General features: G+C 54.9%; 50 protein-coding genes (2 of these 50 running past the window's edge). 45 read left to right on the top strand and 5 right to left on the bottom strand.

The genetic code is table 11. The annotated features are described in order from the left end of the window. Nucleotides 1-442: the 5' end (the start) of a late competence protein ComER gene (comER, locus tag KJS42_RS09185; protein ID WP_213622646.1), read on the bottom strand. It extends 494 nt beyond the left edge of the window; only the first 442 of its 936 coding nucleotides appear in the window; its start codon is at nt 440-442; the stop codon falls past the left edge of the window. Between the two features lie 214 nt (nt 443-656). On the opposite strand from comER, the gene KJS42_RS09180 reads away from it, so the two are divergent. From KJS42_RS09180 to holA, 6 genes are all read left to right on the top strand, one after another. After that, nucleotides 657-1,196 carry a ComEA family DNA-binding protein gene (locus tag KJS42_RS09180; RefSeq protein ID WP_213622645.1) on the top strand — a complete coding sequence of 180 codons (540 nt, stop codon included), beginning with the start codon at nt 657-659 and terminating at the stop codon, nt 1,194-1,196. A 41-nt stretch (nt 1,197-1,237) separates the two neighbouring features. Next, a complete protein-coding gene (locus tag KJS42_RS09175) occupies nt 1,238-1,756 on the top strand; it encodes a deoxycytidylate deaminase (RefSeq protein WP_155605626.1) in 519 nt (172 codons plus the stop codon). Between the two features lie 107 nt (nt 1,757-1,863). Beyond that, the gene (locus KJS42_RS09170) at nt 1,864-4,458 is read left to right on the top strand and encodes a DNA internalization-related competence protein ComEC/Rec2 (protein ID WP_213622644.1); all 2,595 of its coding nucleotides are present in this window, start codon (nt 1,864-1,866) and stop codon (nt 4,456-4,458) included. A 205-nt stretch (nt 4,459-4,663) separates the two neighbouring features. Then, on the top strand, nt 4,664-5,212 hold the full coding sequence (locus tag KJS42_RS09165) for an RNA polymerase sigma factor (RefSeq protein ID WP_193416401.1): 549 nt from the start codon (nt 4,664-4,666) through the stop codon (nt 5,210-5,212). Then, complete coding sequence (locus KJS42_RS09160; protein WP_213622643.1) at nt 5,209-6,429, top strand: anti-sigma factor family protein; 1,221 nt, start codon at nt 5,209-5,211, stop codon at nt 6,427-6,429. Before KJS42_RS09165 ends, KJS42_RS09160 begins: the two co-directional genes overlap by 4 nt. A 1,349-nt stretch (nt 6,430-7,778) precedes the next feature. Beyond that, nucleotides 7,779-8,801, top strand: coding sequence for a DNA polymerase III subunit delta (holA, locus tag KJS42_RS09155; RefSeq protein ID WP_193416399.1), 1,023 nt, complete (start codon nt 7,779-7,781; stop codon nt 8,799-8,801). A 112-nt stretch (nt 8,802-8,913) separates the two neighbouring features. Here holA and rpsT read toward each other — a convergent pair whose 3' ends face one another. Next, nucleotides 8,914-9,186 (bottom strand): 30S ribosomal protein S20, encoded by a 273-nt coding sequence (rpsT, locus tag KJS42_RS09150; protein ID WP_193416398.1) that lies wholly within the window; start codon nt 9,184-9,186, stop codon nt 8,914-8,916. A 205-nt stretch (nt 9,187-9,391) separates the two neighbouring features. Between rpsT and gpr the strand changes: the two genes are divergently transcribed. The 11 genes from gpr to dnaJ all read left to right on the top strand — a co-directional run bounded on the left by gpr (nt 9,392) and on the right by dnaJ (nt 22,591). Then, the gene (gpr, locus tag KJS42_RS09145; RefSeq protein ID WP_213622642.1) at nt 9,392-10,405 is read left to right on the top strand and encodes a GPR endopeptidase; all 1,014 of its coding nucleotides are present in this window, start codon (nt 9,392-9,394) and stop codon (nt 10,403-10,405) included. Between the two features lie 147 nt (nt 10,406-10,552). Continuing rightward, nucleotides 10,553-11,923, top strand: coding sequence for a stage II sporulation protein P (locus KJS42_RS09140; RefSeq protein ID WP_244868425.1), 1,371 nt, complete (start codon nt 10,553-10,555; stop codon nt 11,921-11,923). 36 nt (nt 11,924-11,959) lie between these two features. Then, a complete protein-coding gene (locus KJS42_RS09135) occupies nt 11,960-12,472 on the top strand; it encodes a hypothetical protein (protein ID WP_155605620.1) in 513 nt (170 codons plus the stop codon). 92 nt (nt 12,473-12,564) lie between these two features. Continuing rightward, entirely contained in the window at nt 12,565-13,635 is a 1,071-nt protein-coding gene (locus KJS42_RS09130) for a LacI family DNA-binding transcriptional regulator (RefSeq protein WP_193416396.1), read from the top strand. A 127-nt stretch (nt 13,636-13,762) separates the two neighbouring features. Next, nucleotides 13,763-15,580 carry a translation elongation factor 4 gene (gene lepA, locus KJS42_RS09125; protein ID WP_193416395.1) on the top strand — a complete coding sequence of 606 codons (1,818 nt, stop codon included), beginning with the start codon at nt 13,763-13,765 and terminating at the stop codon, nt 15,578-15,580. A gap of 150 nt (nt 15,581-15,730) precedes the next feature. Then, complete coding sequence (hemW, locus tag KJS42_RS09120) at nt 15,731-16,906, top strand: radical SAM family heme chaperone HemW (protein ID WP_193416577.1); 1,176 nt, start codon at nt 15,731-15,733, stop codon at nt 16,904-16,906. 176 nt (nt 16,907-17,082) lie between these two features. Then, on the top strand, nt 17,083-17,550 hold the full coding sequence (locus KJS42_RS09115) for an N-acetyltransferase (protein WP_213622641.1): 468 nt from the start codon (nt 17,083-17,085) through the stop codon (nt 17,548-17,550). 106 nt (nt 17,551-17,656) lie between these two features. Beyond that, entirely contained in the window at nt 17,657-18,685 is a 1,029-nt protein-coding gene (gene hrcA / locus KJS42_RS09110) for a heat-inducible transcriptional repressor HrcA (RefSeq protein WP_155605611.1), read from the top strand. Between the two features lie 46 nt (nt 18,686-18,731). After that, entirely contained in the window at nt 18,732-19,358 is a 627-nt protein-coding gene (gene grpE / locus KJS42_RS09105; RefSeq protein WP_418888762.1) for a nucleotide exchange factor GrpE, read from the top strand. A 60-nt stretch (nt 19,359-19,418) separates the two neighbouring features. After that, nucleotides 19,419-21,260, top strand: coding sequence for a molecular chaperone DnaK (dnaK, locus tag KJS42_RS09100; RefSeq protein ID WP_213622640.1), 1,842 nt, complete (start codon nt 19,419-19,421; stop codon nt 21,258-21,260). Between the two features lie 206 nt (nt 21,261-21,466). Beyond that, on the top strand, nt 21,467-22,591 hold the full coding sequence (gene dnaJ / locus KJS42_RS09095; protein WP_193416393.1) for a molecular chaperone DnaJ: 1,125 nt from the start codon (nt 21,467-21,469) through the stop codon (nt 22,589-22,591). Between the two features lie 55 nt (nt 22,592-22,646). Here dnaJ and KJS42_RS09090 read toward each other — a convergent pair whose 3' ends face one another. Both KJS42_RS09090 and KJS42_RS09085 read right to left on the bottom strand, forming a co-directional pair. Further along, the gene (locus KJS42_RS09090) at nt 22,647-22,928 is read right to left on the bottom strand and encodes a YxcD family protein (protein WP_155605608.1); all 282 of its coding nucleotides are present in this window, start codon (nt 22,926-22,928) and stop codon (nt 22,647-22,649) included. Between the two features lie 3 nt (nt 22,929-22,931). Further along, complete coding sequence (locus KJS42_RS09085; protein ID WP_213622639.1) at nt 22,932-23,366, bottom strand: hypothetical protein; 435 nt, start codon at nt 23,364-23,366, stop codon at nt 22,932-22,934. Nucleotides 23,367-23,570: 204 nt separating this feature from the next. Here KJS42_RS09085 and KJS42_RS09080 point away from each other — a divergent pair, with 204 nt between their 5' ends. The 7 genes from KJS42_RS09080 (at nt 23,571) to KJS42_RS09050 (ending at nt 29,196) form a co-directional block, all read left to right on the top strand. Continuing rightward, complete coding sequence (locus KJS42_RS09080; RefSeq protein ID WP_155605606.1) at nt 23,571-23,939, top strand: hypothetical protein; 369 nt, start codon at nt 23,571-23,573, stop codon at nt 23,937-23,939. A gap of 38 nt (nt 23,940-23,977) precedes the next feature. Then, nucleotides 23,978-24,157 (top strand): YfhD family protein, encoded by a 180-nt coding sequence (locus tag KJS42_RS09075; protein WP_155605605.1) that lies wholly within the window; start codon nt 23,978-23,980, stop codon nt 24,155-24,157. Nucleotides 24,158-24,270: 113 nt separating this feature from the next. Beyond that, nucleotides 24,271-25,236 (top strand): 50S ribosomal protein L11 methyltransferase, encoded by a 966-nt coding sequence (prmA, locus tag KJS42_RS09070; RefSeq protein WP_193416391.1) that lies wholly within the window; start codon nt 24,271-24,273, stop codon nt 25,234-25,236. A 6-nt stretch (nt 25,237-25,242) separates the two neighbouring features. Next, a complete protein-coding gene (locus KJS42_RS09065) occupies nt 25,243-25,926 on the top strand; it encodes a site-2 protease family protein (RefSeq protein ID WP_155605603.1) in 684 nt (227 codons plus the stop codon). An 85-nt stretch (nt 25,927-26,011) separates the two neighbouring features. Beyond that, the gene (locus tag KJS42_RS09060) at nt 26,012-26,776 is read left to right on the top strand and encodes a 16S rRNA (uracil(1498)-N(3))-methyltransferase (protein ID WP_213622638.1); all 765 of its coding nucleotides are present in this window, start codon (nt 26,012-26,014) and stop codon (nt 26,774-26,776) included. A 3-nt stretch (nt 26,777-26,779) separates the two neighbouring features. Continuing rightward, complete coding sequence (mtaB, locus tag KJS42_RS09055; protein WP_155605601.1) at nt 26,780-28,123, top strand: tRNA (N(6)-L-threonylcarbamoyladenosine(37)-C(2))-methylthiotransferase MtaB; 1,344 nt, start codon at nt 26,780-26,782, stop codon at nt 28,121-28,123. A gap of 635 nt (nt 28,124-28,758) precedes the next feature. Then, complete coding sequence (locus tag KJS42_RS09050) at nt 28,759-29,196, top strand: NUDIX hydrolase (protein ID WP_193416388.1); 438 nt, start codon at nt 28,759-28,761, stop codon at nt 29,194-29,196. Between the two features lie 154 nt (nt 29,197-29,350). Here the strand turns inward: KJS42_RS09050 and KJS42_RS09045 are convergent, their stop codons facing one another. Next, a complete protein-coding gene (locus KJS42_RS09045) occupies nt 29,351-30,364 on the bottom strand; it encodes a Na/Pi cotransporter family protein (RefSeq protein ID WP_213622637.1) in 1,014 nt (337 codons plus the stop codon). 159 nt (nt 30,365-30,523) lie between these two features. On the opposite strand from KJS42_RS09045, the gene KJS42_RS09040 reads away from it, so the two are divergent. From KJS42_RS09040 to KJS42_RS08940, 21 genes are all read left to right on the top strand, one after another. After that, complete coding sequence (locus KJS42_RS09040) at nt 30,524-31,897, top strand: class I SAM-dependent rRNA methyltransferase (protein ID WP_213622636.1); 1,374 nt, start codon at nt 30,524-30,526, stop codon at nt 31,895-31,897. A gap of 71 nt (nt 31,898-31,968) precedes the next feature. Next, nucleotides 31,969-32,115, top strand: a complete 147-nt coding sequence (locus KJS42_RS09035) for a hypothetical protein (protein WP_193416385.1) — start codon at nt 31,969-31,971, stop codon at nt 32,113-32,115. A gap of 129 nt (nt 32,116-32,244) precedes the next feature. Then, nucleotides 32,245-35,787 carry a helicase-exonuclease AddAB subunit AddB gene (addB, locus tag KJS42_RS09030; protein ID WP_213622635.1) on the top strand — a complete coding sequence of 1,181 codons (3,543 nt, stop codon included), beginning with the start codon at nt 32,245-32,247 and terminating at the stop codon, nt 35,785-35,787. Continuing rightward, the gene (addA, locus tag KJS42_RS09025; RefSeq protein WP_213622634.1) at nt 35,784-39,803 is read left to right on the top strand and encodes a helicase-exonuclease AddAB subunit AddA; all 4,020 of its coding nucleotides are present in this window, start codon (nt 35,784-35,786) and stop codon (nt 39,801-39,803) included. Before addB ends, addA begins: the two co-directional genes overlap by 4 nt. 257 nt (nt 39,804-40,060) lie before the next feature. After that, nucleotides 40,061-41,263, top strand: coding sequence for an exonuclease SbcCD subunit D (locus tag KJS42_RS09020; protein WP_213622633.1), 1,203 nt, complete (start codon nt 40,061-40,063; stop codon nt 41,261-41,263). Beyond that, nucleotides 41,260-44,700, top strand: coding sequence for an AAA family ATPase (locus KJS42_RS09015; protein WP_213622632.1), 3,441 nt, complete (start codon nt 41,260-41,262; stop codon nt 44,698-44,700). Before KJS42_RS09020 ends, KJS42_RS09015 begins: the two co-directional genes overlap by 4 nt. Before the next feature lie 27 nt (nt 44,701-44,727). Beyond that, complete coding sequence (locus KJS42_RS09010) at nt 44,728-45,471, top strand: response regulator transcription factor (protein WP_213622631.1); 744 nt, start codon at nt 44,728-44,730, stop codon at nt 45,469-45,471. A 3-nt stretch (nt 45,472-45,474) separates the two neighbouring features. Then, complete coding sequence (locus KJS42_RS09005) at nt 45,475-46,587, top strand: sensor histidine kinase (protein ID WP_213622630.1); 1,113 nt, start codon at nt 45,475-45,477, stop codon at nt 46,585-46,587. Between the two features lie 141 nt (nt 46,588-46,728). Continuing rightward, nucleotides 46,729-47,664, top strand: a complete 936-nt coding sequence (locus KJS42_RS09000; RefSeq protein WP_193416378.1) for an ABC transporter ATP-binding protein — start codon at nt 46,729-46,731, stop codon at nt 47,662-47,664. Between the two features lie 45 nt (nt 47,665-47,709). Further along, nucleotides 47,710-48,843 carry an ABC transporter permease gene (locus KJS42_RS08995; RefSeq protein ID WP_213622629.1) on the top strand — a complete coding sequence of 378 codons (1,134 nt, stop codon included), beginning with the start codon at nt 47,710-47,712 and terminating at the stop codon, nt 48,841-48,843. Between the two features lies 1 nt (nt 48,844). Next, nucleotides 48,845-49,999 carry an ABC transporter permease gene (locus tag KJS42_RS08990; protein ID WP_213622628.1) on the top strand — a complete coding sequence of 385 codons (1,155 nt, stop codon included), beginning with the start codon at nt 48,845-48,847 and terminating at the stop codon, nt 49,997-49,999. A 328-nt stretch (nt 50,000-50,327) separates the two neighbouring features. Next, a complete protein-coding gene (locus tag KJS42_RS08985; RefSeq protein ID WP_155608706.1) occupies nt 50,328-50,693 on the top strand; it encodes a histidine triad nucleotide-binding protein in 366 nt (121 codons plus the stop codon). 131 nt (nt 50,694-50,824) lie between these two features. Then, nucleotides 50,825-50,998: a 30S ribosomal protein S21 gene (gene rpsU / locus KJS42_RS08980; RefSeq protein WP_005547957.1), complete on the top strand. Its 174-nt coding sequence runs from the start codon at nt 50,825-50,827 to the stop codon at nt 50,996-50,998. Between the two features lie 16 nt (nt 50,999-51,014). Further along, nucleotides 51,015-51,458, top strand: coding sequence for a GatB/YqeY domain-containing protein (locus KJS42_RS08975; protein WP_155608708.1), 444 nt, complete (start codon nt 51,015-51,017; stop codon nt 51,456-51,458). 181 nt (nt 51,459-51,639) lie between these two features. Next, on the top strand, nt 51,640-51,927 hold the full coding sequence (gene yqfC / locus KJS42_RS08970; protein ID WP_155608709.1) for a sporulation protein YqfC: 288 nt from the start codon (nt 51,640-51,642) through the stop codon (nt 51,925-51,927). Nucleotides 51,928-51,930: 3 nt separating this feature from the next. Continuing rightward, nucleotides 51,931-53,112 carry a sporulation protein YqfD gene (yqfD, locus tag KJS42_RS08965; protein ID WP_193416376.1) on the top strand — a complete coding sequence of 394 codons (1,182 nt, stop codon included), beginning with the start codon at nt 51,931-51,933 and terminating at the stop codon, nt 53,110-53,112. A gap of 6 nt (nt 53,113-53,118) precedes the next feature. Next, nucleotides 53,119-54,090 (top strand): PhoH family protein, encoded by a 972-nt coding sequence (locus KJS42_RS08960; protein WP_155608710.1) that lies wholly within the window; start codon nt 53,119-53,121, stop codon nt 54,088-54,090. Between the two features lie 48 nt (nt 54,091-54,138). Beyond that, complete coding sequence (locus KJS42_RS08955) at nt 54,139-56,430, top strand: HD family phosphohydrolase (protein ID WP_155608711.1); 2,292 nt, start codon at nt 54,139-54,141, stop codon at nt 56,428-56,430. Beyond that, nucleotides 56,402-56,905 carry an rRNA maturation RNase YbeY gene (ybeY, locus tag KJS42_RS08950; RefSeq protein ID WP_155608712.1) on the top strand — a complete coding sequence of 168 codons (504 nt, stop codon included), beginning with the start codon at nt 56,402-56,404 and terminating at the stop codon, nt 56,903-56,905. Before KJS42_RS08955 ends, ybeY begins: the two co-directional genes overlap by 29 nt. Continuing rightward, the gene (locus KJS42_RS08945) at nt 56,905-57,279 is read left to right on the top strand and encodes a diacylglycerol kinase family protein (RefSeq protein ID WP_155608731.1); all 375 of its coding nucleotides are present in this window, start codon (nt 56,905-56,907) and stop codon (nt 57,277-57,279) included. The genes ybeY and KJS42_RS08945 overlap by 1 nt, the downstream gene beginning before the upstream one ends. 59 nt (nt 57,280-57,338) lie before the next feature. Beyond that, nucleotides 57,339-57,671, top strand: the 5' portion of a protein-coding gene (locus KJS42_RS08940; RefSeq protein ID WP_155608713.1) for a cytidine deaminase. 75 nt of this gene lie beyond the right edge of the window; only the first 333 of its 408 coding nucleotides appear in the window; it begins with the start codon at nt 57,339-57,341; its stop codon lies beyond the right edge, outside the window.

Here is a 57,671-nt window from a genome sequence, read left to right as displayed (position 1 = left end):
TCAGCTGTTCCAACAGCAAGCGATCCTCGGGGCGGATCCGCTTGCCGTACATGCAGAGCGATGCACCGCTGTGAACGGAATGCGTGATGCTGGGGATGATCTTGGCGATTTTTGAAGGAAGGGCCTCTTCCAATGTTTCGATCTGAACGGGGCTGGTGATCGACACGACGATCTGCTTCTCGTCGAGCACGTCCCGGATTTCCGCGATCACTTCGGGGTAATCCAGGGGTTTGATGCACAAGAAGACGATTTTGCTTCCTTGCACGGCTTCGGCGTTGTTGCTGTACGCCAGCAGACCGGGATGGCGCTGAGCCAGCCATTTGGTTTTGTAGGGAGAACGGTTGCTGGCACAAATGTGATGTGGAAGCAACGTGCCGGAACGCAAAAACGCGTCGATGAGCAGGCTTCCCATGGATCCGGTTCCGATGAAGGCGACTTTCATCCGGATTCCCCTTTCCGTGCTTAACGCACTGTCTTGGTAAAACGATAAGGCAGATCTCATTTGTTCATGATTCAAAAACGGTCAGCTTTACTCTCGCGTGAACCTACTTCTGCCGTTTCTACTTCACCTGTATAAATATGTATGCAGCTTGATTGGATCTTCATGACTATAAGTGGATTCTTTTAAGAGGTTTGATAGGGGAGTGGGTTACCATATGCGGAAGGAACTCGTATTGACAGCGATAGCTTCAGCTGTGATCGGCGCCGGTTTGATGCTCCTGGCGACGGGCGGCCGCGATCCCGCCGGGATCGAGGGCTGGATGCCGGTTAATGCTGAAGTGAAATCAGCACTGGCCGAGGAAGGCGCAGGAAGCAAGGACTCTGGCGCTGCGGCTGCAGCGGGCAACACGGGGGAAGTGAGCGAGAGCCAAACTGCGAAGGTCGGCGGCAGCTCGGCGTCGTCAACTTCCACAGCCGGAGCGAACGCTGCGCAAGGTAGCGAGGCCGGAGGGGGTAGCGCAGCCGTGACCCCAACGGATGGGGGCGGAAAGACCGCCGAGACCGGAAAGATCAGCATCAATCTCGCCGGTTTGGCAGAGTTGCAAGAGATTCCCGGTATCGGTGAAAAGAAAGCGCAGGCGATCCTCGATTACCGCAATGCACACGGCGCATTTGCCTCTATCGAAGATTTGACTCAGGTCAAAGGGATCGGGGACAAGATGCTGGAGAAAATGAAGCCTTACATCGGCCTGTAGGCCGATGGGATCGAAAGACGACTTGTGAGGGTGATAATGGGATGAATCCGGACCATCGTAAAGACTGGGATACGTATTTCATGGATATCGCTTATATGGTATCGACGCGGTCGCGCTGCAACCGTCGTCATGTCGGCGCCGTACTAGTTCAAGGGAAGAAGCTGCTGGGCACGGCCTATAACGGGGCCCCTTCCGGCGTTCCGGATTGCTCGGAAGCCGGATGTATGATCGCGGAAGAGTATGAACTCGTGATTGAAGACGGCCAGGAGAAGATGGTGAAGAAGCAGCGCTGCGTCCGCACCATCCATGCCGAGCAGAACCTGCTATTGTTCACGGACCGGATCGATCGGGAAGGGTCCAGCGTATACGTGACGGACGAGCCGTGTTGGACTTGCGCGAACATGTTGGCCAACAGCGGCATTACGGAGATCGTGTTCCATCGGTCCTATCCGAAGGATACCGGCAAGGTAACCGCCATGATGGCGCAGAAGGGAATCACCTTCCGCCGTCTGGAAGGTTATCATCCGCCGCAGGAATCAATCTCGCAGGTGGAAGAGTAAACGTAACCGAATACGATTCAAACTTGTTGTTGGAATGTGGGAGCACCTCATTCGCCTTAGGGCGGGTGGGGTGTTTTTTTTGCTTAGGCAGATAAGGAGGGGTTCCGATGAACGGTAGACCGTTAACTGCGATCGCCTGCGGCTGGATGGCCGGCAGCGGTTTGGCGGCGGGGTATCCCGGCTGGCGTTTTTGGTTGTTTGCGCTGGGACTATCGCTGATATGTGCAGCCATCGCCTTGATCGGGCGCCATTTTTGGCGGAGTTTGGTCCTGATCTGGCTGGCCTTCTCGCTTGCAGGCGGTTATTGGCTTTATAACGAAACGGGGAATAAAACCCGGATTGGGTTGCCTGTGGACGGACAAGCCGTACGTCTGGAGGGAACGATCGTCTCGGCCGTAGAGATCGACGGCGATCGCGCCGACTTTACGCTGAAGGCAAGCCGGCTCTCCTTGCTATCTGCGGGATCAAGCCCGCAGGTCAGCCAGGACATCCCCGGCGGGGAAAAGGTGGCCGTCCAGCTGCGGCTGGCGGCTCAAAAGGAACTGCCTACGGCGGCCTCTTGGTGGCGCGGCCTCCAGGTGACTCTGGACGGAACGCTCGAAGCGCCGCAATCGGCACGCAACTTCGGCGCGTTTGATTACCGCCGGTATTTGCATCTGCAGCGGATTCATTGGCTGGTAAAGGCGCCGGGTGCCTCGTCTATAAAAGTGGTACAGTCAACCCGAGGCGTCGCCGCCGTTATGGGCTATATAGATGCACTGCGTGATCGGCTCGGCGAACGCATCGAAAGATTGTTTCCGGAATGGCAGGCAGGTTATATGAAAGGGCTGTTGATCGGCCTGCAGAATGACCTTGACCCGGACAAATATGCGGAGTTTACGCAGCTTGGGCTAACGCATATTTTGGCGATCTCGGGCAGTCATGTGGCGATAAACGTCGCGCTCCTATTCGGATTGCTTCGTCTTTGCCGGGTTACTCGGGAGACCGCGATCACGGCCGCGTTGGCGTTCGTTCCGGCGTATATGCTGATCACCGGGTTCTCGCCGTCGGTCATTCGCTCCGGGTTGATGACGATGCTGGGGCTGTACTTACTAAGGCGCGGGCTGTTGAAAGACAGCCTTAATGTATTAGCTGCGGCTGCGATGCTGATGTTAGTCTGGGACCCGTACTTTTTGCTGAACGTCAGCTTCCAGCTATCGTTTGCGGTGACGGCGGGGCTGATCCTATTCGTGCCGTTGCTATCGCCGTACTTTCGGTGGTTACCGAGAAAAATGGGGAGCGCCGTGGCGATCACGCTTGCGGCTCAACTGGTTTCTTTTCCGCTGACGATTCTCTATTTCAACCAGTTTTCTCTATTGTCGGTCCTGGCTAACTTACTGCTTGTACCGGTTATTGGCACACTGGCGCTTCCACTCGGAACGGGGGCACTGCTGCTTAGCTTCCTGTCGACTCGGCTTGGTTTATGGGCGGCATTTCCGGTACGGTGGCTGAATACGGTGACGTTCGAGGCGACAAGCTGGCTGAGCGCACGTAGCGGCTTCATGACGTATTGGCAATCCCCCTCATTGCTTTGGGTTGCGGCTTTCTATGTCGGGTGCTACCTAGTGCTGTATTGGGGAAAACGGCGCGAGCGCCTTGCTGCAGAAGCGTTAACCCCTCAGTGGCAAGACGACGACACGGTCCCATTGAGACCGGTGGCAGAACCGACATCCTTTCCTCTAAGAGAGCGAGTATGGGCTAGGCGCGGAGACTTTCTGCGCTTAACCATAGCTGCAGGTTTGGTGCTGCTGCTGATATCCGGTTATACCCCGGCCTACAACAAGGGTTCAGGCTACATCGAGTTCATCGACGTTGGTCAAGGCGACTGCGCCCTGATCACGACCCCTTCCGGTAAGCATCTGCTGGTAGACGGCGGGGGTACGGTGTCGTTTCGCAAAGCGAAGGATGCTTGGCGGGAGCGCCGCGAACCTTTTGAAGTCGGGGCAAAGACGGTTGTTCCGCTGCTCAAGAAACGAGGGGTTCACCGCTTGGACGCGGTGATTTTGACGCATGGAGATCAGGACCATATCGGTGGGGCGCAGGCGGTACTGGATTCGTTCCCGGTTGAAGCGCTGCTGATCAACGGCAGCCTGGCGGAGTCGAAGACGATGACAACCTTGATGGAGACGGCCCTAACTCGGCGGATTCCGGTATATTCGGCAAGCCGCGGCATGAACTTGCAACCGGATAAGGGCACCCGCGTGGAGGTGCTTTATCCGCTAACCGAAACGGAAGGGACAAGCCGGATTCCTTTCGTGAAAGAACAAAACCACCAATCCATCGTGTTTCGGTTGGACCTGAACGGGGCTTCCTTTTTGTTCACGGGCGATATGGATGAGGCGGCGGAGCGGGAGATGCTAGAGATAGAAAAGATATCTGCTTCCGTACCAACGACACCGGCACATTCGATCGATGTTATGAAAGTGGCTCACCATGGCAGCAAGACATCCACCTCCGAGGCATGGCTGGCATACTGGCAACCGGAAGCGGCACTGATTTCGGTTGGAGCCGCGAATACCTACGGGCACCCGCATCCCACGGTCGTCGATCGGTTGAACGGGCAGAACATCCGAATCTATCGAACCGACAAGCAAGGTGAAGTTCAGATGAGAGTGCGCAGGGGGAGGATCGAGGTCAGAAGCAAACTACAGCAAACCCCGTGAAAATAGGCCCTTCCCTGATTTCGGCAGGATGACGGGGCCTGTTTTTTTTGGTATCCTAAGGTGAGATTGAAAGGATTCCGCACGAGAAATGCTTGAATTTCATACCGGATGATGGACTCCAAATTATTTATAAAAAATAGTAACAACATTGCAACATCTTGTCGGACGTTAGCGTCTGTAAGGATGCAAGGAAGGGGGAGCCTTAGTGGTAGAGCAGGGACTCATCAGAGCCGCTCAAACGGGCGATCGCGACGCTCTAATCACCCTATTGCGAGAAATTGAACAACATGTTTACCGGACGGCCTACTATATTTTGAACAATGAGCAGGATGCGCATGACGCTGCTCAAGAAGCCCTCATTCGCATTTATACCAAAATCGATTCTTATGAGGAAAAAGCGCAGTTCAAAACCTGGGTCCAACGGATCGTAACTAACATTTGTATCGACAAATTTCGTAGGAATAAGCCAACGGTATCCATCGAGGAGCACGAAATGGTGTTTCAGGGGAATGATAGCGTGGAGCGGGAAGTCATGTCGGGCTATTTAGCCGAGGACATTCGCAGCGCGATCGAACAATTGCCGGAACACCACCGATCGGTGGTTGTGCTGAGGTATTTACAGGACTTTTCGTATAACGAAATCGCTGATAGCTTGAATTTGCCGCTGAATACAGTGAAATCCTATTTATTCAGGGCCAGACAGCAGCTGCAGCATTTACTCCAAGATTATCAGAAGGGTGGTGTATCAGGATGAAGTGCCCGGAGGCGGTGGAATGGATGCATCGTTATCTTGACCATGATTTAAACGAAGAGGAAAGTTTTCTTCTCTTTGAGCATATTCGTAATTGCGGGGAATGCGCTGAAACGTTTGCTCTGTTGAACAAGCTGTCTGCGCAATTGGAGGAGCTGCCGAAGGTGGTTCCGAACTATAGCCTCGTGGATGCGATCCTGCCGCAACTGGATGAAATCGACCGTGCTCGCCTTGAAGGAGGCAGCGCTGCCGAGGAGACGGTGCTGCCGATGACGGCGGTACAAGTCGATGCGGGAACCGGTCAAGGCGGTACGCTGCCGAGCCGCCGCAGCTCGCGCCGTCAGGATGCGGACACAGGGTTGCGACGGAGCCGGATTTACCGGTACGGTTCGCTGGGCGTGGCAGCTGCTTTGATTCTGGGTGTGTTCATTTATCAATATGAACCACGCACCGTATCGGATGCCGAGATCGCCATGAATACCTCGTTAACGGATTCGGCCAACGAGAATTCTTCAGCCGCAGAATCGGCCGGCGATGCGGTGGGAAACGCGCAGCTGTTCAAGGATGGCAGCAATGCCGGCAGCCTTGAGATGGAAGATCAGGATGCTCTGGCGCCGAAGGAGGACGGCACCCCGAACGAGGGTGCAAATTCCGGTGGTGCGGATGACCGGAACATGACGGGAGATTCGACGGATCCTATTGCTCCTGGAGCTAAGCCAGGGAACTCGCAATCAGGCACCAAGGCTCCAAGCGAGCAAGATGCCGGAAAGAGCGATCCGACGAAAGGCAATTCGGTGCCGACAAATCAAGGCGAGGGTGTTCCTGCTCAGGATCCGACTACGCCTGAAGCTGGGAATTCGGACCCTGCGGCCGATGCCAAAGCTCCGGAAAGCCTTGAGGATGATGAGATGATTAACCGGCAATTGACCCTGGATGATCCAAAGGGAAAGTTTGGCATCGCCAGTTTTAATAGCTGGACCTCGCCGGATGGGAAGTTTGAAGCCGAGTTAAAGGATGGACACCTGTATGTCTACCGTCTCGACGTCCAGGATCGGAAACAGGTGGCTGATGAGACGATCGACGGAAATTGGGTCGACGGCGCTTGGTCGGAGGATGGCCTTGTATTTACGTACGAGACAGAAATCGACGGAACCTCAGCGGTTCGTACGATCGATGCCGAGAAGGCGGCCGCAGCCGCTGCGGAAGGAACGCAGCCCTAAACAAGAACGCGGACGGACGAAATTGGGCGGTTTTTTGAACATGCGGCTGGCACCTTTTCAGGAGATATGGAATAGGTTATATGTATAGTAGAGATAGCGGTTTGGACCCCTGATCGTCGTATGACCGCTGGCGGGAGAGTTTCTAGAGCTTTTCGGCCCGCGTTTATATAGATGTTCCGGGACAGAGGGATCTTTCGCCAAGAGGCAGAGGTCCCTCTGTTGCATTTATAGAGGAAGTTAAAAAGTCAGCTCGAGATCACGAAGCGGGCTCGGGGGAGATTATTCGGCGTCGAATCTTGAATTCAGCCAGGCCTTCCGATGCTCACGTAGCCTCCAGCTACGCTCCGCTACTCAGTCCCTAGCTTCATCCAACCTTCTCGGTGCTCCCAACCAGACTTTTTAACCTTCATTTGAAGGGGGGAGTTAAAAAGTCAGCTCGAGATCACGAAGCGGGCTCAGGGGAGATTACTCGGCGTCGAATCTTGAATTCAGCCGGGCCTTCCGATGCTCACGTAGCCTCCGGCTACGCTCCGCTACTCAGTCCCTAGCTTCATTCAACTTTCTCGGTGCTCCCAACCAGACTTTTTAACCTTCATTTGAAGGGGGAAGTTAAAAAGTCAGCTCGAGATCACGAAGCGGGCTCAGGGGAGATTACTCGGCGTCGAATCTTGAATTCAGCCGGGCCTTCCGATGCTCACGTAGCCCCCAGCTACGCTCCGCTACTCAGTCCCTAGCTTCATCCAACCTTCTCGGTGCTCCCAACCTGCCTCAACCTGCTGTATTTCACTAACCTTCAGCATGTTAACGGAACTCAGTGCCGTTATTTGAACGTTTATCCGTTACTTAGACTTCTAACGGAACCAGGAGACCTTATTTCGGTTGAAATCAGCTCAATCCACATGGGTATAGCTCAATAAGGTCTCTGGGTTCCGTTACAGCGGGAAATCGCAGGGAAATGGGCAAATAAGGGCTGTACGTTCCGTTACGATACCTTTGGCCGAACATTTGCTGCACGACGCTTGAACATTACAATGTACCGTCAGCAAAATACACGATGCAACTCTGCAGCAACAACAGCAACTACAGAAAACGAGCAAACTCCAACACACAACATCATCTACAGCACAACGACAACGACATCTGACAGCATACTGACCTGCTTCCGCATGTCACGGCAACTACTGTACTCCAACACACTACAGCAACTCCAACACACATTAGCTCATTACTGGCCGGATCAGCGGCTATTTTTTCGTTTTTTCGAGCAGGAGCGACAAACAGGGTTTGGACGAATGGGCAAAATCGAAGTATGATGGTTAGAGGCAATGAAGACGGAAGGGAGAACCCGGATGGACGCAAAGCAAGCGATGAAAGACATTAAGCAGGGGCGGATCTCCCCGCTATACGTTTGTTACGGTACGGAGAAATACCAGATTCAAGAGTTCGTGGGCCTGCTCCAGGAGCAGCTTGTGGATCGGGATCAAAAGGACTTTGCCTTGGCTTCTTTTGATCTGACGGAGACCCCAATCGAGGTCGTGGTCGAAGAAGCGGAGACGATGCCCTTTCTCGTAGAGCGTAAGCTGATTGTTGTCCGTGACTCCGCACTGCTTGTAGCAGGCGGCAAGGAAGGCGGCAAAATCGAGCATAAGTTGGAGACGCTGCTGACGTATATCGGCAACCCGGCTGAGCATAGCGTGATCGTGTTTGTGGCGAACGGCGAGAAGTTGGACGAGCGGAAGAAGGTCGTCAAAGCGATTAAGGCAGCCGGTACGGTGTTGTCCTTTATGCCGCTGGGCGGCGGGGAGCTCGTACAGTGGGTCGTGCAAGAGGTGGAGAAACGCGGCTGCCGGATCGGACGCGACGCGGCGGAGGCGTTGATTGCCGCGAGCGGCGTGCAGATGGCAGCCTTGGCTGCGGAAACGGACAAGCTCTGCTTGTACGCCGGATCCGGCGGGATGATCGATACCGCGGCAGTTGAGCAGCTTGTTGCTCGCAGCACGGAGCAAAACGTGTTCGTGATGGTGGAGCATATCGCTGCGATTCGACTGGAGCAGGCGCTTGGCATTTTCTACGAACTGCTGAAGCAGCGCGAGGAGCCGATCAAGATCGCGGCGTTGATCGCCCGCCAGTTCCGGATCATGCTGCAAGTGAAAGAACTTGGACGCCAGAGCTACTCACAGCAACAGATCGCCTCGCAGCTCAGTTTGCATCCGTACGTAGTTAAGCTGGCCGGTGATCAGGCCCGGAAATTTGAAGCCGGCCGGCTGAGAACCATCCTGTCCGAGCTGGCCGAGTTGGATTACCGGATGAAAAGCGGGCAAATCGACAAAGTGCTGGGGCTGGAGTTATTCCTGCTAAAACTGGGGGCCTAGAGGCGAATAACGTCCCCCACCCCCTCAATAAAAGCCAAAAAGACCTGAACGATTCATCGTTCAGGTCTCTTTGAGCTTAGTTGAAGAAAAACTTCATTATCATTAACGAGTCTTACGCTTTAGACGTAAGTTCGTTCAATTTTTTAGCCAAGCGGGATTTCTTACGGGCAGCTGCATTTTTGTGGATCAAACCTTTAGTAACAGCTTTGTCCAATTTTTTGGTAGCAGCAACGAAAGCAGCTTTAGCTGCTTCAACTTCGTTGTTCGCCAGAGCGGTGTCGGCAGTTTTCACAGCCGTACGCAGGGCGGATTTTTGCGAAGCGTTCAGCACGCGGCGTTTGTCATTCGTTTTCACGCGTTTGATAGCGGATTTAATGTTTGGCATTGCATTCACCTCCTGTAAAGCATATATCAACCCAGATGATTCACAACTTAAAATATTTTATCACGCAAGATAGTAAAAAGCAATAAATTCATCATACTGAATCTCTCGATTTCTCGCAAGTTTTACCGCTTGACCTATGGCATGCATAAACACATTCCCTCTCCCGCACAATAAAGGCAATCAGAGGAAATGGAGGTCATATGGCATGAATTTAGACTTACGGGAGTATTCCGTACGTACTGACTTGGCCGTTGAATCGAAGGAGATCGCGGAGACCGCCCATGGCGGGCCGGTTCCCGGGCTAAATGAACAGGTCGAGGAACAGGACGGAATCAAGATCACCCGGCTGGATGTGACCAACGAGGCGGCCTCACGGCAAATCGGACGAATCCGGGGACATTACGTGACCTTGGAGGTCCCCGGCCTCCGGAATCAGGATACCGAACTGCAGGAAAAGGTCGCTGCCGCGTTCGCGAAGGAGTTTACCGCATTTTTAAATAAAATCGGGGTCGGACCGGGAGCGAAGACGCTGATCGTCGGCTTGGGCAACTGGAATGTTACGCCGGATGCACTCGGACCGCTGGTGGTAGAGAATGTCATGGTTACCCGACATTACTTCGAGCTGACGCCGGACCAGGTCGCACCGGGTTACCGAGAAGTTAGCGCAATCGCTCCTGGCGTGCTTGGCATTACCGGCATTGAGTCGAGCGAAGTGGTGCAAGGAATCGTGGAACGGACGCGACCGGATCTGATCATCGCCATCGATGCATTGGCTTCACGTTCGTTGGAACGGGTAAATACGACGATCCAGATCGCAGACATCGGCATCCATCCCGGCTCTGGCATTGGCAACAAACGTCGGGGACTAACCAAGGAAATTCTGGGCGTACCTTGCATCGCGATAGGCGTACCGACAGTGTGCTATGCATCCACGATCGTCAATAATGTGTTCGATATGATGAAGAGTCATTTCAATGAAGAAAGCGACGACGGGAACGCGCCTACGAAACAGATCATGGGCATGCTTAACGATTTAAATGAAAGCGAGCGGCTAGGTCTCGTCAAAGAGGTGCTCGAACCGCTTGGCCATGATCTCATCGTTACGCCGAAAGAAATCGACGAATTCATTGAAGATGTGGCGAATGTTATCGCGAGCGGTCTGAACATCTCATTGCACGAGGCAGTTACACCAGATAACGTGGCGTCTTATACCCATTAAGGCCGCATCCTCCTCCTTCTCCCGAATCTCAAGAAATCCGTGAATCTAGCGGATTTCTTTTTTTTGTGAGAATTCGAGGTTCTAGGCTTTGAACTAGGTTCATAGATTTGGAATATAGTTCGAAAGCGGCTGGAGGAGGACACGCATATGAAATTCAAGGCTTGGAATCTAGGGAAAATGAGACGGAATCTGTTGCATGTGTTGGCGCTGGGACGCACATTTTTGCTTTTATCGGTCATGTCGGTGATCTTTTTCGTCATGTTGGGGGTGCTGGGCATTGCCGAGAAGAATCTCAATACGTCCCCGGTTTCTTCGATGAAGGGGCTGGCGGCGTCGCTATCGAGCGGGTTTTTCATGGATATGGTTGGCATGGAACTGCCGCACGCGGCCAGCGAAAAGCAAACGCCGGCGATATCGGGTCGCCAGATGACGAATTTCGTCTTCCAGCTGTTGACGGACGTGAATCCATCCGATCCGAAGAGTTTGGTCGCCCGAGAAGTTCCGGGACTGGGTGCCGATAGCCCGATCCTGCTGCGTACGGGCTCCGGCAATGGCACGGCCCAAGCGCCCGAGGATTACCGGCCGGGTACAGGCGCGGATGGCAGCGCGCCAGATCACCCGGAGCCGAATGGCGATGAAGGCGGGGATGACGCGGACCCAGGGCCGGGCGAAGCCGATTCGGGCGAATCACAGCCACCGGAACAGGAGCCTGGGAAGACAGACGGCACCTCTGGGGATCAGGGGGAGCCTTCGATCCAACCGGGCAACAAAAATATCGTGATGATCTATCATTCGCATCCGCAAGAATCATATAATCCAGTGCTGGGTACTGATGTGGATAACCCTAGCTCGGCGGAAGACAAGAAGAACGTCGGCCTGGTTGGCGAGGCGCTGGCGAAAGAGCTGGAACGCAAAGGAGTCGCCGCCTTGCACTCGTTCGAAAATTATGCGAGCAAGGTGAGCAATTACAACTACAACTATTCATATAAATATTCACGAGAGACCGTGAAGCAGGCGATGGCCGAAAACGGCAAGCTGCAATATTTTATCGATATCCACCGCGATTCGCAACGCCATGACAAGACGACCACGACCATTGACGGCGTCAATTATGCTCAGGTTTATTTCATCATCGGGCATGGCAATGAGAACTGGCGCGAGAATGAGAAATTCGCGAGCTCGATTCATGATCGTCTGGAGAAGGTTTATCCGGGGATTTCCAGGGGCATATGGGGGAAGACGTCTTCCCAGGGCAACGGGGAGTACAACCAGTCGTTGTCGCCCAACAGCGTCCTGATCGAAATCGGCGGGATCGACAACAGCGAGGAAGAGCTGGAGCGCACCGCGAAGGTGTTAGCAGGGATCTTGGCCGATCTGTATTGGGAAGGCCAGGACGCGGAGAAAGCGGGCAAGCTGACGAAAAGCGGAACAAACGGTGGCGCATCTAGCGGAACCAATGCATCCAACGGAGTGAGCAAGGGCTCACCCAAAGCCGGCGAATCGAGCAAGAAATCTTAAGTTTCATTTAACGAAGGAAACGGGGGAGGGACAGACATGGCAAAAACGTTGCGAAAAACCTTGGTATATGGCCTTTTGCTGGCGGCAGGGGTGACGCTAGGAATGCAGCTCGCCGAAAGCGGAACAACGTCGGTGTACGGCCCCGGCTTTCAAACCGGAGGGACGACGGTTGGCGCAAACGGACAGTCCGTGGGGGTTCCGTATCCGCAGCAGCAATACAGCAATGGCTGGTCATCCGGTGCTGCCACCCCCGCCTGGACCACAACCGGCCAAGGCTATGCCGCGCCACAGGGGACAACCGGCGGGTATACCATGGCCCCAGGTTACGGCTCGGCCCAACCTGGAGCAACCACCCCGAGCACGGTGACTAACGGATTTAATAACCCGGCGACAGGTGGCCAAGTGATGCAAACGCCGGCGGATCTGCTCATGCCGCCGCCGTCGCCTCCGGCTGTCGACCGCTTTGCCGACAAGGCGGCTCATTTGCTGCAACAGGCATCGCAGAAGAGCATTCATTGGGTAGCCTCCCTGTTTGGTCCCGGCGAATGAAATAACGATTTATAACGAATGGCGGATTTGTTATACTGTTGTTATATTGTTATGAATCCGTTCGTGATTCGTTATTTCGGAGGTCAGAACTTTTGAAGAAAATTACGATGCAGCAAATTGCCGATCATTTAGGCGTTTCGAAATTCGTCGTATCCAAGGCTTTATCCGGCAAGGGAGGAGTCAATGAACAGACCCGTGAGCGGGTCATTCAAGCCGCTTCCCAGCTCGGCTACTTTAACCAGAAGAACGGCTACGTCAAGAACGTCATTCCCTCGGGCACAACGCTGCCGGCGCCGGCTGGCAAGCAGTCGGTGCTGGTGTTGATGCCGAATATCCGGTTTCAAAACAAGGAATCGCTGTATTGGGGCCGGCTGCTGGAGGGCATCTCCCGGGAACTGGAGGCACAGCAACTGGGGATGATCATCGTATCGGAACCCCGGGGCGACAATTTTATGCATATCCTCAATCCGGACGGCATTCTGGGAATGATCGGGGTCGGGCAAATCGCCACCTCATTCCTGTTGGAGGTGCACCGGATTGGACTGCCGATGGTCCTCGTTGATCATGAGGACCCGCTGATTCCCAGCGACACGGTCTTTGCGAACAACCTTGACGGGATGGCCCGCCTGACCACCCATTTGATCGGACTGGGGCACCGGGAATTGCACTTCTTGGGGAACTCGGCTTTCTCCCGAAGCTTCCGGGATCGCTGGATCGGTTACCGCAGCGCTTTGGAGGAGAATGGCCTAACACCTCAAGCGCCGGATGATCCGATGCTGCAGTTGGAAGGCATCGATACCGGGGCATACGGGGACGAGCTGCAAGGGTGGTTGGAACGGAGGAGAAAAGCAAAGACGCTCCCGACGGCGCTGGTATGCGCGAATGATTCCATCGCCATCCATGCCTGTACCGTCCTGGGCGAGATCGGGTTAACCGTGCCTGGGGACATCGTTGTCAGCGGGTTTGATAATATCGACGATGCGGCCCGCAACGCGCCGTCGATTACGACTATCCATGTGCCGAAAGAGGACCTCGGCCAGCGCGCGGTGCGAAAGCTGATGGACCGGCTTGCTCATCCAGATGCGCCACAGGAAAAAATCATGATATCCGTCGAAACCGTGTACCGGGACTCTACCGCCGAACCACAACAGACCGGGCGATAGAAGGCGAGGGAGAGGAAGTAAGTCATGGCTTCCGGTTGGAATTTAACTCGTCGTGATTGCTGCTTGCCCCTGCAACTGATATAATAAATTGATTGTATGACTTCGATGATTTGTGGTGGGGGTAAGGATGACAGATATTAGGGCTAGACAAGCGAAAATTCGCAATTTCTGTATTATTGCACATATAGACCATGGCAAATCGACATTGGCCGACCGAATTCTGGAGTATACCGGGGCGCTGACTTCCCGGGAAATGCAGGAGCAGGTCCTTGACCAAATGGATTTGGAACGCGAACGTGGAATCACGATTAAACTACAGGCCGTCCGCTTAACCTATCGCGCCGACGATGGGGAGGAGTATTTGCTGAACCTCATCGATACGCCGGGACACGTCGACTTCACTTACGAGGTCTCCCGCAGTTTGGCCGCTTGCGAAGGCGCCCTTCTAGTGGTAGACGCCGCTCAGGGGATCGAGGCGCAAACGCTGGCCAATGTTTATCTGGCGCTCGATAACAACCTGGAGATTTTGCCGGTCATTAACAAAATCGACTTGCCAAGCGCCGATCCCGATCGGGTGAAGCAGGAGATAGAGGATGTCATCGGCCTCGATGCCAGCGAAGCGGTGCACGCTTCCGCCAAAGCCGGGATCGGGATTAAGGAGATTCTGGAGCAGGTCGTACAGAAGGTGCCTGCACCAACGGGAGACCCGGATCAGTCGCTGAAGGCGCTGATTTTCGATTCGCATTATGACCCTTACAAGGGCGTTATCGTTTACGTGCGCGTCATTGACGGGCAGATTAAGGCTGGCTCGAAAATCAAAATGATGGCAACGGAAAAAACGTTTGAGGTTATCGAAGTGGGTGCCTTCAAACCGCGGATGACAATCGTGGACGAGCTGAATGTCGGCGATGTCGGCTTTATCGTTGCCGGGATCAAGACGGTCGGCGACACTCGCGTCGGGGATACCGTCACGGACGCGAAGCATCCGACACTTGAACCGCTGCCGGGTTACCGTAAGATTAACCCGATGGTCTATTGCGGCTTGTATCCGATCGAAACGTCGGATTACAACGACCTGCGTGAAGCGTTGGAGAAACTGCAGTTGAACGACGCTTCGCTGAGCTTCGAACCGGAAACCTCAAGCGCGCTGGGCTTCGGTTTCCGTTGCGGCTTCCTGGGATTGTTGCACATGGACGTCATTCAGGAACGGATTGAGCGGGAATTCAACATTCCGCTGATTACGACGGCGCCAAGCGTTATTTACAAAGTAACGCTGACGAACGGCGAGACGATCTCCATCGACAACCCGTCCAACTATCCGGAGGTCGGCAAAATCGACTATGTCGAGGAGCCTTACGTCAAAGCGGCGATCATCGTACCCAATGATTATGTCGGAACCGTCATGGAACTCTGCCAAAGCAAACGCGGCGAGTTCGTGAATATGGAATACCTTGACACAACCCGTGTGACGATTACGTACCAGGTGCCATTGTCGGAGATTGTATACGACTTCTTCGATCAGTTGAAATCGAGCACGAAGGGTTACGCTTCCTTCGATTATGAGCTGTCGGGTTATCGTCAATCGAACCTGGTGAAGATGGACATCCTCCTGAACGGAGAGCAGGTCGACGCTTTGTCCTTTATCGTCCACCGCGAACGTGCTTACCACCGCGGCCGGATCATTTGCGAGAAGCTGCGTGAGCTGATCCCGCGCCAAATGTTTGAAGTGCCGATTCAGGCCTCGATCGGGCAGAAGGTCATCGCCCGCGAGACCGTTAAGGCGATGCGCAAGAACGTCCTTGCCAAATGTTACGGCGGTGATATCTCGCGGAAGCGCAAGCTGCTGGAGAAGCAGAAGGAAGGCAAGAAGCGGATGAAGCAGGTCGGCAACGTCGAGGTACCGCAGGAAGCGTTTATGGCCGTACTGAAAATCGACGACAATTAAGAAATACAAATCGTTTGATGAAGGAAAGCCGTCAGGCTTTCCTTTCTACTATTATTCATGATAATTACGGAGGAGGGCATGACCATGAACCAAACGACAAACCGATCAGGGCAGGGAGTGCCGATCCATAACCCGGCGGCGGGCAGCGATATGACGCACCTCGAACCATCCATCGCACCGCAAGCCGTATATATCCATATCCCGTTTTGCACGAACAAGTGCTTTTATTGCGATTTCAATTCCTACGTCCTGAAAGATCAGCCGGTGATGGACTATTTGCGCGCCTTGGACCGAGAAATGGAACGGACGGTTCAGCAGACCCCACCGGGTGAAATCCGCAGTATCTTTGTAGGCGGGGGCACGCCAACTGTACTCAATCCGCAAGAAATGGAGTTCTTCCTGGCATCGGTCAGACGCCATTTCCCCCATTGGTCCAGCGATATTGAATTTACGATGGAAGCCAACCCGGGAACGACAGATCGGGACAAAATGACGGTCATGAAAGACGGCGGCGTGAACCGGGTCAGCTTCGGCGTGCAGGCGTTCCAGAATGAACTGTTAAGCGGTATCGGCCGGATTCATAACACGGACGACGTTTACCGGAGCCTGGACAATGCGCGCGCCGTCGGACTTAACAATCTGTCCATCGACTTGATGTTCGGACTGCCGAATCAGACCGTTGAGATGCTGGATTATAGCGTTTCTCGGGCGCTGGAACTCGGGCTACCCCATTATTCCATCTATAGCCTGAAGGTCGAAGAGAACACGCTGTTCCATACGCTGTACCACAAAAATCAGCTTCCGCTCCCCAGTGAAGAGGAGGAGCTGAATATGTATCTCCTGCTGATGGAACGGATGGAGCAGGCCGGGTACAAACAGTACGAGATTAGCAACTTTGCGAAACCCGGCTTTGCCAGCCGGCATAATATTACTTATTGGAAGAACGAGGATTATTACGGCCTGGGTGCCGGCGCTCACGGTTATGTTGGCCGCAAGCGTCACGTCAATATCAAGGGTGTGAATCCTTACGTTGAAGCGGCGAAAGCAGGCCTTCCTCGCTTGGAGCAGTTTGGCGTGTCCCGGGAAGAGGCGATGGAGGATTTCGTGATGGTAGGCCTTCGCATGCTGGACGGCATCCGCAAGGCGGACTTCCGCAAGCAATTTGACGAAGAGCTGGATGACGTGTTTGCCCGGCCGCTCAACAAGATGCTTAGCGCCGGTTTGCTGGAGACCCATGAGGATGGAGAAGGCTACCGGTTAAGCAAGCAAGGCGTATTGTTCGGAAACGAGGTATTTGCCGAGTTTATCGGTGTTTTAACCGTATAGCAACCGATGAATCAAGCAGCTTGCACTTCATTTATGAAGTAGCTAAGCTGCTTTTTTGCGTTCCGCTGAATATACTTTGAACGTGACATGGCGGTGAAACATTTTCCTTGAAGTTTTATACCGCATAATGTATATTTATTCATATTATTTGATTTGTGATCGAGGGGGAAAACAGCATGCCAGCGGTTGCCGTGTGCAGACAGGCGAACTTAACGGACGTCGAGCCATTATTTAAGATGATTGAGGGGTATGCCCAGCGAGGCATTATGCTGCCGCGTTCGCAGGCGGTGCTGGAGCGCCAGATCAAGGATTTCGTCGTCGCGGAAGTGGATGGCGAGGTTGTCGGCTGCGGATCGCTGTGCAAGCTGGGCGAGGAGTTGGTCGAGATTCGTTCGCTTGGGATTGCCGAAGGCCATAAAGGCAAGGGGCTAGGCTCCATGCTCGTCGAGCAGTTAGTAGAAGAGGCGCGGAGACAAGCGATCCCAAAGGTGATGGCGCTCACGTATGAGGTTTCCTTTTTCGTGAAAAACGGATTTGCGGTTGTTAATAAAGAGATCTTTCCGGAGAAAGTGTGGACCGACTGCGTGAATTGCGCGAAGCAGCATTGCTGCGACGAAATCGCTGTTCTGAAGATACTGGACTGACTTGACAATCGTCAGGTCGGTTTGGTATTTTTGTATTAGTAATTAGCACTCTACGACATTGAGTGCTAACGAACCGAAAAATCGAGATTACTCAGGAGGGATTGCCATGTTGACGGAACGCCAAAGAATGATTTTAACAGCTATCGTAGACGACTATATTCGCTCGGCGGAGCCTGTGGGATCCCGAAGCATTTCGAAGCGGGGCGATGTTGGATACAGTCCAGCGACGATCCGTAACGAAATGGCCGATTTGGAGGAACTCGGTTTTTTGGAGCAACCGCATACGTCGGCGGGCCGTATTCCTTCTCATAAGGGATACCGCTACTATGTGGATCATCTGACACCGTTGAATTTGCTAACGAATGATGAACTGACAACGTTAAAAGCGTTTTTCGCGGAGAAGCTGAACGCAACCGAACTAATGATTCAACATGCCGGGACCATTCTCTCCCAAATGACCAACTACACTTCCATCCTGCTTGGGCCGGAAGTTTTTCATACGTCTTTGCGGCATTTTCAACTCTTGCCGCTGAACGAGACGACGGCGGTTGCCATCGTCGTGACGAATACGGGACAAGTGGAGAACAAGACGATATCCGTTCCGGCTGGCTTGTCCGTTTCAGAGATGGAACGGGTGGTCAATCTGTTGAACCGCAAGCTGACCGGCGTGCCGATCTACAAGCTCAAGTCCGCCTTGTATAACGAGATCGGTCAAGAGATGCAGCGGCATATCGAGCATTTTGAAGAGTTGATGAAAGTGTTGGATCAAGCGCTTGACGCAGGCACGGAAGGCCAACGCCTCTTCTTGAGCGGGGCGACGAACATGCTGACCCAGCCGGAGTTCCGTGACGTAGACAAGGTGAAAGGCATCTTGGATTTACTGGAGGAGACGCCAACTTTGACGAGAATGATCTCTGCGGCGGCGGGTTCGGGGATTCAGGTGCGTATCGGTACCGAGAACGACCATGAAGCGTTCGCCAACTGCAGTCTCATCACGGCAACCTATCAACTGGAAGGTGAAGCGGTTGGAACTATTGGCATTCTGGGACCAACTCGGATGGAATACGCCAGGGTCATTCGGATATTGGAGATTTTATCGAGAGATTTGAGCAAATTTCTGACCCGGATGCCATAACATGCATGAATGATTCATCTAGCTGCATGTTAAGGAGGTGAGCATCTTGAAGGAATCGCAACCGATTCAAGATAACATCAATCATAATGTAGAGGAAGAAACGAACATGAACGATAACGTGCAAGAGGACCTGCAACAAACGCCGGAACCTGACGCGAGGCAGGAAGAGGTTGTCGATGAACCGCAGATTGCTGCTGAAGAGGTTACCGCAGATGCCGGCGCTTCCGCCGAATTGGAGAAGCTGCGCGCAGAGAGTGAGGATTACCAGCAGCGGCTGCTAAGAACGCAAGCCGATTTCGATAATTTCCGTCGCCGTACGGTTAAGGAGAAGGAAGAGTTAGGGAAATACGCCTCCGCCAAATTGATTACCGAGCTGTTGCCGGTGATTGATAACTTTGAACGAGCGCTTAGCTCATCCGGAGAGAGCACGGACGCCAATTCCTACATTAAGGGAGTGGAAATGATCTTCCGCCAGTTGGAAGGCGTGCTTAAGGCCGAAGGATTGATTCCGATGGAAGCGGAAGGACAACCGTTTAACCCTGAGTTCCATCAAGCCATCATGCAAGTGGAATCCGATGAGCATGAAGAGGGTATCGTCGTAGAAGTGGTACAGAAGGGTTATCTTTTGAAAGATAAGGTACTGCGTCCGGCGATGGTCAAAGTCAGCGGCTGAGATGATTGAACCTGCTTTGTAATTTAAGATGATTTAACCTATTAAGGAGGACATAACGTAATGAGTAAAGTAATCGGTATTGACTTAGGAACAACCAACTCCTGCGTAGCAGTGATGGAAGGCGGCGAAGCGGTCGTCATTCCTAACCCGGAAGGTGCGCGTACGACTCCATCCGTCGTAGGCTTTAAGAAGGACGGCGAACGGATCGTTGGGGAAACGGCAAAACGCCAAGCCATCACCAATCCGGATCGTACGATCATTTCGATTAAACGGCATATGGGTACAAACCATAAAGAATCGATCGACGGTAAAGATTTTACGCCTCAGGAAATTTCCGCAATCATTCTGCAGAAGCTGAAAGCCGATGCAGAAGCCTATTTGGGCCAAACCGTCACCCAAGCGGTGATCACGGTCCCGGCTTATTTTAACGACAGCCAACGTCAGGCAACCAAGGACGCCGGCAAAATCGCAGGTCTTGATGTGCTGCGGATCGTCAACGAACCAACAGCAGCAGCTCTGGCATACGGTCTGGAAAAAGCGGAAGATCAAACGATTCTCGTGTATGACCTTGGCGGCGGTACGTTTGACGTATCGATCCTTGAACTAGGCGACGGCTTCTTCGAAGTAAAAGCGACGAGCGGGGACAACCATCTCGGCGGCGATGACTTCGACCAGAAAATCATCGATTACCTGGTGGCTGAATTCAAGAAAGATCAAGGAATTGATTTGAGCAAAGATAAAGCGGCAGTGCAACGTTTGAAAGATGCGGCAGAGAAAGCGAAGAAGGAATTGTCCGGCGTATTGACCACAACAATCTCCCTGCCGTTTATCACCGTCGTTGACGGCGTGCCGCAGCACCTTGAGGTTAACCTGACTCGCGCGAAATTCGAAGAATTAACCGCGGATCTTGTAGAGCGTACGCTCGGCCCAACTCGCCGTGCCTTAAGCGATGCGGGGATGACGCCTGCGGATATCGATCGGATCGTTCTTGTCGGCGGTTCCACGCGGATTCCAGCCGTTCAGGAAGCAATTAAGAAATTGACCGGTAAAGAACCGCACAAAGGCGTGAACCCGGACGAAGTTGTTGCGCTTGGCGCAGCGGTGCAAGCCGGCGTGCTGACGGGCGATGTGAAAGACGTTGTACTGCTCGACGTTACTCCGCTTTCGCTCGGGATCGAAACGGCCGGTGGCGTATTTACGAAGATGATTGAACGGAACACAACGATTCCGACAAGCAAATCGCAAGTATTCTCCACCTATGCCGATAACCAGCCAAGCGTAGAAATCCACGTCCTGCAAGGGGAACGGGAGATGGCGGCTGGCAACAAAACACTGGGACGCTTCATGCTGGGTGACATTCCACTCGCGCCACGCGGCGTACCGCAAATCGAAGTTACCTTCGACATCGATGCGAACGGGATCGTAAACGTGTCGGCAACGGATAAAGGAACCGGCAAGAGTCAAAAAATCACGATCACTTCCTCCAGCGGCTTGAGCGATGAGGAAGTTGAGAAGATGATGAAGGACGCCGAGCTGCATGCCGAAGAAGACAAGAAACGCAAAGAGCTGGTTGAAGCGAAGAACAACGGCGACCAATTGATCTACAGCGTTGATAAGACGTTGAAAGAGCTGGGCGACAAAGTAGACGCAGCCGAAACCGACAAAGCTAATGCGGCCAAAGAAGAGCTGAAGAAAGCGCTGGAAAGCGACGATCTCGAGCAAATCAAAGCGTCTTCGGAGAAGCTGACCGAAATCGTTCAACAATTGTCCGTGAAGCTGTATGAGCAGGCTTCGCAAGCAGCTGGAGCAGAAGGCGCAGCCGAATCCGCTGGCGGTCAAACCCGCGATAACGTCGTGGACGCCGACTATGAAGTGGTTGACGAAGACAAGAAACAAAGCTAAGATGACTCACAGAGCAGTAGAGTCTTGGGAATAGACTTTGGCAACCAGGAAGGTCAAAGTGCGGGCTGCCTCCGCGCTTTGACTTTCCTTTTGCCGTGATCAAAAAATGACCGGTAAATCAGGTTTTTGCTTTGTGATCTAACTATATGTCGGGTTAACTTCTCGATTTGCTTCGTGATCAAAAGACGACAGACGGGGGTGGAAGAATGGCAGAAAAACGCGATTACTACGAGGTGCTGGGCCTCGGTAAAACCGCATCCGACGAGGAAATCAAAAAAGCTTACCGCAAGCTGGCCCGGCAGTATCACCCGGACGTCAATAAAGCGGAGGATGCGGAAGCGAAATTTAAAGAAGTTAAAGAAGCGTATGACGTCCTGAGTGACTCAGGGAAACGTGCGCGTTATGACCAATACGGCCATGTTGATCCGAATCAGGGGATGGGCGGCGGCTTTTCCGGTGGGGATTTTGGCGGCTTTGGGGATATTTTCGATATGTTCTTCGGCGGCGGCGGCGGCGGTCGGCGTGATCCTAACGCTCCGCAACGCGGCAACGATTTGCAATACACGATGACGATCGAGTTCAAGGAAGCGGTGTTCGGCAAGGAAACGGACATTACGATTCCGCGCACCGAAAACTGCGACACCTGCTTTGGCACCGGGGCTAAACCCGGAACGAAGCCGGTTACTTGCTCCGTGTGCCACGGTACCGGCCAGCAGGAAGTCGTACAGAACACGCCGTTTGGCCGTATGGTTAATCGGCGGGCCTGCAGCAACTGCGGCGGCAAAGGGCAAATCATCAAGGAAAAATGTTCGACCTGTGCCGGCAGCGGTAAAGTGAAAAAACAGCGTAAAATTCATGTGCGCATTCCTGCCGGGGTTGACGATGGGGCACAACTGCGGATGTCTGGGGAAGGCGAAGGCGGTCTGCGCGGCGGTCCTGCCGGTGATCTGTACATCGTCATCCGCGTGAAAACGCATGATTTCTTCGAACGCGAGGGCGACGATATCTATTGCGAAGTTCCGTTAACGTTTGCCCAAGCTGCGCTTGGCGATGAGATCGAAATTCCGACGCTGACGGAGAAGGTGAAGCTGAAAATTCCGGCCGGGACGCAAACCGGAACCTATTTCCGCTTAAAAGGCAAAGGGGTTCCGCGCCTGCGCGGGATTGGCCAGGGAGATCAGCACGTGAAAGTGGTCATCGTGACGCCAAGCAAGCTGAGCGACGAGCAAAAGGAGCTTTTGCGCCAATTTGCTTCGCTGGACGGCGAACAGACACATGAGCATGAACAATCTTTCTTTGACCGAATGAAACGAGCATTTCGCGGGGATTGATCCCCAATGAAAAAGCGCGAACCGAGGACTCAACTCGGTTCGCGCCTTTTTTTTGCTATGGGCTTTGGATCTCCGCCATGATTTCTTCCTCCAACACCAGCCGGATATCTTCCCGGAATACTCGCATCCCATATTCCCGGTGAACGTACACCATGATCGCTTCCATGATGTTCGATTCAACGATATAACGGCTGCGGCCGTTAACCCAAACCTCGCCGGTATAACCGGTATCTTCATCCCAACTGAGTTCCACCGTCACATCGGTGGGGCGGACGCCCGTCCGTTCAGCGGTATGCAGGCAAATCGCGTTAATGATCTCGTCCATCCCGAGGATCATGGCTTAATGTCGGCCTCCGCCCCGGTAATCGTCGTGGCGCGGTTGCTTCTTAAACCGGCGGTATGTGGCCGTGACGGCAATAATAATGACATAGATGGCCAACAGGTTTACGGCTAACCCTAAGAGATTGCCAAAGAAGCCCATGTTGCCAAACAACCCACCGAACAGCAGACCGGCAAAACCGCCGATCATCATCCCGCGCATAAAGCTGCCGCCGCTGAAGAATCCCCGGTTCGTCGTCGGAGTCCCTGTCGTAGCTCCCGTCCGGTTACCCGTCGTGTTCTGGTACTCGCTTTGTGCCGGTTTTTTCGGAGTTGGTTTATAGGTACGCGGCCCGGATTTAAACCCTCCGCCGCGTCTTGCATCGGCAAAGTCCGGGGCAGTGAAAGTGAAGAATACGGTAAAGGCCATCATGAGCAGCATCACTCTTTTTAACATGGTGCATGAACCCTCCTATGCAAGTAAGTATGTTCTGTTCCCTAGCAAGTAATACGGACAAGTTCGTTCAACGTTTCAAATTTAAAATAAACAGGCCTGGAACAAAATTTGCATAAAGCCAAGGCCAAGATTACATCCTACGGAATAATGGGCTGTGCAGGGTGCAGCTTCATTGAAGCGTAAAACGAAAGGCAGGGAGGAAGAATGGCTGAAAAGAATGTTTTGGCCTATTTCAAAAGCCCGGAGGAAGCCGAGGGGGTAGCCCGCAAATTAAGTGCGCTGCGGGTGGAGGATATGTCGATCGACCGTTTCAGCCGTTATGCCGGCGAGGGTTACGATCCGATGAACCCGGTAACGGGAAGCATATCCAGCTTGGCGGCGGTGACCCAGGATGCGGCGATCACCAACCGTTCGGCAGGGATTCTCGCCGCAGCGGATCCGGCAGCGAGCGGACTCAGCCATGGGGGACAAGGCGGCCCAACCGGCCATGATATTCTGTTGACCGCCGTCGTCGATGAATCGATACACCATCAGGCGCTGCGTATTATCGAAGAAGCAGGCGGCTTGATTTAACAAATGGACATTTTGAACCTAAAGGAGATGAACCTCTGATGAGTCAAAATCAGGAGGATCGGCGAACAAAGCGAGTTTCCGCCAATGGAAAGAATCTGCCGATCGGACATAACAACGATGTAGAGTTTGCCGATGACTTAGCCGATCAGGAGGACTGGGAGGCACTGGAGCGCAGTGAACGAGCAGACGCTCGCCAGCAGGGACAATATAAGCTGTAACCGTAGTAGCAGGCGGGGGAGTCTTATCGAGGCTCCTCCGTTTTGCTTTGTCACGTTCTTTATTCTATAGTACAATAAAACTTATGCATGTTAGTCAAGGAGGAAATCATACGATGATTTGGAAAGAAATAACTATACATACGACAGAAGAAGCGGTGGAGATGGTATCCAACTTTCTGCATGAAGCGGGTGCAGGTGGGGTGACCATTGAAGAGCATGTCGATAACGATAAACCTCGCGATACTTCGCTGGGGCAATGGTTTGAAATTCCGCCCAACGACATTCCCGAAGGGGAAGCCAAAATCAGCGGGTATTTTCCGGAAGGACTGAATATCGATGAAGTCATCGCCGAAGTCCGGGCACGCATCGAGGAGCTTAAGAGTTATGAGATCGACCCCGGAGATGCGGTTATCACCGTGCGGGACGTAAGCGAAGACGATTGGGCCAACAACTGGAAGCAATATTTTAAGCCGCTGCGGGTGTCTGAGAAGCTGACGATCAAACCGACATGGGAGGATTATATGCCTGGGCCGGGCGAGCAGATCATTGAACTGGATCCCGGAATGGCGTTTGGCACGGGTACACATCCAACGACATCTTTATGCTTGCGTACGCTTGAGAGTATCATCCAAGATGGCGACGAAGTGATTGATGTCGGTACAGGTTCAGGCATTCTGGCGATCGGGGCCTGCCGGCTTGGCGCCTCCAAGGTGTTGGCGCTTGATCTGGATCCGGTGGCTGTATCCAGTGCAACGGAGAACACGCGACTGAACCGTCTGGAGAACCAAATCCAGGTGGTTGAAAGCGATCTGTTGTCCGTCCTTAAAGGCGAAGGCAGCGCCGAAGTTAAGGTCAAGCTGCCCGTACGGGTGGTCGTCGCCAATATTTTGGCTGAGATCATTTTGCTGTTTATCGAGGATGTATACCAAGCACTTGCGTCCGGCGGTTACTATATCGCATCGGGCATTTATAAGAACAAAGAACAAGCCGTACAAGAAGCGCTGATTGCCGCGGGTTTCGAATTGGAACGGACAGCCCGGGATGAGGATTGGGTAGCTTTTGTGGCGAGAAAGAGGTAACAGTATATGGAATGGTTAGACCGAATATTGAGGTTTCCGCTAGACCAGCTTCCCTTTTATTTGATCACCCTGGTGATCGCTTTTACGCTGCATGAATTTTCGCACGCTTATTTTGCCAATAAATTCGGTGATCCTACCGCCAAGCTGTTGGGACGCGTTACGTTGAATCCAGCTGTCCATTTCGATCTGCTGGGCATTATTCTGCTTCTCATCGCCGGCTTCGGGTGGGCCCGGCCCGTGCCGGTAAACCGTGATAACTTCAGCAAGCCGCGCATAATGGGCGTGATCGTATCGGTTGCGGGACCGCTCAGCAATTTGCTGTTGGGCGTCCTCGGGACCTTGGTTTACGTGATGCTGGCTCAGTTTGGCGTTCTGGATTCGATTACGAACGAGAAGCTGTTCCAGGCCGTATTGATATTCTTTAATCTGTTTACCGTCATGAACTTTTTCTTATTTTTATTCAACCTGATTCCTTTACCGCCGCTGGACGGCTATCGGATCCTGGAAGATGTTGTACCGCGTCGAATGTTGGGCAAACTGCAGCAATATGAACAGTGGTCGGTATTGATTTTCTTGGTGATCCTGATCGTTCCAGGAATGCAGCGTTATACGATCTCGCCGCTGTATAATGCGGCCGAGGCGATCTATTTTCAGTTCGCCCATTTGTTCCTTGCCATGTTCGGCGCGTAGGGCGGAAGAAGGACTGGAAACAGGGTTTCAAAAGTTGTATGATGTAGTTTGGCGATTTTGAACCATGAACGATGAGGATGATACTATGCAGCGTTATTTTGTGGAGCCCATGCAATTTGGCGATCGGGAAGTGACCATTGTCGGCGAGGATGCCCGCCATATCGGCAGGGTGATGCGTTCCAAGCCCGGCGATAAGCTGATCGTGAGCGACGGGGGTTCCCGTGAAGTCCTCGCGGAGATTACATTCATCGAGCCGCAGCAAGTAACTGCGACGATTATAGAGGAACTGGCGGGATCGGGAGAACCGTGGCTGCAGGTGACCGTGGCCCAGAGCTTGCCGAAAGGCGACAAGATGGAAACGGTGATCCAGAAGTGCACGGAGATTGGAGCCGCTTCGTTTCTTCCTTTTCTATCCGAACGCACGGTGGTGCAATACGATAGCAAGAAGGAAGAGAAACGGCTCGCCCGCTGGCAGAAAATCGCCAAAGAAGCCGCCGAGCAGGCGCATCGCAGCAAAATTCCGGTTGTCGAGCTTTCGGTCAAATGGGAAGAACTGCTGGCCGCGCTGCCGGGCTACGATCTGGTATGCTTGTGTTATGAGAAAGAAGACGGCAGACAGCTTCGGGACGTATTAAAGCCATTCGTCACTGAGCTGACGCCTGATATGAAGGTCAATGTCGCCGTTGTAGTTGGACCCGAAGGCGGCTTTACCGAAGATGAAGTACGGGAAGCCGAAGCCGCCGGTGCAGTATCCGTTGGTTTAGGCCGACGTATTCTACGTACCGAAACGGCTGCTATGGCCGCCCTAACTTGCATCATGTATGAATCCGGAGAAATGGGGGGGAATTGAGCGATGCCAACCGTCGCCTTTTACACCTTGGGCTGTAAAGTTAATTTCTATGATACCGAAGCCATTTGGCAGCTATTTAAAAACGAAGGCTACGAGCAGGTTGATTTCGAGCAATCGGCCGCTGACGTCTATTTAATCAATACCTGTACCGTTACGAACACCGGCGACAAGAAGAGCCGTCAAATTATTCGGCGTGCCGTGCGCCGCAATCCGGAAGCTATTGTAGCGGTGACCGGCTGTTACGCGCAGACATCGCCTGCGGAGATTTTGGACATCCCCGGCGTAGACTTGGTCATTGGGACGCAGGACCGGGACAAGATTATCCCTTACGTGAAGCAGCTTCAAGAGCAGCGCAAGCCGATTAATGCAGTTCGCAATATCATGAAAACGCGGGAGTTCGAAGAGCTGGACGTGCCAAATTTCGCCGATCATACCCGTGCGTTCCTGAAGATCCAGGAGGGCTGCAACAACTTCTGTACCTTCTGTATTATCCCATGGTCTCGTGGCTTGTCGCGCAGCCGTGACCCGCAAAGCGTTATCCAACAAGCGCGTCAGTTAGTCGCCGCAGGGTACAACGAGATCGTCCTGACGGGCATCCATACAGGCGGATACGGGGATGATCTCGAAAACTACCGTTTATCCGACTTGCTTTGGGATTTGGACAAAGTAGAAGGACTTGGCCGCATCCGGATCAGTTCGATCGAAGCAAGCCAAATCGACGAGCGTATGCTTGAGGTGTTGAAGAATTCCTCGAAAATGTGCCGCCACTTCCATATCCCGCTGCAAGCAGGCAGCAACGAAGTATTGAAGCGCATGAGAAGAAAGTACACCATCGAAGAGTTTGAGCATAAAATCAAAATGATCCGCGATTTCATGCCGGACGTTGCCATTACGACGGATATCATCGTTGGCTTCCCCGGGGAAACGGATGAGCTGTTCCGCGAGGGCTTCGAGGCAATCAAACGCATCGGCTTCTCCGAGATGCACGTGTTCCCTTATTCCAAGCGGAGCGGAACGCCAGCCGCGCGGATGGAGGACCAAGTCGACGAGGACGTGAAGCATGCCCGCGTGCATGAGTTGATCGAGTTGTCCGAGCAAATGCAACTGGCTTATGCCGAGAAGTTCGTCGGCCAGGTGCTGGACGTCATCCCGGAGAGGGATGAGAAAGGCACCGCCGGGGACGGTTTCGTGACTGGCTTCAGCGATAACTACTTGCAAATCCGCTTCCCGGGCACCCCGGACCTGACCGGCAAAATATGCCGCGTCAAGCTAACCCAAGCGGACGTCAACACCAGCGAAGGCCAATGGGTCCGCGTCCTAGACGAAGCCTCGCAAGCTCTAGCTTAATACTTGCGCCCTCTATCGGGCATGAGCCAAGGATTTCACCCCGTCGGGGGTTGAAATCCTTGTTGTTACATAAGGGCGAATTGGAAGTATGAGTACGCTGCACCTATAATTAACAAGTAACATGGAAGGTAACAAGCGCATTCCCGAAGGGAGAAAAGCGTTCCACGAGCCCACGTTAAGCGCATTCCCGAAGGGAACAGCGGCAGGAGCGCCTCAGCCGATCTCACGTTCTCTAGGTTTAGCAGGTAACCCGGGAGCGCAAGAAGTAAGACGTACCCGAAGGGGGAAAAGCGTTCCACGAGCCAACGTCAAGCGCATTCCCGAAGGGAACAGCGGCAGGAGCGCCTCAGCCGATCTCACGTTCTCTAGGTTTAGCAGGTAACCCGGGAGCGCAAGAAGTAAGACGTACCCGAAGGGGGAAAAGCGTTCCATGAGCCAATGTCAAGCGCATTCCCGAAGGGAACAGCGGTCAGGAGCGCCTCAGCCGATCCCACGTTCGTCCAGTTTGCGGGATCCCCTAGGGCAGCGGGCCCTTGGGGGCCCTCCCTTACGGTAAGGGAGGGTTTGGGAGGGTTGAGTCCCGGTTTGGGAGGGTTGAGCCCCGGGTTGAGTCATTTTAAGGAGGTACAGCCAGAATGCCATTCAAAGAAATCTCTGCAGGAGGCGTCGTCTATCGCTTCCAAGACGGGCGGCTGCAAGTGCAGCTGATTACCGACCGTTACGGCAAAATATCGTTTCCGAAGGGGAAGAGAGAGCCGGGGGAAACCGTTGAGCAAACGGCGCTGCGCGAAATTTTGGAGGAAACCGGCATTGTGGGCCGGATTGATAGACTCATCGATATCATCGCTTATACTTACCATCATCCCAAACTTGGGAACGTCGATAAAGAAGTGCATTACTACCTGGTGGAGTGGCAAAGCGGGGCGCTCCAGCCTCAGCTTGAGGAGATCCGCAGCGTGTCCTGGTACGAGCCGCAGGAGGCTTGGCGTCAGCAGCGGAAAGCCGGTTACGACAACAATGACTTTATCTTGGAAAATGCGCTAAAGATGCTTGGCGTCGAGCCGCTAGGTTAGAAAGGTGGAGGATGACGGAAATAGTTGACTATGTGCAGTTATTTCTTCGGAATTCACCCAAGACGCTGAAACAAACGCTAGAGTGCAGTTATTTTTTACGGTATTTGAGAAATGGAGGATATCGGCGAAAATAACTGCATTTTTGCACCTACTCCTACACCTTCGTATTCGGAAGAATACGGCCGGAGAGATGATCATCGGACCGATCCAGCCGGGACCAAATCGGTAAATAACAAAACGGCAGCGCGAGCAAAGAGCATGCGACATTAAAAATCGTTTGCGTATGGGCGATTTGCGCCGAGAGATCGCCGGTCAGCGAGGCTGCCATCCCTTGCAACAGCGGAACCAGCGGCAGGAACAACGCTGCCCCCAGCACGTTTAGCGTCACATGCGACCAGGCGACGAATCGGCCCGACCGGTTGCCGCCGATCGCGGCGATCACTGCGGTGACGCAGGTGCCAACGTTGGAGCCGATGACCATGGCGATCCCAAACTCCACCGGCAGGGCACCGCTGGCGGCAAGTCCCATCGTCATGGCGACGACCGCGGCACTGCTGTGAATGATCGCCGTCAGGACGGCGCCGGCGAAGGCGCCCCACAGCAGGCTGCCAGTGGCATGCTCCAACAGCCATGAGATTACGCCGCGTTCCTCCAGCGCCGGACCGATCGATTGCATGAAGCGAATCGCGATCATCACGAGGCTGAAGCCGGCCATAGCAAGGGCACCAAACTGCAAGGGTTGCAGCCAAGGCAAGCGGCGCTGAATATAGCCGGGCAGCATTTCGCCGCCAAGCACGGCGGCCGCCCACATCCCTAACGAAACGATGAGCATGGGAACGCCTAGCTTGGCTATATTAAGGGCAAGCAGTTCCGTGGTCAGGCAGGTTCCGATATTGCCTCCCAGGATGATCCCTAACGTTCGCGCGTAGGACAACAACCTAGCGTTAACGAGCCCGATTGTCATGACCGTAACGGCTGTGCTGCTCTGCAGAACGGCCGTGATCAGCGTACTCGACAGCAAGCCGGTCCAAGGCGTTCGCGTTGTCCGATGAAGAAAACCGATCAGCTTGGGGCCGGCCCAAGCATGCAGGGAAGCCTCCATGACCTTCATGCCAAACAGGAATAGGGCGAGCCCAAACGTCACCGGGAACAAGATGTCTTGAAACATATCGGCGATCCCCTTTCCCGAAAAATAAAAGGCTACATTCGTACAAGTTACATATATGACGGACGGACAACTTCCATGCTAGCAAAGCAGGCGCAGGTCCGAGCCGAAGAGGCGCCAAGAAGCATTGGCTTACTTTTTTTATGAGGAGTGAAGTATCGAGTGGCAAGGGTTATACTGCAGCGCAGCCGTAAGAAACGGTTGGAAAAAGGGCATCCTTGGATCTTCAAGAACGAAATTGAGAGTGTAGAAGGTAACGTAGAGCCGGGCGCTTTGGTTGAAATTGTCGATTACCGACACCGCTACCTGGCAACAGGGTATTACAATCCGGCTTCGCAAATTACCGTCCGCGTCGTATCCTATACGCCGCTGGCGGCGATGGACACCGCCTTTTTTGTCCGTCGGTTTACGGAATGCTTGAAGCATCGGGAACGGTTCGTGAAAGAGGATGCCTACCGGCTGGTCTACGGGGAAGCGGACTTTCTGCCTGGTCTGATCGTAGACAAGTTTGGAGAGGTGCTGGTCGTGCAACTGCTGACGTTGGGGATGGACCGCTGCCGAGAGCAGATCGTCGCGGCGCTGACGGAAGTGTTGCATCCCGTTGGCATCTACGAACGCAGCGACGTATCCGTGCGTGAAATGGAAGGCCTGGAGCAGGTGAAGGGTCCGATCTTCGGAGAGCCGCCGCGTCATGTCATCGTGACGGAGAACGGGCTCCAGATTGAAGTGGATATCGAGCAGGGGCAAAAAACGGGATATTTCTTCGACCAACGGGAAAATCGGGCCTCCATCAAGCCGCTGATGACCGGTTGGGGCGAGCGCAGCGGCATCGCACTGCAGGAGTTGCCCACGGAAGACGGCGGAGTTCGACTTGCACCGGTCAACCGGAACGGCAAAGAGGTCACCTTCCCATATTGGGACGGGGCGACCGTGCTGGAATGCTTCTCACACACCGGAAGCTTCACCCTGCACGCCTGCCAATACGGGGCGAAAAAGGTAACCTGCCTCGATATCTCCGAGCATGCGATCGAAAGCGCGAAACGGAACGTCGAGTTAAACGGGTTCACCGACCGCGTTGAATTTGTCGTGGCCGACGCGTTTGACTATTTGCGCAGCCAAGTGAAGGGTCTGGAGGAGCGGACGCGCAGGGCGGCTCAGGACGGCAAGGTCGATACTTCCGTACCGCTGACGGCCGGCGGCGGACGGACCTGGGATGTCGTCATTCTCGATCCGCCGGCGTTCGCCAAGACGAAATCGGCGGTCAAAGGTGCCTGCCGAGGCTACAAGGACATTAACCTTCACGGCATGAAGCTGGTTAACGAAGGCGGGTATTTGGTAACGGCCAGCTGCTCCTACCACATGCGGCCGGATCTGTTCCTGGAGACGATTTTGGAGGCCGCGGAGGATGCCGGAAAAGTGCTGCGCCTGGTCGAATGGCGGGCGGCTGGAAAAGACCATCCTCAAATTCTGGGGGTCGACGAAGGACATTACCTGAAATTCGCCATTTTCGAGGTGCGTAGTAAAGACGCTCTCTAACCTTGGAAACCAAGAGACAAGGATGTAACATTTTTCCTGATTTCTGCCGATAGCTAAGGGTAAGAGGAAAAATGAAAGGGAGAGGGTACAATGAAGCCTTTGCGCAAGGGGACGCCAAATCGGGTCTAGGCTTGCTGCTCGATTTCGTCCGAAACATCCCGACTCACCCGGAATGGATGGACAGCTACATGAAAAGTAGGCAACAGGCTGATTTCTGAATTGAACAGGGATAGATGGGCCTCGTTTCGCGATTATCGCGGAGCGGGGCTATTTTTTATATGCGAATGTTTGATCGTATTTATGCTATACTGAAAACTAACGAATTGTCCGTGGTAGGAGGTACTTCCATGTCTTTACGGTTCATACTCGGCCGCTCCGGCAGCGGCAAAACCAGCCTCATTCTCGACCGGGTAACCGCGGCACTGCGCGAGCATCCCACCGGTCCGCCGCTCATCATCTTAACCCCGGAACAAGGCACCTTCCAAATCGAACAGCGGATCGCCACCGCCCCGGGACTTCGCGGTACCGTCCGCACTCAGGTGCTGGGCTTTCGCCGCCTGGCGCTGCGCGTCATGCAGGAAACCGGCGGTGCGGCGCTTGTACCGATCGATGACGAAGGCAAGAAAATGCTGCTGTACAAGCTCATGCGCCGTCGGAAAGGCGAGTTAAAGCTGTTTGGGCACGGCGGGGATCAGCTCGGATTAATCGACCGGATCGCCGGACTGTATACGGAAATGAAAAAATATAACGTGGATTTCCCGACTTTGCAGGAGCACTATCGCCTTTTGGAACAAAGCGAAGGAGAGTCCCCGTTACTGAAGGATAAAATGCACGACCTTAGCCTGCTGTTCGCCGAATTCGACGAGGAGCTGTCCCGCTTGTACATCGACAACGAGGACCATGTGGTCAAGCTGGCACAGGGAGCTGGGAAATCGGATTATTTGCGGGGGGCAGAGATTTGGATCGACGGATTCCATACGTTTACCCCGCAGGAATACACGGCGATTATCGAACTGCTCAAGGCCGCCGCGTCTGTCACGATCTCGTTGACGCTGGAACGAACCTATAATGACGGAACGCTGCCGCATGAGTTAAATCTGTTCCACACACCCGCATCCGCCTTCGTCAAATTGAACCAACTGGCTGCGGAGGCTGGAATTGAAGTCCAGCCAGCCGAGCTGCTGGAGGAGCGTCCATTTCCCCGTTTTCGGGAGAGCGAGACGCTTTCGTATCTGGAGTCAGCTTACGAGCGGCGCTCACCGTGGCCGCAGTCAACTCCACCGCAAGATCTGGGACGGGCTTTGTCTATACACCGGGCAGCCAGCCGGCGCGCCGAGGTTGAAGGCACCGCTCGCGAGATGGTGCGCTTGGCTCGGGAAGAAGGAATACGCTGGCGGGATATGGCGCTGCTGGTTCGTAATCTAGGGGATTACGAAGAGCTGCTCGCTCCGACGATGGAAGCCTACGGGATCCCTTGTTTTCTTGATCAGAAGACAAGCATGTTGTTTCACCCGATGGTTGAATTTATCCGTGCGGCGCTGGACGTCGTGCTCGGGTTTTGGAAATATGATGACGTATTCCGCTGCGTAAAAAGTGAATTTCTTCTGCCGCTGGACGGCAGCTTGACGCGCGAACATATGGATATGCTGGAGAATTATGCGTTGGCGAGCGGCATTCAAGGCTACCGTTGGTTTGACGGGCGGCCATGGAAGTCCGCGCCAAGCCTGTCGCTCGAGCAGGATGATCAAACAACGGCTTCGGCCAAGGCCTTGGAGCAGTTGAAACTGCTAGAACGTTGCCGCGCTGCGGTTGCTGATCCTTTGTCGGCGTTCGAGAAAGAGATCCGGAAGGCGAAAAACGCCGCCGACATGTGTGCCGCCGTGTATCAGTTGCTGGAGAGCGTTGAGGCGGCTCAGCGCCTGGATGTGCTAGCGCACCAGATGGTACGAGAAGGCAAGCCTCGCCAGGCGATGGAGCATCGCCAATTATGGGGTGCGGTGCTTGATGTGTTGGACCAGATCGTGGAAATGATGGGGGACGAGCCTCTGGAGCTGGAGCTGTTTGCCGGCGTGCTGGAGACCGGACTGAAGGAGCTCAAGGTGTCGCTGGTGCCGCCTTCGCTCGACCAGGTGCTGATCGGGAGCACCGAGCGTACGCGTTCGGGGCAGGTCAAGCATCTGTTCCTGCTGGGAATTAACGAAGGAATCATGCCGGCGAACCTGCAAGAGGAGGGCGTGCTTAGCGAGCAGGAGCGCCAGCGTCTGGCGGAGATCGGCTTAGAGCTGGCCCCGGGGCTTGCTCGCAAGCTGCTGGATGAGCGCTTTCTCGTGTATGAGGCGTTGTCGGGGGCGAGCCGCTCGCTGTGGCTTAGCTATCCGGCTGCGGACGGGGAGGGCGGCGCACTTCTGCCGTCCGAGGTCATCCGACATGTGAAACGGATCTTCCCGGGACTTCAGGAGCGGCCGCTTGCCTTAGCGCCGGGACCTGCCGATGGACTGGACGACCAGGCTGCTTTGCCAATGGAGTTTGTCTCGCGACCAGGACCCGCGCTCAGCGCTTTGATTGGTCAACTGCGGCGATGGAAAGCGGGGGAGCCCATTTCGCCGTTATGGTGGCGCGTGCTGGAATGGTACAAGACCCAACCGGAATGGGAGAGCAAAGCATCGCGTTTGCTCACTTCGCTGGATTATCGAAATCGGGTGCGCGGCTTGACGCCGGCGACCAGCAGGCGGTTATACGGCAAGCGGCTGCGGACGAGCGTGTCACGGATGGAGCAGTTCTCGGCTTGTCCGTTCGCGCATTTCGCTTCCCATGGACTGAAGCTGAAGGAACGTCAGCTCTACCGGCTGCAAGCGCCGGATATCGGGCAGCTGTTCCATGCTGCACTCAGTCAGATGGCAATTACCTTCAAGGCGCAAAACCGCAGTTGGGGTAGCCTCACGCCAGAGGAAGCGATTCAAGCGGCGAACACGGCGGTCGATGAACTCGCACCGAAGCTTCAGGGAGAAATCCTGTTAAGCTCCAAGCGTTACGGGTATATCTCCCGTAAGCTCAAAGCCATCGTCGGCCGGGCTTCGCTGATCCTTGGCGAGCAGGCGCGGCGCGGCAGCTTCGAACCGGTCGGGCTGGAGCTGGATTTCGGACCGGGGCGGTCACTGCCTCCACTGACGTTTGAGTTACCTAACGGCTGCGTCATGGAAATCGTTGGCCGGATTGACCGGGTTGATATGGCGGAAGGCGAACAAGGCTTGCTGCTGCGGGTCATTGATTACAAGTCGAGTCAGACCGATCTGAAGCTGCATGAAGTGTATTACGGCTTGTCGCTGCAAATGCTCACCTACCTGGATGTCTTGCTGTCCTCGGCGGAAGCCTGGTTAGGCGAGCCAGCGCTTCCGGCAGGCACGTTGTATTTCCACGTGCACAATCCGCTGCTGCAGAGCAGTAACGGCATGAGTGCGGAGCAGGCGCAGCAAGAATTGTTGAAGCGGTTCAAAATGAAAGGCCTGCTGCTGGCGGACCGGGATGTGATCGCGAAAATGGACGCGCAGCTGGAAAAAGGGTATTCGGAGATTATCCCCGTTGCGCTTAAGGCGGACGGCGGGTTCTACAGCAGCGCTTCTGTGGCGACGCCGGATCAGTGGGATACGCTGCTGGGTTCCGTGCGGCAGACGATCACCGAGATTGGCACCCGCATCACCGACGGTGACGTGCAGATTGCCCCTTACCGACTTGGGATGGAGACGGCTTGTACGTTTTGTCCCTACAAACCGGTGTGCCGGTTCGAAGAGTCGCTGGACGGAAATGCGTACCACGTACTCGGCAAGCCGGGCAAAAACGAGATTTGGCAGCTCCTTGGACAGGAGAGCGGAAAGGAGACGACCCCTTCATGACAACCACGATGAAACCCAAACCGGCCGGCACTTATTGGAGTGATGACCAATGGCGGGCGATTGCCCTGTCCGGCGGCGATATGCTGGTGGCAGCAGCGGCTGGCTCCGGCAAGACAGCGGTGCTTGTCGAACGGATCATCCGAAAGCTGATGGACCGCGAGCAGCCGTTAAGCGTTGATCGGTTGTTGGTCGCTACGTTCACCAAAGCAGCGGCCGCGGAGATGCGGGGGCGGATCACGGAAGCGCTGGAGAAGGAGCTTGCCAAGGATTCGAACAATGAGTATTTGAATCGTCAGTTGGCCATGTTGGGGCGGGCTTCGATTACAACGCTCCACTCCTTCTGCATGGAGGTCATTCAGCGCTACTATACGTTGATTCCGCTGGATCCGGGCTTTCGGATCGCTTCGGAAAGTGAAACGGCGCTCTTGCGGCAAGAGGTACTTGAGGAGCTACTCGAGGAAAAATACGGCAGCGAACCGGTGGACAGCCCGTTTGTAAAGCTGGTCGATCGGTTTGGCGGGGAGCGCAGCGATGCGGCTGTGTTTACGCTGATACAGCGGCTTTACGATTTCTCCCGCAGCCATCCTTGGCCGGATCATTGGCTGCAGGAAGCGTCCTCGGCCTTTTTGGCACCGGATCTGGACGCCTTGGAGAAGAGCGCATGGGTCCAAAGCCTGCTGGCCGATACGGCATTGGCGCTTGGAGGCGCGATGAGCCTGCTGTCGCAAGCGAAGGCGTTGGCGTTGTCTCCGGGAGGACCGGAGCCTTACGCCGTGACGCTGGAGGAAGACCTTAACGTTGTCCAGTCGCTGCATGAAGCGGTGGCTGGAGGAGCTTGGGCTTCGTTGTACGACGTGTTTCAGGGGGCGAGCTTCGGCAAACTGAAGCCGGTGAAGAAAGATCAGACCGATCCGGATATCCAGGAGCGGGTGAAGGCGCTGCGGGAAGATGCGAAGAAGACCCTCGCCGATTTGCGCTCGCAGCTGTACGGGCGGCCGGCGGAGGCATTTTTGCGGGAGATGCATGACATGGCTCCATTGCTTGGCGCCCTATCCGGTTTAGTCAGCGAATTCGGGGAACGTTACCGTCTGCACAAGGTCTCTAAAGGCTGGCTCGATTTCTCTGATCTGGAGCATTATTGCCTGCGGATTCTACGGCATCCGGATTCGGAGCCGGGCGAGCTCCGTCCGTCCGACGCCGCTCTGGAATACCGCCAGCAGTTCGATGAGGTGCTGCTGGACGAATACCAGGATACCAATACAGTTCAGGAGACGATCGTACGGTTGATCGCCCGGGAGAACCCGGGCAACCGGTTTATGGTCGGTGACGTGAAGCAGAGTATTTACCGCTTCCGTTTGGCCGAGCCTGGTTTGTTCCTGGAGAAATATCGGACCTATGGGGATGATTTTGACGGGGCCGGGCTGCGTATCGATTTAGCCAGGAACTTTCGCAGCCGGCGCGAGGTCGTCGACGCGGTGAATTTACTGTTCCGGCAAATCATGAACGAAAGCGTGGCGGAAATTTCTTACGATCCCCGCGCCGAGTTGGTGTATGGAGAAGGTTTTCCACTTGAGGCTATAGAGGATTATCGCCCCGAGTTATTGCTGATTGATCGCGACGCGGGTTCGGGAGGAAATTCGGAATCATCCGACCGCGGAGACGGCGAAACGACGCAAGGCGAAGGCGGGGAAGAGGAAGATGAGGCCGCTTTGATTGAAGCGGTGCGTCTGGAGGCCCGTGCGATTGCGGCCCGTATCCGCGGGATGCTGGGGGAAGGCGGCGAACCGCTGCGCATTTTTGATAAACAGCTGCAGGCGATGCGTCCGGTGACTTTCCGGGACATGGTGATTTTGCTGCGTTCGACGCTGACCTGGGCACCGGCCATGATTGAGGAGCTTCGGGTAGAAGGGATCCCGGCATACGGGGAACTGAGCCAGGGGTATTTTCAGGCTTCCGAGGTCGAAACGATGTTGTCGCTCTTGCAGGTCATTGATAACCCGCTGCAGGACATCCCGCTGGCGGCGGTGTTGCGCTCCCCGCTCTATGATTTCTCCGAGGAGGAGCTGGCGGACATCCGCCTCGCATCCCCTGGTGGCCGTTATTATGAGGCGGTGCTCGCAAGGGCTGCTGACGGGAATGCGGAGATGTCGCCGGAAGGCGGAGACAACCAAATGAATGATTCGGGGGGAGAGTCTTTAACCCCGGTGGCTGGGCTTGAACGTGATGTGCTGTCGCTCAAGCTGCTAGCCTTCTTGCGGCAGTTGGAGGTTTGGCGCGGCTTGGCCCGAGTCGGGCAATTGGGCGATCTGATTCGGGAGATTTACCGGGAAACCGGTTATCTGGAATGGGTCGGCGGCCTGCCCGGCGGAACTCAGCGCCAAAGCAACCTGCAGGCGCTGCTGGACCGGGCGAAACAATACGAGGTGTCCTCCTCTGCACCGGGTTTGTTCCGCTTCCTGCGCTACGTGAACCGGCTACGCGAGAACGGCGGCGACCTCGGCGCGCCAGGAGATGGCGGGGAGCAAGGCGATGGCGTTCGCATGATGACGATCCACAAGAGTAAAGGCTTGGAGTTTCCGGTCGTGTTTGTCGCCGGATTGTCGAAGCAATTTAACCGACAGGACTTGAATGCGCCATTCCTGATGCATAAGGAGATGGGATTTGGCCCGAAATACGTTGACGCGGATACTCGCGTCAGCTACCCGACGCTGCCGAATCTGGCCATCCGGCGACGGGCGCAAATGGAGCTATTAGCGGAGGAAATGCGCGTGTTATACGTGGCGCTAACCCGCCCGAAGGACAAGCTTGTGCTTGTCTCTTCGGTGAAGAGCCTCACCAAATCCGTCGAAGTCTGGGGCGGCGCGCTGGAGGCTGACGGCGAACAACTGCCGGATTATTTGCTGGCGCGGGGTCGCTGTTACCTCGACTGGATTGGCCCGGCCTTGATTCGCCACCCGAGTGCTCGGGAGCTTCGGCAGTTCGCCGGGCTGCCGGAAACGGGCTCCACCCTGTTGGCGGACAGCCCATCCGAGTGGAATGTCGCGTTTATTTCCGCTCGTGCGGCGGGACAGACCGGCGGAGCGGAAGCGGCGGCCACCGCGGAGCATGCGGCGGATCCGGCGCAAATCAAGGCGTTGCTTCAAGGAGGCCCAGTAGCGGTTCTGCCGGGAGCGGTGGACGATTCAGAAGCCGCTGCGGTGAAAGAAGAAGTGGCGACCCGGCTAAGCTGGACGTATCCTTATGCTGCAGCCAGCCGGATAGCGGCCAAAACCTCTGTGACGGAGATGAAGGCGCTGTTGGCGATGCAAGAGGAACCGGCGCGTGACGTCTTCGCCGAAGCGGAGCTGGCGCACGAACGGGAGCAGGCGGAGGCGGCGGAGCAACCCGAGTTCAAGCTGCATCTGCGGCGGCCGCGATTCATGGAGCAGCGCAAGCTGACGCCAACCGAACGCGGGGTTGCATACCACACGCTGATGCAGCATCTGCCGTTTGATGCGGAGCCGGGGATCGGTGTGGTTCAAGCGACGCTGACCGGACTCGTCGAGCGGCAGATCATGACCACCGAGCAGGCGGCCGCAATCGACGCGGAGAACATCGCGAGATTGCTGTTAAGCCCGCTGGGCGAGCTGCTGCGTCAGGCGGATTGGGTGAAGCGAGAAATGCCGTTCAGCTATGGGCTGCCCGCGGCGGAAGCTTCGCCTCAGCTTGGAGGCCTGGAGGCAGCGGATGAAGCTCTGGCCGGTGCATTTGCTGGCGAAGCGATCCGGGAGCTGGACGGGGAAATCGTGCTGATCCAGGGGATCGTGGACTGCCTTTTCGCCGTGGACGGCAAAGTGTACCTGCTCGACTACAAAAGCGACCGGGTGCTGGAGCATCGCGGCGGCACGACGGCGCTGGCGGAATCGTACCGGTTCCAGCTGGAGCTGTACGCCAAAGCGGTCGAAGAAATCACCGGCGCGGCGGTTGACGAGAAGTGGCTGTATTTCTTCGATGGCGGCCAAGCGGTGAAGCTGTAAGAGAATCTATTAAACTAAGAAGCACCGATACAGATAGAGTGAAATGATGTTCTTATTTCGGCAAATCCGTGCGGTTAAGGAAATATAGCGATATTGCCGGAATAGCGACATCTGTTCACTCTATTTCTTTCGGTGAGCTTCCTAAGCTAGCAATGGAATATACTAGAGTCAAATACTAGAGTTTATGTAACTGTATTGTTGAAGAACTAGGATGTTGAACGCCGGCGTTCGTTGGCGGGATCAAGGGGGAGAAACGGATGCGTATATTACATACGGGCGATTGGCATTTGGGACGTACGCTGGAAGGACGCGGCCGGCTTGCAGAGCAGGAGGCGTTCTTGGAGGAGCTGGCGCGGATGGTGAAGGAGCAACAGGTCGATCTCGTCCTGATGGCAGGTGACGTCTATGACAGCGTGAACCCGCCGGCCGCGGCGGAGGGAATGTTCTACGAAGCGGCGGCAAGGCTGACGGAGACCGGCTGCCATCTGGCAGTGATCGCAGGCAACCATGACCAGCCGGAACGGGTGGCCGCAGTGTCACCGCTGGTTGCGCGCCGGGGCATCTCGTTGGTGGGGCTGCCGGTACCGAAGGCGATCACCGTCCCCGTTGCCCGCACCGGGGAAACGGCGATCATCGCCGCACTGCCATATCCGTCGGAAGCCCGCCTGTCCGAGCTGCTGGCTGGGGATGCGGACGAGTCCGAGCTGCGGCTCGCCTACAGCGCTAAGGTGGGGCTGCTGATGCGGCAGTTGGCGGGCGCATTCCGTCCGGACACGGTTAATCTCGCAATGAGCCATATTTATGTACTCGGCGGACTGGAGTCCGATTCCGAACGTCCGATCCAAGTTGGTGGCGCTTATACCGTTGACCCGTCCGCGCTCGACGTAGGCGCGCAATATACGGCGCTGGGCCATCTGCACCGGCCGCAGGCGGTCAAAGGCGGCGGATTGACCCGGTACAGCGGGTCGCCGTTGGCGTATTCTTTTTCCGAGGCGGGACAAGCCAAGTCGGTGATGTTATTGGACGTGGCGCCCGGCAAAGAGCCGATCCTGGAGGAGTTGTTTCTGAGCAGCGGTCGGCCGTTGGTCCGTTGGAGCTGTCGGGGCGGACTGGCGGAAGCGTATCGCTGGCTGGAGGAGGGACGGGACGCTAATGCGTTTATCGACCTCGAAATCAGCCTAACCGAAGCGATGTCACTAGGCGATATCCAGGCGCTGCGCAAAGCCCATGAGGGTATCGTGCATATTCGGCCGGTGTATCCCGGACGGGAACTGGAGGAGGACGAACTGACGTCCCGCGCGAGCGTGCCGGTGCATGAGCTGTTTCGGAAGTTTTATCAGCGTCAAACCGGCGGGGCGGAGCCCGAGGAGGAATTGGTTGAGCTGTTTATGTCGCTTGTCTTCGAGGGAGAGGACGAGGCTTCGAGCGAAGATGAACTTGCGGAGGGGGGAAGCCGATGAAGCCGATTACGCTGAAATTAGCCGGGCTGCAAAGCTACCGCGAGTCGCAGACGATCGATTTCACAGAGCTGTGCGAGACGGGATTGTTTGGCATTTTTGGGCCGACGGGCAGCGGGAAGTCGACGATCTTGGACGCGATTACGTTGGCCTTGTACGGCAAGGTCGGCCGGGCATCCGGCGGAACCCAAGGCATCATGAATCATTCGGAGGACACGTTGTTCGTGGCGTTTACGTTCGAGCTGAACTCCGCCGCCGGCACGGAACGCTATCGCGTGGAGCGACGCTTTAAACGGCAGGGTGAGCTATCGGTGAGCAATACGATCAGCCGGTTTATCGAAATCCTACCCGAAGGGGAAAAAGTCGTCGCCGACAAGCTCGCCGATGTAACGCGTTGTGTGGAGCAGAAGCTTGGCCTCAAGATGGACGATTTCACCCGCGCGGTTGTGCTGCCCCAAGGCAAATTCGCCGAGTTTCTGTCCCTGAAAGGAGCGGACCGCCGGGCGATGCTGCAGCGGTTGTTTCACTTGGAGAAATACGGCGACTTATTAGGGCAGAAGCTAACCCGCAAGGTACGGGTCAACGAGCAGCGCCGGGCCGAGGTGGCCGCCGAGCAGCAAGGGCTCGGCAACGCCTCCGCCGAGGCGCTGGAGCAAGCGGTGGCAGCGGCGCACGAAGCGGCGGAGCAGGCCGCCGAGCGGCGCCGCGAATTGCAGCAGGCGCAGCAGCGCTACGACCAGCTCGCGAAGGTACGCGAGCTGGCGGTGGAGCGCGCCGAGCGCGCGGCGCAGCTTGAGGCGCTGCGCGCGCAAGGCGGCGAGGTCGCCGCGCTGGAAGCGAAGCTGGCGCGCGGAGGCGCCGCCGAGGCGCTCAGGCCGGTGCTCACGGCCTGGAAAGAGGCGCAGCGCGCCGCGGCGGAGCGCGCGCAGCTGGCGGCCGAAGCCGAGCAGGCGGCTCGGGCCGCTGCGGCGGCTGCCGCCGAGGCCAGCGCGGCCGCCGAAGCCGCTGCTGCGGCGCTCGGCCGCGAGGAACCGGCGCTGCTCGTGCGGCTCGAGCAGCTGGAGCAGGCGCGCGGCCTACAGGAAGAGGCCGCGCGCCTCGGCGCCGAGCTGCAGCGGTTCGCGGCGCAGCGCGCGGAGGGCGCGCAGCGCAAGCAAAACCTCGCCGAGCAGACGGCGAAGGAGGAGCAACTGCTAGCCAAAGCGCAAACGCGCCAGCGCGAGCTGGAGCAGCAGTTGAAGGAAGCGGAGGTCAAGGCCGAGGAGCGCCGTCTGGCGCAAGCCGCCGTACAGCTGGCTCAGCAGCTGACCTCACTGCAGGAGCTACTCACGGCGGCGGAGTCCGAAGAGGCGGCAGGGCGCTCGAACCTGCAGCAAGCATCGTCCAAGCTGGAGCAAATCGCCGCCGAAGTCGCCGCCGTGCAGCAGTCCGGGCAAATCCTTGCCGGGCAGCTCGCGGAAACCGCCGTACAGTTGGCGGCATTGGAGGAAGAAGTGCGGCAATATGCTAGCGCGCTTACAGGGGACGAAACGACGCTGCGCCAAGCGCTTAAAGCCCGCGAACGCCACTTGTGGGCCGCCCGGCTCGCAGAGCAGCTGGATCACGGCGAGCCATGCCCCGTGTGCGGCTCCGCGCATCATCCGGCACCAGCACAGGCCGATGCCGAAGAGACGGCCGGCGGCGAAGCGGAGCTTGAGGCGCTAGCGGCCTTGATCGCGGAGGCTCGCGAGCTGCAATTCGCCGTCTCCCGCGACCGCGACGCTTGCGGCGCTTTGCTGCAAGCGCTCGGCCGTGATGGCGGCGAACCGGCCCCTGCGGCCGCAACACTCGCCGCCGCTCGCGAAGCCGCCGCTACTGCCGAGGTGGCCGCGCCGGACGTGCCTGCGCCGGCGCCTGCCGGCTTGGCTGCTCGCCAGCGGCAGGCTATGGCGCTGGGCGAGCGGCACGCGACTTGCCGCCGCCGGGTGGAGGCGCTGCAGCAGGAAGGCCGCGCCGCGCAAAACGCGCTGGCGGCCTTGCAGCCGCAGCGTACCGCCGCCGAAGCGGCCGCGGCAACGGCCTCCGGGCTGCTGGAGCAGGCCGCGGCGCGCAGCGCGCAACACCGCGAAGCCCTCGCGGCCAAGCGGCGCGAGTGGGTGGAGCAATACCCGGGCTTCTCGCCAGAGGATGCTGCCCGGCAGATGGAGTCATTTGCCGCGAAAGATCGGTTGGCGGAAGACCTGCGTGGCCGACTGACGGTCAGCGTGCCGTTTATCGAGGAGAAGACGGCAAAGCTTCAGGCATTAGCCGGAGAAACGATCGAGTTGGATAAAACCTTGGTGCAATGGGAAGTGCAGGAGCAAAGTAAACAGGAGCTTCTGCGCGAGAAACAGGAGAGGCTGCATACACTGGCTGGAGAACGCCCTGTTGAGGAGCTGCTTTCGGAAGCTAAGGAGCAGCTGACGGCCCTTCGAAAACTGGCGGAGAGAAGTCGGGTGCAGCAAACCGAAACCACAGCGCGTAGCCACGAGTTGGCCAAAGCGGAGGCGCTTGCCGGTCAAGCGGCAATGGTGGCCCGAGAGCAGGAGGCAGAGCTTCAAGCCCGCTGGCATGAGGCGCTGACGGCATCGCCTTTCGACGGAGAAACCTCCGTCCTGGACAACCTGCTCGCCCCGGGAGAAGCGGAATCCATCGCGGGTAGGGTACAGAACCACCGCAGCCGCGAACAGGAGCTGGTGATCGGCCTTAGTGAGCTGGACGCCAAGCTAGCGGGACAAACGATTAGCGATGAGGAATGGCAGCAAAGCGAAGCGGTGCTGATCGCCGCCAAAGAGCAAGATGAGGTTGCTCTGCAACGGAAGGCCCGCGTCGAGCGGGACTGGGAGGACCTGCAGGTCCGCCACGTCCGCTGGCAGGAGTTGGAGACGGTTCGGGGCCAGTTGGAACAGGAAGCAGGTTTGCTCACCAAATTGCAGTCCGCGTTGCGCGGTAATGCCTTTGTTGAATACGTGGCGGAGGAACAGCTAATGAACGTCAGTCATGCGGCATCCCAACGTCTGCGCTTCCTGACGAAGCAGCGATATGCCCTGGAGACGGATTCCGGCGGCGGATTCGTAATACGCGATGATGCAAGCGGCGGCGTAAAGCGTCCGGTAGCGACGTTGTCGGGCGGAGAGACTTTCTTGGCCTCGCTGGCACTGGCGCTCGCCTTGTCCGCGCAGATCCAGCTGCGCGGACAATATCCGCTGCAGTTCTTTTTCCTGGATGAAGGCTTTGGGACGCTGGATCCGGAACTGTTGGACACGGTGATTACCTCGCTGGAGCATTTGCATCACGATCATCTCTCGGTGGGGATTATTAGCCACGTCGCCGAGCTGCGGGCGCGGTTGGCCCGTAAGTTGGTCGTCATTCCTGCGGAGAGCGGGGGTGCCGGCTCCCGGATTGAGCTGGAACGGTTGTAACGGAAACGGACGGAACGGAGGAACGGTATGAAAATACGGGTGCTGATCGCGGATGACAACTCTTTTATCCGCGAGGGGATGCGGATCATATTGAACAGCTTCGAGGAATTCGAGGTGTCGGAGACGGTGCAGGACGGGCAGGAGGCGGTCGATTACTGCCGGCGAAATCCGGTGGATGTCGCGCTGCTGGACGTGCGGATGCCGAACCTGAACGGTGTGGAAGCGACCCGATTGTTGACGGAGGAAGGGTTGGCAAAGCCGTTGATCCTGACTACGTTCGACGACGATGAATACATTATGGATGCCATCCGTTTCGGGGCCAAAGGGTACTTGCTGAAAAACAATGATCCGGAACGGATCCGCGACGCCATCAAAAGCGTGTATTACGGCCATAACGTCCTACAGGACGTTGTGCTGGATAAGCTGAAGCAGTCGCTCGCCTCCGGTGCAGTCCCTAGGGAAGCCGTTACGCAAGCGAAGCCGGAACGCCAGGACGCTCGGGCGGATGAGGTTGCTCCGGCTCCCGCTTCAGCTGCGGTTCCGATATCGGAAAATCCCGGTCTGCCACCGATTGATCTGGATCCGTTCACCGAACGGGAACTGGAGGTCATGTCGCGAATTGCCAAGGGGTTATCCAACAAGGAAATCGCCAAGGAAATTTTCATTTCCGAGGGAACCGTGGCCAATTACATTACCTCGATCCTGAACAAAACCGGGCTGGAACACCGCACGCAAATCGCCATATATTATTTGACTGGAAGGACTCGCTAGCCTATGGAAAGTTGGAGCCTCGGCAAAAGATGGCTTGTGCTTGGCCTTGCAGTCGCCCTGATCTATGCGGTGGAACCGTCCCCGTCCCCTCGGCTGATCTTATTTATCCTGCTTTATCTGGCTTTGGATCTCACGGCGCTCTTGCTTCACAAAACGGGTTATCGGGACGCTATTTATGGGATATTGATCGTATACTGCTCCGTTTGCGCGGTTTACGTCAACCCCGAGTTCGCACTCCTGCTGCCGCCAAGCGCCTATGAAACGGCGAGAGGGATCGCCCCGCGTATTGCCGTAACGGTCTTGCTGACGATCCCGCTGCTATTCCTGGAGGCGCCGCTTTCAGAGGTTTATGCGTTTATCGCGGCAATTAGCTTGTTTGACGGGATCTACATCCGGCACCTATTGTTGCGCCAGGTCCGGCAGGAGGATCAACTCGACAAACTGCGTCTGGATCAGGAGAAGCTGCGGAAGCAACTGCACGGTAATCGGGAGTTCATTCGGGCTTCGGAATACACGTTCAAGCTGGAGGAACGAAACCGGCTCTCCCAGGAAATTCACGACGGCGTCGGCCATTCGATGACAGGAGCGCTGATCCAGATGGAGGCAGCCAAACGGGTGCTGCATACCGATCCGGCAGGGGCGGAGAAACTGCTGCAAAATGCGATCGGCATCGCCCAGGAATCGATAGAGCAAATCCGCCAAACGCTCAAGAATATGAAACCTCCGGTGGAACAGCTAGGCATTCACCGGTTGAGAAATACCGTGGAAGCCTTCGGTAGCCGTTCCGGGTTGCAGACCTCGGTCGTTCACCAAGGGGATCTGGAGAAGATCACACCGCTTTTCTGGAAGATCATTCATGACAATGTAACGGAAGCATTGACTAATACGGCCAAATACGGAGAGGCTACCTCCGTTCAAGTCGAAGTACGGGTGCTCGGCAAATGGATTCAATCCGTCGTTACGGATAATGGGCGAGGGCAGGCCAAAATCGTCAAAGGCATGGGCCTGCTCGGTATGGAGGAGCGCACGGCTGCGGTCAACGGCACGGTAATCGCGGATGGGACGCAGGGATTCAAGGTGACGACGTTGATTCCGTACACCCCATCCAAGGAATGAAGAACCTCACCCCTCCTTGTCCGGCCCCGGCGACAACATGAACATTCTCATGCGCAAAGGATGAACTTATGCACTGACATAAGGGCATCCTTTTTTTCTACAATAGGGTCATGAACAAGAAGCAGGAATGGAGAGGTTGCAATGAATGTATTGGAGATTCACGGACTGACGAAAAAATTTGGCGACTTCATCGCAGTTGACAATATGTCCTTATCCGTTAAGGAAGGAGAAATTTTCGGGTTCCTTGGCTCCAATGGCGCCGGCAAAAGCACAACGATCCATCTGGTTGCCTCTCTTCTGCGTCCGACAAGCGGGGAAATCCGGATCCTGGATCAAGATATCGTCAAGCACAGCCGTTTTGCCAAAATGAATCTGGGGATCGTACCGCAGGATTTGGCAATCTATCAGGACATGACCGCTTATGAAAACGTGAAGTTCTTCGCTGGACTGTACGGCTTACGGGGAGCGGAACTCAAAGACCGGGCAGAGGAAGCGCTGCGATTTGTCGGGTTGGAGGATAAAGCTAAAAGCTTTCCGAAGAACTTCTCCGGTGGGATGAAGCGCCGGCTTAACATCGCTTGCGCCATTGCACACCGGCCGAAGCTGATCATTATGGATGAACCTACGGTCGGCATCGACCCGCAGTCGAGGAACTACATTCTGACCTCTGTGCGCAAGTTGAACGAAATGGGCTGCACGATTATTTATACCAGCCATTACATGGAGGAAGTCGAAGAAATTTGCTCCCGAATTGCCATCATCGACCACGGGAAGATCATCGCCGACGGCACGAAAGAGCAACTGATCGCTACGATTACCGATGTGAAGGAAGTGCGCATTGAACTGAAACAAGACGGCGAGACTTTTCTAGACCTCATTCGGACATTGCCCGGGGTACGCAGTGTAACGGCACAGGAAGAGATCATTCGTATTTACAGTGATTTGTCGGTCGATAACCTGAGCGGTATCTTGAAGCGGTTGATCGACGGCGGGGCGGTGATCCGTTCCGTCGAGGAGCAGGAACCGAATCTGGAGACGGTGTTCCTGACGCTAACCGGACGCAATTTGCGGGACTAGGGCGACGGTCGGTACATCGGATCGCTTAAGGAGGAGATCAGAAGAATGAATACATTATCCATCGCGCTCAAAGAACTCAAGAGGGAGACGCGCAACCGTTGGACGCTCGTGTTCATGCTGGCGTTTCCGATCGTGCTGATGTTGATTCTGGGCACGGCTCTGTCGAACGCCTTCGGGGGTACGGCCCAGGTGGGGGATATCCGCGTGCTGGTTCGGGATAACGGTGAAAATCCGGCTTTAACTCAGGCCTTTGGTATCTTTGTCAAAGATACCGCCGACATGGGGTTGTCATTCGAGTCGCTCGCAACCGAAATAGACGGCCGATCGGAGGTCGAGAAGGGCCATTACGACGAATACGTAGAATTGGGGCGTCAAGGCATGTCGCTTTATTTAAGCGGCCGGAATGCGATTCAGAGCAATGTTGTGCAAGGCATGATGGCTGCCTTTGCGGAGCAATACAATGCGATTCTAGCCATTGAGAAGAATACACCGGGCCAGGCAGCCGCGGCTATGGCCGCAAGTTCAATGAAAACGAGGGATTATATCAAGGAGACGTCGATCACGGCCGATCGCCAGCCGGGTTCGCTTGATTATTACGCGTTGGCCATGACCTCCATGATCGCCTTGTGGAGTTCGCTTTCCGCCAGCCGGCTGATCTCCGGGGAGATCCGGCAGGGAACCAGCACACGGCTTGCGGCGTCCCCGATAGGCAAAGGGGAGATTTTCGCCGGTAAGGTGCTTGGCAACCTCGTGATTAACATGCTGTGCGTACTCATCCTCATTCTGTTCAGCAAATTCGCCTTTCAGGCTTATTGGGGAAATCATCCGGCTGCCGTCCTCGCCGTCTTGGGCTCGGAGGTCGTTATGGGCGTCAGTCTAGGTCTGGCCGTAAGCTATGTCTTGAAAGATGCGGCTACGCAGGGCGTACTCATGATCCTGACTCAGGTAGCGTCATTTTTCGGCGGAGCTTATTTTCCAATGGGGGCGGATGAAGACTTGGGTGTTATCGGTTATGCGGCGAACCTATCGCCGATCCGGTGGGCTAACGTAGCGATCACACGGATTATCTATAACGATCAGGTGTCGGTGATGTGGCCGGTCGTGGCTTTAAACTTGAGTCTCGCCATCGTCTTGTTGGCTGCGGCAGCGTGGATGATGCGACGTAAGGAGGGATTGTAACATGATCAAGGACATTTGGTGGCTCTCTTCCCATATCTTGCGAACGACGTTTCGAAAACGCAATAATTTGATTTTGTATGTTGGCTTGCCGCTAGCCGGAATTTTGTTAACGATGCTGATGTACGGCAACGTTGGAGAGACCGGCCTCAGGGTAGGCGTCGTGAATCAGGACGGGAATGAGACGATTGCTGCGGATACGGTTCGGTTTCTGGAAGGGCTGGACCAGATTCGGTTGACGAAAGTAACGGAGACGGAACTTCGCGAACAACTTGCGTCCGGGAAACTGGACAGCGGTCTTGTGCTAGCTGCGGGTTATTCGCAAAGCATTCTTACGGGTAAGCCTGACCATATCGGCATCCAATCGGTCAAAGGAGCACAGGTTACCGCGTACATGAAAGCGATGCTGTACAATTATACCGGGAATTTGGCCGCGCTTAGCCGAGCGGCCCAGGGGGACGAGACGAAGTTTGCCCGTCTTTATGCAGATTACCAGAACCCCAGCATGAAGCTGACCGTTCAGTCGGCCGATAGCTCCGCGGAGAAGAAGCAGGCAATGACGTATCAAACGATCGGCTTCCTGATCATGTTCATGATGATGTCGGCGGTAAATTTGTCGGAGTTGATTCTGAAGAGCAGAGAGGACCGCACCTTCTTCCGTGTCATTTCCTCGCCGATCAACGCCCGAAATTTCGTGTTCGCCAACATTATCGTGAATTTAGTCGTGATGGCGGTGCAGATTATATTGACTCTGTTATTCTTGGAAAAGGTGTTCCGGATCGATACCGGAATTCCGTTCGGGCGAATGGCCCTGCTTCTGATGTTGTTCTCCCTGGTATCGATCAGCCTGTCTCTCGTCATCGTTGCTTACTCCAAAAACAGCGGAGTCTCTGGCGCATTGCAGAACATTATCATTACGCCGACCTGTTTGCTCGCAGGCTGCTTCTTCCCGAGCGAGATCATGCCTGCGGCGGTGCGGCAGGTATCCGAATTTATGCCGCAGCACTGGGTACTGCAATCGATCGAAACGCTGCAGCAAGGCGAAGATTTTGCCCGGATCTGGTTTAACCTGTCCGTACTGGCCGCGTTCGCCCTAGTCTTCTTCTTGCTTGCGGCCTACAAGATCGGACGCAACAACGACACACGCAATTTCATATAAAGTAGTTCAAAAGTCGTCTTTTGATCATGAAGCGTAAACGATGAAGCGGATTCGGCGTCGAATCTTGAATTCAAATCCATAAATAACTTATTTACTCGTGATGTACATCACAGATACAGTATCACCCTGCTGTTATACTACAGTTAGCCGACATCATATTTGCAAGCACCCCGCCGGACGTATTGGTGACAGAGAGCGTTACGCGATTTTCCGTCCAATACGTCCGTGCGACCAGCCAACTCATTATTGAGGCGGCAGGGTGCTTCTTTTTTTTGCCTATTTTCGGTATGATGAATTTTAGCAAAGAATATGTTTAGGAGGCTCTCCAATGGACAACTGTTTATTTTGCAAGATCGTTGAAGGTTCGATTCCCTCGAATAAGGTTTACGAGGATGAACGCGTTCTCGTTTTTCACGATATTCAGCCGGCTGCTCCCGTTCACGTGCTGATCATTCCTAAGAAGCATATCGCCTCGATGAACGACGTTGCTTCGGAAGATCTTGCCTTGATCGGCGAGATGCATCGAATTGCTCAGGAAACCGCGAAACAGCTTGGTGTAGCAGACAGCGGATACCGTCTGATCAACAACTGCGGACCCGACAGCGGACAAGCGGTGGCGCATTTACATTACCATCTCATCGGGGGCGCTAAGCTGGGTGCGCTGGTGCAATCCTCGGACTCGCACGCGCTCTAGAACTCCTTTTAGAAATTGGAAGAGAAAAATGCGGGCGCTCAGGTTGACACCCTATTTCTCTTTCCCCTATAATGAAGTTTGATGAACCGTGTTATGCTCTTGGACGGTCTGGTCGGAGGGAGGGAAAACTGGTGTCTGAAACTAAAGTTCGCAAAAACGAGACAATTGATGCTGCACTTCGTCGCTTTAAACGTTCCATCGCGAAAGATGGAGTATTGGCTGAGGTGAAGAAACGTAAGCATTATGAAAAGCCAAGCGTAAAGCGCAAGAAAAAGTCCGAGGCTGCTCGTAAGAGAAAGTTTTAGGAGGATTTAATCAGCGATGAATCTTAGCGAGCGATTGAACGAAGATATGAAGCAAGCGATGAAGAGTCAAGACAAGTTCAAGCTCTCCACCATTCGAATGGTTCGTGCTACGATGAAGAATCTTGAAATAGATTTGAAAAGAACTTTGAACGATAATGAAGTGCTTGATATCCTAAGTCGTGAAATCAAACAGCGCAAAGATGCCCTCCAAGAATTTGAGAAAGCGGGTCGTGACGATCTTGCCGAGCAAGTGAAAGCGGAAGCGGAGATCCTTGCTGAGTACCTTCCCGAACAGCTAAGCGAAGAAGAAATTAAAGTCATTGTACAGCAGACCATCCAGGAAACCGGTGCTTCTTCGAAAGCCGATATCGGGAAAGTGATGAGCGCGCTGATGCCCAAGGTTAAAGGCCGGGCAGACGGCAAACTCGTAAACCAGACGGTTCAACAGCTTTTGCCATAACTTCGAGAGACAAACACCTTCTATGAAGTCATTCGTAGAAGGTGTTTTTTCATTGTTTTCATCGTATCCAAGCCAAGGTTGCCCGCCGGAGCAGCCTTGGCTTTTTGTTGCTCTTTTCCTTTCTCATAAATCACGGAAGGGCCGCATAATTTGTACAGTAGGGGAAGGAGGATTGCCTCATATGAGCCGGTTTGTCCGCAAAATACGCAAATGGACGGTTGATGCGCTCGACCTGCCCAGCGACCTTGTATTCGATTTGCCGAGGCTCACCTTAATTGGAGGTCAGCAGTTATATATAGAAAATCACCGGGGTGTTATCCACTTCTCTCCCGAGGCACTGCATTTGGCGCTTAGTCAAGGGACGTTGGAAGTCGAGGGGAGCGAACTGGTCATTAAAGCCATCATGCCGGAAGAGGTCGTTGTGGAAGGCCGGATCTTCGGCATCAAATATCGTGGAACGGAGGAATGAATCGTGAAATCACCGGCCTTAAGCCAGTTGAGGGGTATCGTTACCATCAGGGTCCGCGGAGGATCGATCGAACAGCTCGTAAATGAGCTGTCCCGTCAGGGTATCGACGTTTGGGATGTTAAGCCCTTGCCTGGAGGGCAAATGGATATGAAGGTATCTTTATCCGATTTCTTTCGCCTGCGGCCGCCGTTGAAACGGACAGGCTGCCGAATGTCGATTCGGGGGCGCTCCGGACTGCCGTTCGTATTGGCCAGGGTGTGGAAAAGAAAGGGGTTTATCGCCGGATTTGCCTTATTTGTTGCGGCGATTTTTTGTTTGTCCTCCCTGGTTTGGGACGTCGAAGTGAAAGGGAATGAGGAAATCGCCGCTCATGACGTCCTTCAGGCGGCGAAACAGGAGGGCATTTATCCGTTTCAGTGGATTTTTCGTTTGCCGGATCAGGACAAGCTCTCGGCAGAATTGACCCGCAAGCTGCCGGGTACCTCCTGGGTGGGAGTTACCCGCACGGGTACGCGGATCACGATTCAGGTTGTGGAAGCGACGAAGCCAAAGGACCAAAAGCTCGTTAGTCCGAGCCATCTCGTGAGTAAGCATGACGCCGTGATTACGCATATTTACGCGGAGAAGGGTCAGCCGGAGGTCGGAAAGAACGATCGGGTGAAGAAAGGACAAGTGCTGGTTTCGGGATTCCAGGGCGGCAAGCCGGTCGTGCCTCAAGCGAATATTCGCGGTATTGTCTGGCATGAGTATAATATTCAGGTCCCGCAGGTCTATCGACAGAAGGTATATACGGGAGAGCGGAAGCAGCGGGGATATTTGTATTTCGGCAATACGGCCATTCAATTGACCGGTTACGGTAAGGTCACCTACGCCCAGTCGGAGACGATGACGGACGAGGATCCGTTGACATGGCGCGGGTGGAAGCTCCCGATCGGTTGGATGACGGAGAAGGTCATGGAAACGACGGAGCTAGAGTTGAAACGGACGGAAGAACAAGCCAAGCAGGAGGGGATCGAGCGTGCAAAACGTGATATCCTAGCGAAATACGGCACGGATAGCGTCATTATGGATCAAAAAATTTTGCATGAGAAGGCCGACAATGGTAAAGTTTATATAAAAGTGCATTTCGAAGTAGAGCAGAACATAGCGGAAGAAGTGCCGATAGTACATGATCAAGGAGAATGAGGCTATTTGTCGGAACAACTGGTGAACATCAAATTACCGCTGCACAGTGCGGCTGAAGGGCTTTCTTTGTTTGGTCCTCAGGACTCGTTTCTGAAATTAATTGAACAGCATTTGCCAGCAAGCATTGTATTGCGGGAATCGGAAATTACCATCCGCGGAGAGCAGCGTGAAGCGGAGAAGGTAGAGCAGTTGTTTGAAGTGTTACTTGAACTGATCCGGAACGGATACATATTGACCGAACGTGACGTACTTTACGCTATCGATCTAGCTAAGGACTTCCGTGCCGATCAGCTGCTTGATTTATATAAAGGCGAGATTGCCATAACCTATCGCGGCAAGCCGATTCGGGTGAAGACCATTGGTCAGAAGCACTACGTCACGACGATCAAGAAACGGGATGTCGTCTTTGGCGTCGGCCCGGCCGGGACAGGCAAGACGTATTTGGCCGTTGTTTTAGCCATTACGGCGTTGAAGGAAGGTTCGGTCAAACGGATTATTTTGACGCGTCCGGCGGTTGAAGCAGGGGAGAGTCTCGGGTTCTTGCCGGGCGATCTGCAGGAGAAGGTGGATCCTTATCTGCGTCCGCTGTATGATGCCTTGTATGATGTCATGGGTCCAGAACAAACGGCCAAAGCGCTGGAACGCGGGTTGATTGAGATTGCACCGCTCGCCTACATGCGGGGCCGGACACTGGACGATTCATTTATTATTTTGGACGAAGCGCAGAACACAACACCGGAGCAGATGAAGATGTTTCTGACCCGGCTTGGCTTCGGATCCAAGATGGTTATCACCGGGGATGTGACGCAAATCGATCTCCCAAAAGGGAAGAAGTCCGGGCTGGTGGAAGCAAAGGCCATTTTGAGCGGGATTGAAGAGATCGGGTTCGTCCAATTTACGGAGTCCGATGTTGTTCGTCACTCGCTCGTGCAGAAGATTATTGTGGCGTACGACCGCGCTGCCGAAAACCAAGGGTAAGCTTCTTAGCCGCTTCAGGGTTTACCATGTTCAGGAGGGCTGTCTATTATGACAAATAACGATCAGCAAAAGAGAAGCGCATTTCAGTCCAGAATTACGGGATGGAAACATAGCACCGGTGTGCGTTATGTTCTGTTTGCGTTGCTTGTCGTTATGTTTTATGTCAGTTTGGCGCCCAAACTGCTACCCGAAACCTATGACATTGCGGTAGGTTTGCCTAGCGACAAGGAAATTATGGCGCCGATGGACATTCCCGACACCAAGGCGACGCTGAAGGCGCAGGAAGAGGCGGCTGAAAAGGTCGGACAGGTCTACACCATCCTCCCGTTACGTAATGAAACGTTAGTTGCGCAAATGCTGGATCGGATTTTCCGCTTGAACCAGGACGATCAGGTCTCGGAGGATGACAAGATCAAGATTTATCGGGAAGAACTGCCGCAGCGCGTCAAGGATTATGTGCAGAACTTCATCATGAACAACCGGAACTCCAGTGTCTACTCGCCGACCTTGTTTGAGGAAGTCACTCAACGCGTGGACGAGCAGCAGTATCATATCTCGGAGGAGACATTCATCAAGATTCCCCGCTTAACCGCGGAGGATATCAACGAGATGAAGCCGGTGGCCGCTGATATCGTTGCCCGTCTTACGGCGGATCCGATCGTCGAGGCGCAGGCGGCGCGAGCTAAAGTTGCCGAAATGGTCAGCACGAGCTCCCTAAGCAAACGGACCGCCCGCGAAGTCGTGCAGGAGTTGGCTCGTTTATCGATTACCGCCAACAAGTTCTACGATGAAGAAGCAACCAAGACGGCAAAGGTGGAAGCGCGCGAGAATACGCCAACCGTGTATATCAAACAAGGGGACGTTCTCGTCCAAAAGGGCGAAAGAATTACCCAGGAAATGTACACCTTGTTGGAGAAGAACGGCCTGCTGAAGGATGAAGTCAATTATTCGCCGCAATTCGGGCTCGTTTTGCTGTCCCTCCTGATGGCAACCGGGCTGATGTTGTTTATCCGTCAATCCGAAGGCGCCAGCCGATTCAAATATAACAATGCGCAGTTCGTCATGCTGTTATTGATTATTTTCATCACGATCCTATCTATGCATGTCATCAACATACTGCAAACGGAACAGCAGGCTTATATCGGGTATTTAGCTCCGATCGCCACCGGAGCAATGTTGATTACGCTGCTGTTGGACTTGCCGCTGGCGTACATTTGCTCGATCTTGTTTAGCATCTTGGCTAGTATCATTTTGAATCAGCGGCAAAGCGAAATATTTGATTTTCAATTTGGCTTCTTCGCATTGGTGACTTCGTTTGCAGCGATTTTTGCGATTCACCGGGCTAGCCAGCGTTCCACACTGCTCAAAGCGGGGATCATGATCTGCTTGTTTGGTGCGTTGTCGATTTTCACGTTGCAGCTGATCGATAATCAGGACTGGACGCAGAACAGCACGTTGTATGCGCTTGGTTTCTCCGTGGCTGGGGGATTGGTAACGACGATTCTGGTCATCGGCTTGATGCCTTTCTTCGAGGTCACCTTTGGGATTCTCTCGGCGCTCAAATTGGTGGAATTGTCTAATCCCAACCACCCGTTACTGCGCAAGTTGTTGACGGAAACGCCGGGTACGTACCATCACAGCGTCATGGTCGGGAATCTATCGGAAGCGGCGGCTGAAGCGATTGGCGCGAACGGCCTGCTCTGCCGTGTTGGTTCTTATTATCATGATATCGGGAAAACAAAACGGCCGAGCTATTTTATCGAAAATCAGAACAATATGGAAAACCCTCATGACTTTATAGATCCGAAGCTAAGTAAATCGATCATTATCGCCCATGCCCGGGACGGAGTGGAGATGCAAAAGGATTATAAGCTGCCGAAGCCGATTCGGGATATTGCCGAGCAGCATCATGGAACGACGTTTTTGCATTATTTTTACCATAAGGCGCTTCGTTTGGCGGAAGAACAAGGCGTGGAACCGGATTTCACTGAAGAGGATTTCCGCTATCCGGGGCCGAAAGCCCAATCGAAGGAAGCTGCAGTGGTCGGTATTGCCGACAGTGTGGAAGCGGCCGTGCGTTCGTTGCGTAAACCTACGGTGGAGCAGGTTGAGTCGATGATTGAGAAGATCATCAAAAGCCGTTTGGATGATCATCAGTTTAACGAATGTGACTTGACCATGCGGGAACTGGATTTGATCGCGCAAACGTTGAAGGAAACGGTCATGGGAATCTTCCACTCCCGGATCGAGTATCCGGAGGAAGTGAAGAAGAGTAAAGAGAACGAGGAGAAGGACAGGGGGCAAAACGTAAATGGGCCTACAGCTGGCTTGGAGCAATGAGCAGGATAAAATGGAGATCGGGCAGGAGTTGATCGATCTCTTGGATCGGGTGCTGCAGATCGCCGGACAAGCAGAGGGCGTTACCGAAGGCGAGGTCGCCCTCACGTTCGTGGACGATGAGGCGATTCATGAGCTGAACCGCGATTATCGCGGGATTGACCGACCGACGGACGTGTTGTCGTTCGCCATGAACGAATCGCTGGAGGATGAATCAGAAATGGAAATCGTCTATGAGCTCGAAGAAGACGAGGAGTTGGACGATCTGACCGATGTGCTCGGCGATATTATTATCTCCGTTGATCGGGCCAAGGCACAAAGCGAGGATTACGGCCATTCGCTGGAGCGGGAAATCGGATTCCTGTTTGTGCATGGCTTTTTGCATCTGCTAGGTTACGATCATCAGGACGCTGCCAGCGAAGCGGAAATGATGGGCAAACAGGAAGCGGCGCTCGCTGAGGTCGGGCTTGTGCGTTGATGAAGCCTTCTCGCCGCGAGTTCTCATCTTTTCGCTATGCCATGGAGGGGATCGTCACTTCGTTCAAGATGCAGCGCCATGTGCGGTTCCATTGCGTAGCGGCCGTGATTGTGATTGCTGCCGCGATTACGTTGTCTCTCCCTGTGAGAGACGTGGCCTTGTTGCTATTTGTGATCGCCTTGGTCATCTCGCTTGAGCTTGTCAATACGGCGATCGAAGCCGTTGTTGATCTCGCAGCCCCGGAGTGGCATCGTCTTGGCAAGATCGCCAAGGATGCCGCGGCCGGGGCCGTACTGGTCGCAGCGATTTTTGCGGCTGCGATCGGGATCTTGATTTTTTACGAACCAGTGATGCAGTGGTTGGGTCAGCGATAAAGACTGATTCGCGCCACATATCCCGTACTTATTTGCCTTTGTTGAGGAGATGATATTGAATGGATTACGGTCAATTAATGCAAGAAGCAATTGAAGCCCGCAAAACGGCTTATATTCCCTATTCGGGATTTGGCGTGGGGGCTGCTCTCCTCGATAGCGAAGGCCATGTTCACCGCGGCTGCAACGTGGAGAACGCGGCGTACACCCCGGGGAACTGTGCGGAACGTACCGCAATGTTCCGGGCGATTGCCGACGGACACAAGCCGGGAACATTCCAGGCGATCGCGGTTGTAGGCGACACGGAGGAACCGGTAGCGCCTTGCGGCGTTTGCCGTCAAGTTCTGCTGGAACTATGCGGACCGGACATGCCCATCATACTGGGCAATCTAAAA

It is taken from the genome of Paenibacillus sp. J53TS2 (assembly GCF_018403305.1).
Taxonomy (GTDB): domain Bacteria; phylum Bacillota; class Bacilli; order Paenibacillales; family Paenibacillaceae; genus Fontibacillus; species Fontibacillus rhizolycopersici.
The sequence above is the reverse complement of the archived record's forward strand: the minus strand, read 5'-3'. Positions and strand labels throughout refer to the sequence as shown.

What these genes read in the sequence shown, in the direction of transcription:
- KJS42_RS09180 (WP_213622645.1), top strand. Translation starts at nt 657, where the DNA reads ATGCGGAAGGAACTCGTATTGACAGCGATAGCTTCAGCTGTGATCGGC.
- KJS42_RS09175 (WP_155605626.1), top strand. Translation starts at nt 1,238, where the DNA reads ATGAATCCGGACCATCGTAAAGACTGGGATACGTATTTCATGGATATC.
- KJS42_RS09170 (WP_213622644.1), top strand. Translation starts at nt 1,864, where the DNA reads ATGAACGGTAGACCGTTAACTGCGATCGCCTGCGGCTGGATGGCCGGC.
- KJS42_RS09160 (WP_213622643.1), top strand. Translation starts at nt 5,209, where the DNA reads ATGAAGTGCCCGGAGGCGGTGGAATGGATGCATCGTTATCTTGACCAT.
- holA (WP_193416399.1), top strand. Translation starts at nt 7,779, where the DNA reads ATGGACGCAAAGCAAGCGATGAAAGACATTAAGCAGGGGCGGATCTCC.
- rpsT (WP_193416398.1), bottom strand. Translation starts at nt 9,186, where the DNA reads ATGCCAAACATTAAATCCGCTATCAAACGCGTGAAAACGAATGACAAA.
- gpr (WP_213622642.1), top strand. Translation starts at nt 9,392, where the DNA reads ATGAATTTAGACTTACGGGAGTATTCCGTACGTACTGACTTGGCCGTT.
- KJS42_RS09140 (WP_244868425.1), top strand. Translation starts at nt 10,553, where the DNA reads ATGAAATTCAAGGCTTGGAATCTAGGGAAAATGAGACGGAATCTGTTG.
- KJS42_RS09135 (WP_155605620.1), top strand. Translation starts at nt 11,960, where the DNA reads ATGGCAAAAACGTTGCGAAAAACCTTGGTATATGGCCTTTTGCTGGCG.
- lepA (WP_193416395.1), top strand. Translation starts at nt 13,763, where the DNA reads ATGACAGATATTAGGGCTAGACAAGCGAAAATTCGCAATTTCTGTATT.
- hemW (WP_193416577.1), top strand. Translation starts at nt 15,731, where the DNA reads ATGACGCACCTCGAACCATCCATCGCACCGCAAGCCGTATATATCCAT.
- KJS42_RS09115 (WP_213622641.1), top strand. Translation starts at nt 17,083, where the DNA reads ATGCCAGCGGTTGCCGTGTGCAGACAGGCGAACTTAACGGACGTCGAG.
- hrcA (WP_155605611.1), top strand. Translation starts at nt 17,657, where the DNA reads ATGTTGACGGAACGCCAAAGAATGATTTTAACAGCTATCGTAGACGAC.
- dnaK (WP_213622640.1), top strand. Translation starts at nt 19,419, where the DNA reads ATGAGTAAAGTAATCGGTATTGACTTAGGAACAACCAACTCCTGCGTA.
- dnaJ (WP_193416393.1), top strand. Translation starts at nt 21,467, where the DNA reads ATGGCAGAAAAACGCGATTACTACGAGGTGCTGGGCCTCGGTAAAACC.
- KJS42_RS09090 (WP_155605608.1), bottom strand. Translation starts at nt 22,928, where the DNA reads ATGATCCTCGGGATGGACGAGATCATTAACGCGATTTGCCTGCATACC.
- KJS42_RS09085 (WP_213622639.1), bottom strand. Translation starts at nt 23,366, where the DNA reads ATGTTAAAAAGAGTGATGCTGCTCATGATGGCCTTTACCGTATTCTTC.
- KJS42_RS09080 (WP_155605606.1), top strand. Translation starts at nt 23,571, where the DNA reads ATGGCTGAAAAGAATGTTTTGGCCTATTTCAAAAGCCCGGAGGAAGCC.
- KJS42_RS09075 (WP_155605605.1), top strand. Translation starts at nt 23,978, where the DNA reads ATGAGTCAAAATCAGGAGGATCGGCGAACAAAGCGAGTTTCCGCCAAT.
- prmA (WP_193416391.1), top strand. Translation starts at nt 24,271, where the DNA reads ATGATTTGGAAAGAAATAACTATACATACGACAGAAGAAGCGGTGGAG.
- KJS42_RS09065 (WP_155605603.1), top strand. Translation starts at nt 25,243, where the DNA reads ATGGAATGGTTAGACCGAATATTGAGGTTTCCGCTAGACCAGCTTCCC.
- KJS42_RS09060 (WP_213622638.1), top strand. Translation starts at nt 26,012, where the DNA reads ATGCAGCGTTATTTTGTGGAGCCCATGCAATTTGGCGATCGGGAAGTG.
- mtaB (WP_155605601.1), top strand. Translation starts at nt 26,780, where the DNA reads ATGCCAACCGTCGCCTTTTACACCTTGGGCTGTAAAGTTAATTTCTAT.
- KJS42_RS09050 (WP_193416388.1), top strand. Translation starts at nt 28,759, where the DNA reads ATGCCATTCAAAGAAATCTCTGCAGGAGGCGTCGTCTATCGCTTCCAA.
- KJS42_RS09045 (WP_213622637.1), bottom strand. Translation starts at nt 30,364, where the DNA reads ATGTTTCAAGACATCTTGTTCCCGGTGACGTTTGGGCTCGCCCTATTC.
- KJS42_RS09035 (WP_193416385.1), top strand. Translation starts at nt 31,969, where the DNA reads ATGAAAGGGAGAGGGTACAATGAAGCCTTTGCGCAAGGGGACGCCAAA.
- addB (WP_213622635.1), top strand. Translation starts at nt 32,245, where the DNA reads ATGTCTTTACGGTTCATACTCGGCCGCTCCGGCAGCGGCAAAACCAGC.
- addA (WP_213622634.1), top strand. Translation starts at nt 35,784, where the DNA reads ATGACAACCACGATGAAACCCAAACCGGCCGGCACTTATTGGAGTGAT.
- KJS42_RS09020 (WP_213622633.1), top strand. Translation starts at nt 40,061, where the DNA reads ATGCGTATATTACATACGGGCGATTGGCATTTGGGACGTACGCTGGAA.
- KJS42_RS09015 (WP_213622632.1), top strand. Translation starts at nt 41,260, where the DNA reads ATGAAGCCGATTACGCTGAAATTAGCCGGGCTGCAAAGCTACCGCGAG.
- KJS42_RS09010 (WP_213622631.1), top strand. Translation starts at nt 44,728, where the DNA reads ATGAAAATACGGGTGCTGATCGCGGATGACAACTCTTTTATCCGCGAG.
- KJS42_RS09005 (WP_213622630.1), top strand. Translation starts at nt 45,475, where the DNA reads ATGGAAAGTTGGAGCCTCGGCAAAAGATGGCTTGTGCTTGGCCTTGCA.
- KJS42_RS09000 (WP_193416378.1), top strand. Translation starts at nt 46,729, where the DNA reads ATGAATGTATTGGAGATTCACGGACTGACGAAAAAATTTGGCGACTTC.
- KJS42_RS08995 (WP_213622629.1), top strand. Translation starts at nt 47,710, where the DNA reads ATGAATACATTATCCATCGCGCTCAAAGAACTCAAGAGGGAGACGCGC.
- KJS42_RS08990 (WP_213622628.1), top strand. Translation starts at nt 48,845, where the DNA reads ATGATCAAGGACATTTGGTGGCTCTCTTCCCATATCTTGCGAACGACG.
- KJS42_RS08985 (WP_155608706.1), top strand. Translation starts at nt 50,328, where the DNA reads ATGGACAACTGTTTATTTTGCAAGATCGTTGAAGGTTCGATTCCCTCG.
- KJS42_RS08975 (WP_155608708.1), top strand. Translation starts at nt 51,015, where the DNA reads ATGAATCTTAGCGAGCGATTGAACGAAGATATGAAGCAAGCGATGAAG.
- yqfC (WP_155608709.1), top strand. Translation starts at nt 51,640, where the DNA reads ATGAGCCGGTTTGTCCGCAAAATACGCAAATGGACGGTTGATGCGCTC.
- KJS42_RS08955 (WP_155608711.1), top strand. Translation starts at nt 54,139, where the DNA reads ATGACAAATAACGATCAGCAAAAGAGAAGCGCATTTCAGTCCAGAATT.
- ybeY (WP_155608712.1), top strand. Translation starts at nt 56,402, where the DNA reads ATGGGCCTACAGCTGGCTTGGAGCAATGAGCAGGATAAAATGGAGATC.
- KJS42_RS08945 (WP_155608731.1), top strand. Translation starts at nt 56,905, where the DNA reads ATGAAGCCTTCTCGCCGCGAGTTCTCATCTTTTCGCTATGCCATGGAG.